This is a genomic window from Candidatus Kapaibacterium sp. (assembly GCA_023957315.1).
Classification (GTDB): domain Bacteria; phylum Bacteroidota; class Ignavibacteria; order Kapaibacteriales; family UBA2268; genus PGYU01.
The window spans coordinates 115344-173014 of the sequence record JAMLHE010000007.1; the positions used below are offsets into that span (position 1 = coordinate 115344).

General features: G+C 38.4%; 42 protein-coding genes and 1 tRNA gene (2 of these 43 cut by a window edge). 20 read left to right on the plus strand and 23 right to left on the minus strand.

The window, feature by feature from the left end; translation table 11 throughout:
- Together M9949_09315 and M9949_09320 are read left to right on the plus strand one after the other, a co-directional pair.
- Window positions 1–4840 carry the 3' portion of a C25 family cysteine peptidase gene (locus M9949_09315; protein MCO5251604.1) on the plus strand. Its footprint begins 482 nt before the window's first position, so only the last 4840 of its 5322 coding nucleotides appear in the window; the start codon falls outside the window, past its left edge; its stop codon occupies window positions 4838–4840.
- Between the two features lie 68 nt (window positions 4841–4908).
- Window positions 4909–6738 (plus strand): hypothetical protein, encoded by a 1830-nt coding sequence (locus M9949_09320; protein ID MCO5251605.1) that lies wholly within the window; start codon window positions 4909–4911, stop codon window positions 6736–6738.
- On the opposite strand, the gene M9949_09325 is transcribed toward M9949_09320, so the two are convergent.
- Genes M9949_09325 through M9949_09345 form a run of 5 tightly spaced genes read right to left on the minus strand, consistent with a single transcriptional unit; the run spans window position 6732 to window position 11890 of the window.
- On the minus strand, window positions 6732–7361 hold the full coding sequence (locus M9949_09325) for a sterol desaturase family protein (GenBank protein MCO5251606.1): 630 nt from the start codon (window positions 7359–7361) through the stop codon (window positions 6732–6734). The two genes, M9949_09320 and M9949_09325, sit on opposite strands and share 7 nt — an antisense overlap.
- Window positions 7362–7418: 57 nt before the next feature.
- On the minus strand, window positions 7419–7904 hold the full coding sequence (locus M9949_09330) for an acetyl-CoA carboxylase biotin carboxyl carrier protein subunit (protein ID MCO5251607.1): 486 nt from the start codon (window positions 7902–7904) through the stop codon (window positions 7419–7421).
- A complete protein-coding gene (locus M9949_09335) occupies window positions 7901–9412 on the minus strand; it encodes an acetyl-CoA carboxylase biotin carboxylase subunit (GenBank protein MCO5251608.1) in 1512 nt (503 codons plus the stop codon). The genes M9949_09330 and M9949_09335 overlap by 4 nt, the downstream gene beginning before the upstream one ends.
- 25 nt (window positions 9413–9437) lie before the next feature.
- Entirely contained in the window at window positions 9438–11045 is a 1608-nt protein-coding gene (locus tag M9949_09340) for a methylcrotonoyl-CoA carboxylase (protein ID MCO5251609.1), read from the minus strand.
- Between the two features lie 32 nt (window positions 11046–11077).
- Entirely contained in the window at window positions 11078–11890 is an 813-nt protein-coding gene (locus M9949_09345) for a hypothetical protein (protein MCO5251610.1), read from the minus strand.
- Window positions 11891–11984: 94 nt separating this feature from the next.
- Here M9949_09345 and M9949_09350 point away from each other — a divergent pair, with 94 nt between their 5' ends.
- The 3 genes from M9949_09350 (at window position 11985) to M9949_09360 (ending at window position 14989) form a co-directional block, all read left to right on the plus strand.
- The gene (locus M9949_09350) at window positions 11985–12941 is read left to right on the plus strand and encodes a pyridoxal-phosphate dependent enzyme (protein ID MCO5251611.1); all 957 of its coding nucleotides are present in this window, start codon (window positions 11985–11987) and stop codon (window positions 12939–12941) included.
- Window positions 12942–13019: 78 nt separating this feature from the next.
- Window positions 13020–14075: a 23S rRNA (adenine(2503)-C(2))-methyltransferase RlmN gene (gene rlmN, locus M9949_09355; protein ID MCO5251612.1), complete on the plus strand. Its 1056-nt coding sequence runs from the start codon at window positions 13020–13022 to the stop codon at window positions 14073–14075.
- Window positions 14076–14089: 14 nt separating this feature from the next.
- Entirely contained in the window at window positions 14090–14989 is a 900-nt protein-coding gene (locus M9949_09360; protein MCO5251613.1) for a hypothetical protein, read from the plus strand.
- On the opposite strand, the gene M9949_09365 is transcribed toward M9949_09360, so the two are convergent.
- The gene (locus M9949_09365; protein ID MCO5251614.1) at window positions 14986–15975 is read right to left on the minus strand and encodes a glycosyltransferase family 9 protein; all 990 of its coding nucleotides are present in this window, start codon (window positions 15973–15975) and stop codon (window positions 14986–14988) included. The two genes, M9949_09360 and M9949_09365, sit on opposite strands and share 4 nt — an antisense overlap.
- 72 nt (window positions 15976–16047) lie before the next feature.
- Between M9949_09365 and M9949_09370 the strand changes: the two genes are divergently transcribed.
- Entirely contained in the window at window positions 16048–16812 is a 765-nt protein-coding gene (locus tag M9949_09370) for a glycosyltransferase family 2 protein (protein ID MCO5251615.1), read from the plus strand.
- 57 nt (window positions 16813–16869) lie between these two features.
- Here the strand turns inward: M9949_09370 and M9949_09375 are convergent, their stop codons facing one another.
- Window positions 16870–17751, minus strand: coding sequence for an FKBP-type peptidyl-prolyl cis-trans isomerase (locus M9949_09375; GenBank protein MCO5251616.1), 882 nt, complete (start codon window positions 17749–17751; stop codon window positions 16870–16872).
- 122 nt (window positions 17752–17873) lie between these two features.
- Between M9949_09375 and blaOXA the strand changes: the two genes are divergently transcribed.
- Window positions 17874–18662 carry a class D beta-lactamase gene (gene blaOXA, locus M9949_09380; GenBank protein MCO5251617.1) on the plus strand — a complete coding sequence of 263 codons (789 nt, stop codon included), beginning with the start codon at window positions 17874–17876 and terminating at the stop codon, window positions 18660–18662.
- Here blaOXA and M9949_09385 read toward each other — a convergent pair whose 3' ends face one another.
- Window positions 18663–20741: a chloride channel protein gene (locus M9949_09385; GenBank protein MCO5251618.1), complete on the minus strand. Its 2079-nt coding sequence runs from the start codon at window positions 20739–20741 to the stop codon at window positions 18663–18665.
- Between the two features lie 73 nt (window positions 20742–20814).
- Entirely contained in the window at window positions 20815–21573 is a 759-nt protein-coding gene (locus tag M9949_09390; protein ID MCO5251619.1) for a hypothetical protein, read from the minus strand.
- A gap of 94 nt (window positions 21574–21667) precedes the next feature.
- Here M9949_09390 and M9949_09395 point away from each other — a divergent pair, with 94 nt between their 5' ends.
- The 3 genes from M9949_09395 to M9949_09405 all read left to right on the plus strand — a co-directional run bounded on the left by M9949_09395 (window position 21668) and on the right by M9949_09405 (window position 27351).
- Window positions 21668–23431: a lysophospholipid acyltransferase family protein gene (locus tag M9949_09395; GenBank protein ID MCO5251620.1), complete on the plus strand. Its 1764-nt coding sequence runs from the start codon at window positions 21668–21670 to the stop codon at window positions 23429–23431.
- A gap of 293 nt (window positions 23432–23724) precedes the next feature.
- Entirely contained in the window at window positions 23725–25458 is a 1734-nt protein-coding gene (locus M9949_09400; protein ID MCO5251621.1) for a lysophospholipid acyltransferase family protein, read from the plus strand.
- Window positions 25459–25533: 75 nt separating this feature from the next.
- A complete protein-coding gene (locus M9949_09405; GenBank protein MCO5251622.1) occupies window positions 25534–27351 on the plus strand; it encodes an ABC-F family ATP-binding cassette domain-containing protein in 1818 nt (605 codons plus the stop codon).
- On the opposite strand, the gene xerD is transcribed toward M9949_09405, so the two are convergent.
- On the minus strand, window positions 27352–28263 hold the full coding sequence (gene xerD / locus M9949_09410; protein ID MCO5251623.1) for a site-specific tyrosine recombinase XerD: 912 nt from the start codon (window positions 28261–28263) through the stop codon (window positions 27352–27354).
- On the minus strand, window positions 28264–30477 hold the full coding sequence (locus M9949_09415; GenBank protein MCO5251624.1) for an HDIG domain-containing protein: 2214 nt from the start codon (window positions 30475–30477) through the stop codon (window positions 28264–28266). It abuts the gene before it with no gap.
- Between the two features lie 82 nt (window positions 30478–30559).
- Here M9949_09415 and M9949_09420 point away from each other — a divergent pair, with 82 nt between their 5' ends.
- Both M9949_09420 and M9949_09425 read left to right on the plus strand, forming a co-directional pair.
- The gene (locus M9949_09420) at window positions 30560–31249 is read left to right on the plus strand and encodes a 16S rRNA (uracil(1498)-N(3))-methyltransferase (protein MCO5251625.1); all 690 of its coding nucleotides are present in this window, start codon (window positions 30560–30562) and stop codon (window positions 31247–31249) included.
- Between the two features lie 16 nt (window positions 31250–31265).
- Window positions 31266–31616, plus strand: coding sequence for a hypothetical protein (locus M9949_09425; GenBank protein MCO5251626.1), 351 nt, complete (start codon window positions 31266–31268; stop codon window positions 31614–31616).
- A 21-nt stretch (window positions 31617–31637) separates the two neighbouring features.
- Here M9949_09425 and M9949_09430 read toward each other — a convergent pair whose 3' ends face one another.
- Window positions 31638–33440 (minus strand): tetratricopeptide repeat protein, encoded by a 1803-nt coding sequence (locus M9949_09430; GenBank protein MCO5251627.1) that lies wholly within the window; start codon window positions 33438–33440, stop codon window positions 31638–31640.
- Window positions 33441–33528: 88 nt separating this feature from the next.
- Between M9949_09430 and lptC the strand changes: the two genes are divergently transcribed.
- The 6 genes from lptC to M9949_09460 all read left to right on the plus strand — a co-directional run bounded on the left by lptC (window position 33529) and on the right by M9949_09460 (window position 42236).
- Complete coding sequence (gene lptC, locus M9949_09435; GenBank protein MCO5251628.1) at window positions 33529–34869, plus strand: LPS export ABC transporter periplasmic protein LptC; 1341 nt, start codon at window positions 33529–33531, stop codon at window positions 34867–34869.
- Between the two features lie 158 nt (window positions 34870–35027).
- Entirely contained in the window at window positions 35028–38990 is a 3963-nt protein-coding gene (locus tag M9949_09440) for a choice-of-anchor D domain-containing protein (protein ID MCO5251629.1), read from the plus strand.
- A 19-nt stretch (window positions 38991–39009) separates the two neighbouring features.
- Complete coding sequence (locus tag M9949_09445) at window positions 39010–39873, plus strand: hypothetical protein (GenBank protein ID MCO5251630.1); 864 nt, start codon at window positions 39010–39012, stop codon at window positions 39871–39873.
- A gap of 94 nt (window positions 39874–39967) precedes the next feature.
- Window positions 39968–40468 (plus strand): HIT domain-containing protein, encoded by a 501-nt coding sequence (locus M9949_09450; protein MCO5251631.1) that lies wholly within the window; start codon window positions 39968–39970, stop codon window positions 40466–40468.
- 3 nt (window positions 40469–40471) lie between these two features.
- Window positions 40472–41284 carry a 16S rRNA (adenine(1518)-N(6)/adenine(1519)-N(6))-dimethyltransferase RsmA gene (rsmA, locus tag M9949_09455; GenBank protein MCO5251632.1) on the plus strand — a complete coding sequence of 271 codons (813 nt, stop codon included), beginning with the start codon at window positions 40472–40474 and terminating at the stop codon, window positions 41282–41284.
- Window positions 41277–42236, plus strand: a complete 960-nt coding sequence (locus tag M9949_09460; GenBank protein ID MCO5251633.1) for a phosphatase PAP2 family protein — start codon at window positions 41277–41279, stop codon at window positions 42234–42236. The genes rsmA and M9949_09460 overlap by 8 nt, the downstream gene beginning before the upstream one ends.
- Here M9949_09460 and M9949_09465 read toward each other — a convergent pair whose 3' ends face one another.
- The 10 genes from M9949_09465 to M9949_09510 all read right to left on the minus strand — a co-directional run bounded on the left by M9949_09465 (window position 42237) and on the right by M9949_09510 (window position 52261).
- Window positions 42237–44144 (minus strand): TonB-dependent receptor plug domain-containing protein, encoded by a 1908-nt coding sequence (locus M9949_09465; GenBank protein ID MCO5251634.1) that lies wholly within the window; start codon window positions 44142–44144, stop codon window positions 42237–42239.
- Between the two features lie 118 nt (window positions 44145–44262).
- Window positions 44263–45327: a metallophosphoesterase family protein gene (locus tag M9949_09470; GenBank protein ID MCO5251635.1), complete on the minus strand. Its 1065-nt coding sequence runs from the start codon at window positions 45325–45327 to the stop codon at window positions 44263–44265.
- A 7-nt stretch (window positions 45328–45334) separates the two neighbouring features.
- Window positions 45335–46219, minus strand: a complete 885-nt coding sequence (locus M9949_09475; protein MCO5251636.1) for an N-acetylneuraminate synthase family protein — start codon at window positions 46217–46219, stop codon at window positions 45335–45337.
- A gap of 24 nt (window positions 46220–46243) precedes the next feature.
- Window positions 46244–47047 carry an SDR family oxidoreductase gene (locus tag M9949_09480; protein ID MCO5251637.1) on the minus strand — a complete coding sequence of 268 codons (804 nt, stop codon included), beginning with the start codon at window positions 47045–47047 and terminating at the stop codon, window positions 46244–46246.
- Between the two features lies 1 nt (window position 47048).
- Window positions 47049–48380: an aminotransferase class III-fold pyridoxal phosphate-dependent enzyme gene (locus tag M9949_09485; GenBank protein ID MCO5251638.1), complete on the minus strand. Its 1332-nt coding sequence runs from the start codon at window positions 48378–48380 to the stop codon at window positions 47049–47051.
- A gap of 1 nt (window position 48381) precedes the next feature.
- A complete protein-coding gene (locus tag M9949_09490) occupies window positions 48382–49308 on the minus strand; it encodes a transketolase (GenBank protein ID MCO5251639.1) in 927 nt (308 codons plus the stop codon).
- Window positions 49305–50117, minus strand: a complete 813-nt coding sequence (locus M9949_09495; protein ID MCO5251640.1) for a thiamine pyrophosphate-dependent enzyme — start codon at window positions 50115–50117, stop codon at window positions 49305–49307. Before M9949_09495 ends, M9949_09490 begins: the two co-directional genes overlap by 4 nt.
- 18 nt (window positions 50118–50135) lie before the next feature.
- Window positions 50136–50924, minus strand: a complete 789-nt coding sequence (locus M9949_09500; protein MCO5251641.1) for a glycosyltransferase family protein — start codon at window positions 50922–50924, stop codon at window positions 50136–50138.
- A gap of 2 nt (window positions 50925–50926) precedes the next feature.
- Window positions 50927–51970 carry a CDP-glycerol glycerophosphotransferase family protein gene (locus tag M9949_09505; GenBank protein ID MCO5251642.1) on the minus strand — a complete coding sequence of 348 codons (1044 nt, stop codon included), beginning with the start codon at window positions 51968–51970 and terminating at the stop codon, window positions 50927–50929.
- Window positions 51971–52187: 217 nt separating this feature from the next.
- Window positions 52188–52261: transfer RNA gene (locus M9949_09510), tRNA-Pro, on the minus strand.
- Between the two features lie 288 nt (window positions 52262–52549).
- Between M9949_09510 and guaA the strand changes: the two genes are divergently transcribed.
- A complete protein-coding gene (gene guaA / locus M9949_09515) occupies window positions 52550–54091 on the plus strand; it encodes a glutamine-hydrolyzing GMP synthase (GenBank protein MCO5251643.1) in 1542 nt (513 codons plus the stop codon).
- Between the two features lie 45 nt (window positions 54092–54136).
- Window positions 54137–57580: an SAM-dependent methyltransferase gene (locus M9949_09520; protein MCO5251644.1), complete on the plus strand. Its 3444-nt coding sequence runs from the start codon at window positions 54137–54139 to the stop codon at window positions 57578–57580.
- A gap of 63 nt (window positions 57581–57643) precedes the next feature.
- Here the strand turns inward: M9949_09520 and M9949_09525 are convergent, their stop codons facing one another.
- Window positions 57644–57671, minus strand: partial view of a rhodanese-like domain-containing protein gene (locus M9949_09525; protein ID MCO5251645.1) — the end only. 959 nt of this gene lie beyond the right edge of the window; the window shows 28 of its 987 coding nt (coding positions 960–987); its start codon lies beyond the right edge, outside the window; the stop codon is at window positions 57644–57646.

Consider the following 57671-nt stretch of genomic DNA (forward strand, 5'->3'; position numbering starts at 1 on the left):
TTATTCATTAGGCTCAGATTTCGATAGATATTGGGCAGGTAACGAAGCATCTACAAGTGTCACTGCGGACTCTCGAACTATTATGGGAGAGGGTTGGTATTGGGCATTGCTGACTCCATCACCACAACGACCCCTTGCTTCTTTTAAAACCCAGATTGGCATATATGCTACGGGCGATGCTTCTGATGACATTCGTCTTTTTGCTCATTATCGTACAATTCAAGATACAATTAAAAATAATGTCCCAACTTTGTCATATTATGATTTGAGGTTGAATGTAAATGCCGAATTTAAAGATAGAGATTCACTTACAGGCTACAAAAGTGGTACATTGGTGGGGCAAATGAAAGGCAATCAGCTATCGTTTGGATTGAACGAAATTGCCTTCGAATATCACCAAGTGTATAATACAACAAATTCTCCTGTTGGATTGCAATACTTTATTCTCGAAGGTACATTAAAAACTTTAGCAGCGAAAGGGAAATCCGAATTTTTTGTAAAAAACCCTTCAACAGTTAGAGTTTCAGGTTATCATAGTAATGAAATTATTGCTCTTGATACCGCCGAGAAAACTATACGATTCGGCAAGAATCAAAAGCAAGGTTTTGTTTATGGCGGTGGTGCACAAATTAGCAAATTCACATCCTTAGTTTTGAATGATTCAAAATTTTATAATACTAAAAATGGTATTCATGTTTTATATCGCAAACCCGGCGATACAGAAGCAGTTTACTTGTTCGACCCTGCGTTTAGCTCTACACTTAACGGTGTACTCAGCCAATTACCAAACGGCACCGAACTTGTAGCAGTCGTAAACAGTCCAAATGAGTTGCAGGGAAATAGAGATGAATTTGCTAAACTCGGAGCTAAAAACGTCAAGAATATCAATGCAGGTGATATTTGGACGTTCGCCGTAGTCAAAGGCGAAGCAAATTCAGTCCAAGAGTTAAAACAAACTCAGAATGTTAATTTTTCCGGTTTTATCGAATCCAATAACGGTATCAGATACCAAGCCGATTTGAATGTCAATACTAACAGAAGCGTTAATATGCTTACTCACGATTTGAATTCAGTTCAAAACACTCAAATTAGGAAAATTACTTTCAAAAATCTTGCCAGTAGCGAAAGAAGCGCAAATGCTATCTATTTGACACATAAACTTTTTACACCGGAAGTAGAACGATTAGCTGAATTTCGCAAGCAAACTCAAGGATTTGAGATTGAAATAGTTGATATATTCGATGTCTATAATGAATTTAACTTCGGTAAACAATCTCCTTATGCGATTAAGAAATTCTTGAAACACGCTTATGATAATTGGCAATCGCCCCAAATTCGCTATTTAATGATAGCAGGTGATGCCACTTGGGACCCGCGCATGAATTATGTAGATGCTGTTAGCAAGATGTTTGTCCCGTCTTGGGGTAATCCTTCAAGCGATTGGTGGTATGGTTGCTTAGATGGTGAAGATGACTATGTACCAGAAATTCTCGTTGGTAGAGTGACTGCAAATTCTTTAACCGAAATGCGAGATTATGTGGACAAAGCCATTGTTTACGATACTATTCCACCCAATCGCTGGATGAAAAATGTATTGTTCCTAACCGGTGGTGATTCAGCCAATGAACGTCGCCAATTTTTCGAAAGAATATGGATTTATTATGAGGACAAAATTCTAAGCGATGGTTTTTGTGGTCACATTAATTACGTTAGAAAATTGGATGATGCGCCCAGTTCCGGGTTCCAAGGTGGCGAAATCAGAAATGAAATCAATAAGGGTGCATTTTGGACCATTTTCATCGGTCATGCTTCTGCACAAGTTTTTGATTTGGATGGTTGGGCTGCTTCCAATCTAAATAATAAGGATAGATACGGAATACTGACAACCATTTCCTGCAATTCAGGTGCTTTTTCTGAGCCAAGACTCATTTATAGCCGAAACGAACAGTACCTAATGCAAAAGGAAAAAGGCTTTGTTAGTGTATTAGGTTCAAGTACACTTGGTTTTGTTGACGAGCATAATAATATTTCACATAATATGTTGGGAATTCTATCTGATATTAATAAGCGAGAGCGTAATTTAGCCGAAATACTCCAGTTTGGTAAGAGTAAAATGGCGCCACAAGTATTAACCCAATTATGGACTCTCTACCAATTCACAATGCTTGGTGACCCGCTTATTCGTGTTAGACTTGGTACAGACCCCGATTTGTATCTTTTGAAATCGGACATCAGAATCAATTCCGAAATCAACCCAAATATTAGTGACAAAGAGGAAACTGTTTCTATTACAGGTTCACTCAACAATTATGGTATCAAAGCATTATCCAACTTTAAACTTTTACTCATCAGAACATTCAAAGGTGAAAGCGATACACTCTCTTTCCAATATACCGGATTGTGCTCCAGCGAAGAATTCTCCTTTGATTTGCCTGTGAAATCTATGAGTGGTACTCACACTATAACTTTAATTGCTGACCCCGACGATAGAACAAACGATATTGACCGCTCAAATAATCAAATCTCTTTTTCTGTCGAAGTGTTTGGCAATCAATTGTTGCCTGTCGAGCCACTTGCAATGTGGGATGTTAATTCCGATACTCCAAAATTCAGGTTTATCGAGCCATTGAATGGCACTTTCGATTATGAATTTCAAGTGGTAAACCCCGATAATGGTCATATTCTTGATTATTCCACTACCAAAGAGCAATCCGACAATATTATCATCAGCGAAACACATATTGATTATACTCCAAACACAAGCCTCACAACAGGCGCCTTGTATTTGTTGAAATCGAAACGTATCGAACAAAGTATAAATGATAATGGTTTCGTTATTTTACCCTTTGTAGCTTCCGATTTAAGCAGTAATAATCAAGCAAACTGGACTTTACCTTTCAATGATAAGCTTCAATTTGATGACCTCGAAAATTTAGCTGTCAAGAATAATCATATATCTATCAATGACAGTCTCATTCCTGTGAAAATTATAAGTGTCAAAGGTGTTGATGACCCTGAAAACAATCGTTTTTTCGAACCCTACTTAATGATGCAAGTTGGCGACAAAGTCACTGCAGATGGTCCTTACGAACTTGGTATCAGCGTAACAGTAATAAATAGTAAAACATTTCCTGATAATATAGTTCATCGAAGGTTCGACACTTGGGGATTGCATGTAAATAATTCCACTTGGCGGACTGATTCAACATCTTTTCGATTAGTTGAATTTCTTCGCGATTCTATTAGTGAAAATGATTTTGTTATGATTGGTTCAAGTCGCTCTGCATTTAGATTGCCCGTTTTTTACAAAGTGCATGAAGAAAATCCCGGCTACGGTTCGATTGATACATTACTTGCTGAATTTAAGAAGCTGGGTTCATTAATAGGCGATACACTCGACATAAATCTCGATAATATGGGTTACGATATATCATTTGCAATGCTTGGATGGCGGGGCGCAACGGTTGGCTCTATACCTGAAGGGATTAATATGTTTGGTGACAGCGTAATTGTCGAAGGGTTTATAACTAAATTTCAACACAACGGCAAAATGACCTCTCCAATTATCGGTCCGGCTCAGAAATGGAATAACATCAACTTTACCGGAAATTTAGAAAATACTACAGCTGATATTAATATCAAAGTATATGGGCTAACTAAGGAAAATGCTCCAACTTTGCTTATAAGTTCCGCTATGAAGCAAACTATTGATATATCATCTATCAATGCAAGTGAATACTCCCATATTTATTTTGAAACAGAATTTGTAGCTAAGGATATTTCCATACAACAAAACTTAAGTTCTGCTCAAACCAATTTAACTTCGGTTCTTGTTAATTATTTACCTACTGCCGAACTTGCTATTATTCAATCTGAAACCAAGCCGGATAAAGAACATTATGTTATTGGTGATGAAGCGAAATTGAATATTGCTGTCAGAAATCTGTCTTTCAGGGCATCAGCCGAAAATGTTGATACCGAAATTATTGTCAGGAAAGGTGGCAGCGAGACAATCACTTATGATTACAAGATTGAAAGTATCGGAGCAAACGAAAAAATTGTAACAAGCATGCTGATTGATACAAGGGATTTGGATAGTCTGAATACGATTTTCATCAATCTTGACAAAGATACAAAACTTAATGAACTATATAGTTTTAACAACTCTGCGACAACTTCTCTAAGTGTGGGTCCTGATACCGAAAAGCCACATGTAAGACTGAAGTTTGACGGTTTAGACTTCGTTGACGGGAATTACATTTCGCGACAACCGGTTGTGGAAGTGTTTCTTTACGATAATTCAAAATTAAGTTTTAACGACCCCGAATTAGTCTCTGTGAGATTGAACGGATTTTTGCATCCTTACCAACGCACTATTTGGCACGAATTCGAACCAATTTCCGATGGTACGGATTTGAAAGCAATTTTTAGATTTATGCCCGATACCTTGCAATATGCCGATGCCTCAATCATAGTCTATTTTTCAGACCTTGAGGGAAATGCGGACACACTCGAGCTTTCGGCAAAAGTTATGCTCAATAACACAAATATCGGAATCCCGAATGTTGTGCCCAATCCTGCTACAGAGCTTACTCAAATTGAATTTATGTATGCTGCACCCGAAGGAGGAGCCAATGGTGTGATTACTGTATTCGATTTGCATGGCAGAAACGTTCGTACGATTGAAAAATCATTAGCTGTTGGGCTTAATAAAATTCAATTTGATTTGCGTGATAATTACGGAAGCATTTTGCCGACAGGTGTGTACTTTTTTGTCGTAAATGCGGAAGGAAATTATTACCACGAGCCCCAAAGAGGGAAGCTTGTCATAGTTAGGTAATTTTCTTATCGAATTTGTTCTTATTTTCACTTGTTGAAATTTACAAATTATAAGAATTTATTTTTTCTATGACATCTCTCAGCAAAACTTGGCAATTAATCATTTTGTCGTCAATCACGGCAATCGTCTTATTTGCACATGCTTCATATTATTACCCATTTTTGTCGGATGACGCTCTGATTTCATTGCGTTATGCCGCAAGATTGATAGATGGTGAATTTTTGACATGGAATAATGGCGAATATGTCGAGGGCTACTCGAATTTGCTTTGGATTTTGATGAATGCTGCAATTGCGCTCTTCGGTATTGATTTGATTGTGACTGTGAGATTGCTGGGTTTTATTTGCGTTTTGCTCATTCCAGTGCTTTTTTACTACGACCGTATATTCAAACAAGGCAAAACGATTAACGATTTGTACTTAGGAGCGATTTTTTATTCATTTTCCGCCCCAATAGTCGTTTGGGCAATCGGTGGTCTTGAGCAGCCCTTATTGATGCTTTTATTCGCATTCAGTTTTTATTTGATTCCGAGATATTTTGCCGATTCCTCCAATCCTAAAAACATTCTCCTATTGGCAACGACATTTTCCCTGATGATTCTTACGCGTCCGGACACACCGCTATTTATAGTGGCTTTTGCCCTTGCTTTTATTTTGTATCGTTCGCCCTTGCAAAATGTGCAGAAAATCATTGCTCTTTTCAAAATTCTATCCTTTCCGATTGCTGCTTTCATCGGGCAATTAACTTTTAGAATGATATATTACAATGATTTGCTGCCAAATACTGCCTATGTCAAAATCACTCCTTCGGGCAATCACTTACTAAATGGGCTCGAATATGTTTTGGGGGCATTATTATTTATGCTGCCATTTTCCATTTTTGCATTCAAGCAACTTTTTTCATCCAAATGGAAATCAAACCCAAGTTATCTTTATATTCTGATTTTTCTCATGCTGTATTTTCCCTATTTGATTTTCATTGGGGGAGATATATTCCCTGCGTACCGGCATATGGGCGTCGTTGTTGTAGCATTTATCTGGCTCATATTGGATAGCAACCATCAAATTATGTCATTTTTATCAAGAATTGAGAGATTTTCCGGTAAAGCGATTAAGCCGGTCTTGATTTCATGTTTTGTGCTTTTGTTTATAGGATTGCAATTTGTAAATACGCCAAGCCGTCGAGCCAAACATGAGCGCTGGGAATGGATTGGCAAAGAACTCGGACTAACACTTAATAATTCATTTTCGGAGACTCAGCCCTTAGTCGCTGTCACAGCGGCGGGTTGCATACCATATTGGTCGGAATTGCCGGCATTGGATATGCTCGGTTTGAATGATAAGCATATTGCGAAAAATCGCCCGGTTGATGTTGGCGATGGTATGTTGGGGCACGAACTCGGCGATGCCGAATATGTTTTATCTCGCAAGCCTGATTTGATTATTTTCAACATTGGCACCTATCCCACTTTTAGAACAGGTCGTGAACTCGAGCAAATCGAAAAATTTCATGCTGAATATAAACCCATTTCTATCTATTTGCGAGAAAGTGACTTCCATTCAAAAGTTTACATTCGTTTGAATAGTTCTAAAGTGGGGATTCGCCGAAATGAGGATGGAATCACGATTCCCGGATATTTATTCGCAGATACTTTGCAAATTCGTACCGAATTGTTTGATTCAACCTTGCAATTGAAATTGGAACATCTCCAAAAAGCTTACCTAACATTGCCAAATTTGGAAGATGACTATTGGTTCGAGATTGATTCCAAATCTGACGAAGTTTTCGTTAGCATAATTCCTGATCCAATATCATCAAAAATCGAAATTTTGAATGTATCAGTTCAAGCAAATTACATCAAGTCAGTTACACTTCGGAAAATGAAAAGTAACTATTGACCGGACTTCTTTGTCGGTCGGGTATTGAAAACATAATCCCACAATGGACTCGACACTCCAAACCCTTCATTTGGTTCGGTATAGTGATGCCTCATGTGATGTTGCTTAATTTTCAACATAAATGAATTCCTAAATCCATTATGATGGATTGCATAGTGAAGAGTGTCATACGCTAGATAGCCCGCTAAAAAGCCCGAAAAGATTGCCGGCAAATGGACGCTGCCAAAAATGAATAGGAAAAGGAAATAAAACATAGTAGCAAGTGGCAATGAAATCGAAGGTGGCATCACAAGTCTGAATCTGTCTTGCGGATAATCATGATGTACGCCGTGAAACATCCAATGCAGCCGCTTACCCAATGCCGATTTCGGTTCGAAATGAAATACAAATCTATGCAACAAATATTCAGTCAGTGTCCATATAAACAAGCCTCCCAAGAACAAAGCAAATGACTCGAGAATGCCAAAATTGTAGGTAAAAATTGATTGATATTGGAAGAATAAAATGATGGGAATATATACTATCAGTGGCACTGTCCAATGTACTTTCGATAAAGCTTCGACGACTGGATTGCCGAACATTTTTACGGATTCTGTTTGATTAGAAACAAAATTTTTACCCATACCACTCTCAGAATTGTTAAGAATAAATTTTAATGTCGAAATTAAAAATATTCTATTTTAATCTCCAATAACTTCAATCACAACCAATGCCTTTTCAGTTCCGACCTGTTCTTTTTCGATTGCATTCACTGCCGTGACGACGCCTTCAATATCGGCGTAAAGAGTTGACTCCATTTTCATGGCTTCGATGATAAGAACAGGTGTGCCAACTTCGACCGAATCTCCCACATTTACAAGCACTTTGACAACGCTTCCCGGCATTGGAGCGTGAATTTCGCCGGTCCCTTTGTCCAAAGCGTCTGTGCCATGGCTAATATTATCTTCCGAAAGCTTTCGGAAAGTAAACTGCTTACCTTCAACGAACAGATACAAAAATTCATCATCATTCGCTACGAATACATCATATGATTTTTCGCTTGTAATTGCTTTGTAAGAGCTTTTCGATGTTTGCTTAAGCGTAACGTCGAATTTTACTTTGTTTATGTCGTACGAGCCATTATCATCGTAAACACGATAGTTTTGATTGTTATAACTCAAAATCATAATGACCTCGCCGCATACTTTGAACATATTTCCCAAGTTCCCATTTCGAGCCAAGGATTTGATTTGCTGTAATCGTGAGTAATTTGACTTGTCTCAGTATCCTGAAGATATTGATTTGCCGTTGCGAGAGCCAAATTCAACAATTCAACTTGTCTGTAATTTTTCAATTTATCATAATGTGTATCAATGAAACTCGTGAATGTTTCTCCGGATTTGAATTCATCTGTCTCAAGACAAGCAATCATAAAATTAATGGAAGTTTTCACGCCCAATATCACATTGCTTTTCAATGCTTCAATCATTTTCAATCTTGCAGATTCCCTATCATTGGCATGGACAATGAGTTTGGCAAGAATCGGGTCGTAGTAAATTGTCACATTTGAATCAGTTTCAATGCCCGAATCATACCTCACTCCCTTGCCAACAGGTACTTTTAGCATCAATATCTTCCCCGATGACGGCAAAAAGTCATTGTCTCCATCTTCAGCGTAAATTCTACATTCAATCGCGTGACCGCTTTGCTTCAAATCATTCTGCTCAAAAGGTAATGGCAAATCATTCGCTATGTCAATTTGCAATTTAACGAGGTCTATTCCGGTAGTTTCTTCGGTAATCGGGTGCTCAACTTGGATTCGGGCATTTACTTCGAGAAAGTAAAAATTGCCCGAATTATCGAAGAGAAATTCCACAGTGCCGAGATTATTATAATTTGCCACTTGGCAAACTTTTTTGGCTACTTCGCCCATTTTTTCTCGTAAATCATTTGTCAAAGCTGTGGATGGCGTTTCTTCGATTATTTTTTGATGGCGACGTTGGATTGAACATTCTCGCTCGAAAAGGTGGACAATATTGCCGTGTTGGTCTGCAGCAATCTGAAATTCGATATGGCGAGGGTTTTCGACATATTTTTCGATAAACACTTCGTCGCTTCCAAATGCCGACATAGATTCCCGGCGAGCGGATTCAATCGCAGAAAGCAAGTCACTACTCGCACGAACAACACGCATACCTTTGCCACCACCACCTGCAGCAGCTTTGATTAAAATGGGATAGCCGATTCCGTCCGCTAATTCAGCAATTTCCTTGTCAGCTAATTTATCAATGAATGTGCCCGGAACAACGGGGATACCATGCTCAATCATCAAAGTTCGCGAGCTTGTTTTAGAGCCCATCAATTCCATTGATTCAGCACTCGGACCAATGAAAATCAGCCCGCTTTGGCGTACTTTTCGGTTGAATTCGTGATTTTCGGACAAAAATCCATATCCGGGATGAATTGCATCGCAACCGCTTTCGAGAGCTGCTCGGATAACTTTATCCATATCAAGGTAAGATTTTTTAGCTTCTGATTCGCCGATATGATATGCGTAGTCTGCACTTTTGACGTGAAGTGCATCTTTATCGGCATCAGAATAAATCGCGACAGTTTCAATTCCCATAGCTTTGCAGCTTCTGATGATTCTGCAAGCGATTTCGCTTCGATTTGCAATTAATACTTTTTTTAACAATTTATCATTTCCTTGAATTTTGTTCCTACATCCTGAAAACACCGAATTTAGCATCGTCAATTGTTTTGTTCAATGCCATTGAAATGCCGAGCCCAAGCACCTGCCGAATATCAATCGGGTCAATTATCCCGTCGTCCCAAAGCCTTGCCGAGCTGTAATAGGGCGACGCTTCCAACTCATATTGGTCGAGTATCGGCTGCTTGATTGCATCAATATCTTCTTGAGTGAGCTTTTTTCCGGCTTTTTGCAATTGATTAACTTTGACCGATGCCAATACGCTCGCAGCCTGCTCTCCACCCATTACCGAGATTCTGCTGTGAGGAGTCATGTACAGCAGGTTTGGATTATATCCTCTGCCGCACATTGCATAATTTCCTGCACCATATGAACCACCGACAATCATTGTAAACTTGGGAACTTGCGCATTTGCTACTGCATGAACCATTTTTGCGCCATCGCGAGCAATACCGCCATGTTCGTATTTTTTCCCGACTATAAATCCCGTTATATTTTGCAAAAAGACAAGTGGAATTTTCCGCATCGAGCAAAGCTCTATGAAATGCGCTCCTTTCAATGATGATTCCGAGAACAAGACGCCGTTATTTGCAACAATTCCCACGGGATAGCCCTTAATCCGAGCAAATCCGGTGATTAGAGTTTTGCCATATTCCGCTTTGAATTCCTGAAAGCGGCTGCCATCAACGATTCTGGCGATTATTTCATACATGTTAAAAGTCTTTTTCAGCGAATCAGGAATCAACCCATATAGTTCTTGCGGGTCGTAGTAAGGCTCTTCGGGCGCAATTCTGCCAATATCAAATTTGCTCGAATGTCCCAGATTTTCGACTATATTGCGAACAATTGATAGTGCATGTTCATCATTCAGCGCCAAATGGTCTGCTACACCGGATATTTTCGTGTGGACGTCTGCTCCGCCCAACTCTTCATCTGTAACTTCTTCGCCTGTTGCAGCCTTGACTAATGGCGGTCCGCCAATGAAAATAGTCCCTTGATTTTTGACTATTATTGTTTCGTCGCTCATCGCCGGAACATACGCTCCACCGGCTGTACAAGAGCCCATTACACAAGCTATTTGGGGAATTCCGAGAGCCGACATTTGAGCTTGATTGAAAAAAATATTCCCAAAATGTTCTTTATCGGCAAAAGTTTCTGATTGAAATGGCAAAAAGATTCCGCCTGAATCTACGAGATAAATGCACGGGAGGCGATTTTCGAGCGCTACGCGTTGGGCGCGAATATGCTTTTTAATTGTCATCGGGAAGTAAGTCCCACCCTTGACAGTGGCGTCATTGGCGACTATCATGCACTCTCTGCCGCGTATAATCCCGATACCTGTTATCACACCGGCTGAAGGTGCGTCTCCATCGTACATATCCCAAGCTGCGAATGCGTTTAATTCCAAAAATGGGGTGTTTTCATCGCATAAATATTTAATCCTATCGCGGGCTAATAGCTTATTTCGATTGATGTGCCTTTCTCGAGAGCTTTCCGGTCCACCAAGTTTCACGCGTTGGAGATTTGCTCTCAATTCATCAACCAAACGAATTGAATTCTCGTAATAGCTGATATATTCGGAAGAGTGCGTGTTCAGTTTTGATTTTATTCGTTGCATTTCAGTGTCGTTTTGATTGAAAAATAGCACTCTTATTTTTTGCTATAACTATCTTCATGAGGAATAAATTCGAATTTCAAAATTTTGATTTCCACATCTTTGCCTTTTTCAGGTTCGTTGAATTCGCCCAAACAGACAGTAAAGATAAACTTATTTGAAGGAAATGTTTTTGAAAAACTTATATCGAGAAAGTCATTTCCTGTGCCATCGCTTGTTTTGGTCGAATATTTAGCCAATTGCTCATCTTTCGTTGTGCCAGAATAGCTTTCAAAAACTAATTCATCGGGTAAAACCTTGATTTCATGCGTAGTCACAGATTTTGACTGACTATATTGATTTCCCGAATTATACTCTTCAGCATATTTTTTATCAGTTGCATATAAAATATAAGAAAGTGGATTAGGATTGTTTTCCTCGCCGTAGAAACTGTAGCGAAGCCCGGCTTGGGTCATACCTTCAAAAATATCTTCAGTAACATTAATAGCGGAAGCCATGAAACTGACGTTTCTATCAAAATCAGTAAAATCCGTTTCGATTTGAATTTTGAATGTACCGAAACCGAATTTCTCTTGTGTAATCAACTCCGCGCCGTGCCAAATTGCATCCATCGAAGTGAGCTTCAGCACCAAATGCCCTTCATCGTCAATTCTCACATTTGATTTATCCGTCAGGCAGAAATAGCGGCTATCTGCTATATTATCGGTTGATTTGATTTGCCAATTGTAGCCACTGAAGCTGATTCCGTCAGGTGCAAGAACGCCATCAGTTTCCGGGACCTCTTTTTCGTCCGAGCATCCCCAAAATGTTAAAACCGTAATAATTATAATCGCCAGAAAATTTTTCATGTCAACACTCCGAAATCATTTATAAATACAATTCATTCTCAAATAGTTAATGAGAATTTAATATTTTTGCAATTATGAAAATAAGAATAAAATCATGAAAGAACAAATCTCAGAACTAACTTTGTCGGATATTATAGACGCAAAAAAATTAATTGTAGGGCATGTTACCCGAACTTCGATACTAAATTCAAGTTCTATTAATCGAATTACAGGTGCTGAAGTCTCTTTCAAATGCGAAAATTTCCAGAAAGTTGGAGCTTTCAAATTTCGTGGAGCTACCAATGCAGTGTTATCATTGAGCGAATCTGATGCTGCAAAAGGTGTCGCAACTCATTCGTCGGGCAATCATGCTCAGGCTTTGGCATTAGCTGCCGCGGGTCGAAATATCCCTGCTTATATTGTTATGCCGAATAATTCGCCGATTGTCAAATCGGACGCTGTTCGCGAATATGGTGGGAAAATAATTTTTTGCGAGCCGACCTTGCAAGCTCGCGAAGACACTCTAAATAAAGTGGTTGAAGAAACGGGCGCTGTATTCATTCATCCGTATAATAATTATAAAGTAATATGCGGTCAAGGCACTGCCACATTGGAGATTTTGGAGGATATGGGCGATATTGACTGCATAATTGCTCCAGTCGGAGGCGGTGGTTTGCTTAGTGGGACTTCATTGGCTGCGAAATCTATCGCTCCGAACATTAAAGTGTATGCAGCCGAACCCGAAGGTGCCGATGATGCTTATCGTTCTTTCAAATCCGGTGCTATTGTGCCGTCTGTTAATCCGATTACTATCGCTGATGGATTATTGACTTCACTCGGCTACAAGACTTTTGCCATCATCAGCAAATACACCGATGATATTTTTCGCGTTTCGGAAATTGCAATTATCGAGGCGATGAAGCTGATTTGGCAGAGAATGAAAATCATTGTTGAACCATCTTCTGCCGTAACCTTGGCAGCTATTTTGTCTAATCCGGAATTTTTCAAAGGAAAGAAAGTTGTTTGTATTTTGTCCGGCGGCAATGTTGATTTGGCAAAATTACCATTTTGATTTTAGATTCATTTTTGAAATGCAACAAATTCACTCATAAAACCGTTTTATACTTTTTAGTCATTTTCGAGAAAATCATTGTACCTTAAAAATTATAATTTAGATGAATTAAAGTCATGGTGTGTGGAGCAGGGCGTCGAGCAATATCGTGCTGCCCAAATTTTGAATGCTGTTTATGGGAACAATCTCGATGATTTTTCGCAAATTGAAACCTTACCGAAAGCCTTTAGAGAGAAGTTGAGTGAGACTTTCGAGATGTTTTCCATCAAAATCACAAAGGTGAGAAAATCCGTTGACGGGTCTGTGAAATTCCTTTTTGAACTCAATGATGGCAAGCATATCGAAGCCGTTTATATGCCTTGGTATGACGACGATTTCGATACAATGGAGCGCATTACTCTTTGCATTTCGTCAATGGCAGGTTGCCCGGTGGAATGTGCCTTCTGTGCTACGGGTACGCTTGGTTTGCTACGCAATCTCACTTCTGCCGAAATAATTGACCAAATTTTATTAGTCCAAAAGGAACTCGGATGCGAAATCACAAATATCGTATTCATGGGAATGGGTGAGCCACTGCTGAATTACAAAAATGTTGTTCATTCTTTGGAAATCATGACTGCCGAGTGGGGCTTGAATTTGTCGAGACGAAAAATCACTTTGTCAACTGTCGGCATCACTAATAGGATAAAGCAACTGCATAAAGAGATTCGCCCCGTAAAACTTGCTTTGTCATTGCATGCCACAACTGATGAAACACGCGGCAAGATTATCCCATTAGCAAAAAATCTTAAACTTAGCGAATTGCTTGCAGCGGTCGAAGAATATTATCGCGAAACAAAAATGCCCGTAACTTACGAATATATCCCATTTTTAGGATTTAATGATACTCCGGCTGATGCAAAGCGACTTGCAAAAATTTTGAAACGAGTGCCTTCAAGAGTGAACATCATACCTTTCAACGATATTTCATTCGCAATGCCTTCGGGATTTGGAAAAGAACTGAAACCAACTCCCAAAAATTTGATTCTGGAATTTGGTGATATAATCAGACAAAACGGTGGTCGCGTTACCATTCGTGACACTTTCGGGCAAGACATAGAAGCCGCTTGCGGACAATTAGCATTATCAGAATAATTAGAGATAAATTTATGAAATCAATCTTTTTTTTGACAATCATTTTTTGCTTTGCATTGGCATCCGAATTATTTGCCAATCAAATTTCCAGCCCGGATTCCTTAGAATACGTTGTGCGTCTCAAAAATGGCGACATGCTCACGGGGCTAATAATTGATGTGTTAGACGAATCCGAAAACGGTGGCGGAATCCAGCTCAAAACTTTATTGGGCTCGCCTGTGATTTATTACAAGGAAATTGCAGAAATATACCCGAAAGTAACCGCTGATAGGACAAAAAATCGAATTTTCATAATGCCAACAGGCGATGCAATCGGGCGAGACCATTTCATTGCCAATTACGAACTCGGATTGTTTTACGCAGGATTTGGTGTGATGGACATTTTTTCGTTTACTGTTGGCAGGAGCTTTTTGCCCACGGTTCTATCTCATGACCAAATTTCGATAATTAATGCCAAAGCTACTTTAGTGAGGATGTTTTGGGAAAATGCTCCCGGCGGAATGTCATTGGCACTTGGTGGCAATCTTACTTTTGTCAATAATCGAAACAACCTGAATCACGTTTACACTTCAATCAATTTCACAGGTGAAAGGACTGATATTAACGGAATTATTTTCCTCAAAACCGGAAATAAAGATTTTTATACAGCTCGATTCGGAGTTGAAGTTATTGATTTTATCTACGAAGACGGCGCTTTTGGAATTGGAGTCGGCATCAAAACTAAGTTTTCACGGCGCCACGGATTATATTTCATAGGTGAACTTTGGAATATCAATATTTCAAGTGTGACGAATACTGCTATCATGGCTGGTGTACGTATGCAAAATAGTTCATTTTCAGCAGATTTCGGGCTTGCTGTATTCTCGGTGCCGTATATTTTCCCTGTTGCATCTTTTGCATGGACACCATTTTAATCTTTACCAAAGAGCTTATTCACTGCTTCAGTGATTTTTTTGCTGTCAATCTTGCTCATATCGTCTGATAGCTGCGTATTCTTGTCAATTGGTGGATTGATGATAACGGATTCTGTGCCATAGGGTCCCCATCGCTTTTGACTGATATGAGGTGAATTGGGGTAAAATCCGATTATTCGTTTACCGAGCGAAGCCGCTATGTGCAATACTCCGGTAGAATTTGCTATCATACCGTCGCTAAATTCGATGAGTGCAATCATTTCTTCTAAATTTAATTTTCCGCAAAAATTTAGTGATTGAGCTAAATTTTGATGCACATCATCGCAAATCTTGCTTTCCGAGGCAATTCCCGTTATTATGAATTGGAATTTTGTTACGTTTGCGAACGCTTCTAAGCCGTCTATTAATTTTTCAATCGGCAAATCTCGAGCAGAACCGCCACTGCCTGGATGAATGATGATTTTTACTTTATCTTGCGAATTTTGAAGCAAATTTTGAATCTTTTGACTCGCAATATCATCAATCATCGGTCTGATTAGCTCAGTTTTATATTTCTCTCCGGTTATAGATTCTAACATTCTCACATTATACTGTGCTTCGTGAAATTTCGATACTTTTCGATGGTCACGGACTTTGTGGTTGAATAAAATCGAATAGGCACGATACGCAGACCCGATTCTAAGTTTGATACCGCTTGTAAATGCTGCAAGCACTTCATCAAAAACCGGTCTCGGAAAAAAAGCAGCGTCAAATTTTTCAAGTCTAAAAATTTCTTTTATTCCATTGTCGAATTCATCAATATAAAAGCATTTGTCAATGTATTCCGTATTCATCAGCAATGGCTTGCAATAGCTTTGGGCTATGACTGATACAGTCTTATCAGGGAAATTCGACTTAATCGCCTTCACCAAAGGTAAAGTGAGCACCATGTCGCCAAGTTTATCAGTTCTGACGACCGCAATATTTTGAGCATTTTCAAACTTCATTATGTCCATCATATTTTGTATTTTGGCTTTATATTTGTTTTAGAATTTGAATAAAAAAATTATGCTAAGATAATGAACAGTTGCCAAATATCAGTTGCCTTAATTTCATTCAACGAAGAAAATCGAATCTCGCACACTTTGGAGAGTGTCGCGGGGCTATGCTCCGAGATTATTATTGTTGACAGCGGCTCGACTGATAATACTGTAGCAATTGCCGAGAGTTTTGGTGCAAAAGTTTATATTGAGGATTGGAAAGGATTTGCAGAGCAAAAAAATTCGGCGTTGACAAAATGTACCAAAGATTGGGTGCTTTTTTTAGATTGCGACGAAGTTTTTACTCCCGCGCTGCGTTTTGAAATTGCAGGAAATCTCTGTTTGCGACAAGACATTAACGGATATTTTATCAATCGGCGCTCAGTGTATTGTGGCAAAATCATGGAATACGCTTGGCAGCCGGATAAAAAATTACGCTTAGTCCGACGAAATTCAAATCCAAAGTGGGTCGGCGATTTTGTTCATGAAAATCTTATCGTTGACGGCAAAACAGACGAAATGCAAGGCGAAATGCTGCATTATTCGTATGATTCGATGAAAACGCACTTCCATAAAACTGTCGAATATGCGCGATTGTCTGCTGAAAATTATTTTGAGCGAGGAAGAACCGTTTCATTTTTCAATTTGATTGCCAATCCCATATTTGCTTTTTGTAACATGTATATACGTCGTGGAGCGTTCATGGATGGAAAGCTCGGCTTGGTTGCATCTTTTAGTATGATGGGAACATTTCTGAAGTATGCAATGTTGTACGAAAAGAAGATTAGTTCCAAAGTAAAATAAATAAATAAAAAAGAAGTTACTTCTGCAACCCTTCTTTAGATAAAAAATTTCAACCTATTATCTCATTCCTCCAGGGAGGAGGACCACCCTGATGGAGGACCACCGGGTCCGCCGGGACCACCTGGTTGACCGCCACTCTGCTGAGATTATTTGCATAAAATGATGAACTGCTTTTTGCAATTCTTCACCTTCAAGAATGCTTATAAGCTCTATTCTCAAAATAATAGCTGAATGAGGAGGAATAATATCTCCAAGACCCATGTCGCGAAATGCTAAATGTGGTGGGACGTATAGTTCCCAAATAGAACCTACAGGCATCATTCTCAATGCTTCATTCCAACCCGGATAAACAGCCTGAACAGGCAAATCAAAAGGATTTCCTTTGTAAGTGCTATCAATAATTTTTCCATCAGTCAACTTCTGTACAAAGTGCATTTTGATAAAGTCATCATTTGTTGGCACCGGACCTTTGCCTTGTTGAATGATTTTGTAAACTAAACCACTTGGTCTGGTAATCATTCCTTCTTTCTGTCTAATATCCATCATGAATTTTTGGTCTCTTTCAAGTACTTCTTTACCAACTTCCTCCATTTTTTTACGAGTTACTTCAAGTTTAGCGTCCCGTTGTTCTTGTATTCTCTGCATCCAAGATTGTTTTATAAATTCGAGTGAATCTTGATTAAACATAGCATCTTTCTTATTGAAGGCATCCCAATAACCTTGCATGAAATAATCAAAATTTAATACTACTGAATCGAAACTTTGGAAAAATCCAAATTCATAACCTTGAACATAACTAAACTGATCTACAAGTGAATCAGGCTTTGGTAGATTTAGGTCCTTAGGTTCTGTAGCTTGAGGTCTTTCGTTTTGCTCACCACAAGCATAAACAGCAAACATAAAAAAACCAAACACAAGTGTTTTCATTAAAAATTTCATATCTTTTCTCCCTTTTTGTACAAATGTTATCACTATAACAACTAAAGATAAGATAAGTTTCATTTTATTATATTATTTTTAAAAAAAGTTAAAACTGAATTCTATTTTTATTGGGGATTTTTATGAAATATTCGCTATACTTCGTGATTTTACTGTTGATTTGTTCTTGCTCGAGCAAGGAGGAATATCGCAATGATTTGCTTAGCATTCTTGATTCGGCAGCTTATAGTGGCTGCTTTATGGTATATGACATAAATACGGAAATGACAACTTTTGTAAATCGTGAAAGATGTTTTCAGAGGTATTCTCCGGCTTCGACTTTCAAAATCCCAAATTCATTGATTGCCCTCGAAACAATGGCTGTTCAATCAGATAAAGATACAATTCGATACAACGGGATTGAAAAAGCAATTGCAGATTGGAATCGCGACCACGATTTGGCTTCTGCTTTCAAATATTCTGTTGTGTGGTATTATAAGGACATCGCAAATCGCATTGGTGACAGCACAATGAAAATTTGGCTCGATACTTTGACCGATTATGGCACTATGGTCAGAGCAAGTAAAATTGATGAGTTTTGGCTCGACGGCAGTCTGAAAATTAGCGCCGACGAGCAAGTAAAATTTTTGACAAAACTCTATAAGAATGAATTGCCATTTTCAACGAGAACTGTTGGCATTGTTAAGGAAATGATGATGTACAATCAAGACGGTAATTACATCATTCGTGGCAAAACAGGGGCTTCAATTGCAGATAATGTCGGCTGGTTTGTGGGTTGGGTAGAAAGCAAAGGTAATGCTCAAATTTTCGCCCTGAATATTTCAGTTCGAGATAGTATGGACAATCATTTTATGCGAGATAGAGTCGAAATTACGTATAAATTTCTTCGTGAACTGAATATCTTAAAATGATTAAATCAAGTTTTTCAATTTGTTCACTTTTTCGATTTCACCAGCTATGATAAGGTAATCATTCGAAGTCAAGACGTAATCGGCTTTGGGTACAGCCTTGATTTTTTGTTCGGTTCCGGTATCAGTTTTGATTGATATGATGTCCACATCGTAAACGTTTCGGATTTTCAGTCCACCGATTGTTCTGCCAACGAATTTATTGGGGACTTTGATTTCGGCAATTACGTGCCCCTCGATGAATTGGACGTCATTATCCACATTCATTTTTGTGATTTTTTGTGCCAAATCTGAAGTCATTTCAATTTTTTCGATTTCTCTCGAGTATAAGTCATTAATTTCGCGGCGATAAATGATTCCGATTTGTTTGTTTAAATTCTTATTATCCATAACGGGTAAAATGTCATGATTGCATTTGCCCATTTTGTCGATAATATTCATGCAACTTTCATGCAATGCAACTCTCTGGACATTCTTATCAGCAATGTCTCCGGCGATGATGACAAAATTCAGACTTTCGTGGTCAAAAAGTGCATCTTTTATGTTGTTGATTGAAATCATACCCATGAAATTTCCGCTCAAATCATGCACCGAGATTGATTGTACTTCATCTTGCATCATAATTTTCACAATCTGCTCGAATGTGTAGTTTTCGGGTATTGAGATGAATGTAGTCGAATACACATCCTTTGCGAGAATGGTTTTCATTACATTCGTTTCAGCATAATTTTTGATTTGGATTTTATTCATCACAAGACGCAGAGTGTAAATTGATTCTCGCGAAAGCTTTGAAGACAGTATTAAACTAATTGTACAAACAATCATCAAGGGTAAAATGGATGATGATTCTTTAGTCAATTCAAATACTAAAATTATTGCTGTGAGTGGCGCTCGCACAGTTCCAGCAATAAGTCCACCCATAGCAACCAAAGCATACGAGCCGGACTGAGCTGTCGTTTCGGGTGCAATGAAATTCATTACCGACCCAAAGAATGCACCGAGTACCGCACCAACAAAAAGAGCCGGTGAAAGAGTGCCACCTGAACCGCCTGAGCCGAGAGTGATTGACGTTGCAATAATTTTCAAGAAAATCAAAGCAAATGCGATGTACCAAATAGCTTGATTGTTGATAGAGATATTTATCATATCGTTTCCAACACCCATAACTTGGGGGAAATAAATCCCAATTATACCAACTATGAACCCACCAATCGCAGGTTTTAAATATGGCGGGATTTTCACCTTTTCTTCAAAAAAATCATCCGAAAAATATAAAACTTTAATCATCAAAAATGAGATTAATCCACACAAAGCACCCAAAACGAAGTAATAAACTATTTCAATATTGCTGTGCATGATAATAGGCGGGATATAGAATTCGGCAAAATTCCCTACAAATGCGTGTGCAATTGTAGTTGCAATTACTGATGAAATCACAATCGGAGCAAATTGTTTGACCGAAAAATCAAGCAATATGACTTCAATTGCGAATAAGGCTCCTGCAACCGGAACGTTAAATACCGCCGCTATACCTGCTGCTGAACCGCATCCGACCAATGTTTTCATTCTACGAGTGGGCACTCTAAAAAATTGCCCGATTGTGGAGCCGATTGATGCACCGATTTGCACGATTGGACCTTCTTTTCCGACCGAACCGCCGGTACCGATTGTGATTGCTGCGGTAAATGATTTGACAAGTGCAACTACAGGTCTGATTACGCCACCTTTGGTCAATATTGCCTGCATAACTTCAGGTACACCGTGACCGCGTGCTTCGGGCGCTAAGAAATGCGTGATTGGTCCAACTATCAATCCACCGATTGTAGGTATTAGGAGTAACATGTACCATGGTGTGTTGGATATTCGCTCTAATAGATTTCCACCATGCCCAAAGGCTATTCCGGAAATCAAATCAACTAAATATTTGATTCCAACCGCTCCAAAGCCACAAACTACACCGATGATAACTGCCATTGCTATCATAAACAAATGCTCGGTAGTCTGTAGATGCTCCAACCAATGCGAGGCTTGTCGCGATGATTGCAAATATATATAACGGATCCAAACTCTTATTTTGTTCATTTTTTCGGATTTTGTCTTGTGCTACAATTCAAACTTAAGGGTTAGCAAACTATTGACAATGAAAAAAATGACTTTATATAGGAAAATAAAATGATGCTTTTAGTTTAAAAGTAAAAATCGTCCATCCGCTGTTCTTGACTATTTCCAAAGGTATGTAGTTGACGGAGCCTGTCAATTGTAAAAACGAAGTGCTGTTCAAGCTCAAAGGCATTCTTTTGTGTAAAGCAATTTCAACCGATGGTAATAATGAGGAAAAATTGTCTATTTCGCCTTCTTTCTTGTTCCTGACTCTTGTGCCCGAATCAGGGAAAACGCCTCTATCGTCAGGTTCTTGGAGTTCCTCATATTGTGAGACTGAATTCGATAAATGAAAAATTGAACCCAACTTCAATGATAGCAGAAAATCGTAGTAAAATTCGTACATGAGTCCCATTTGTGGGTGTATGAAGAAAATCTCAAGTTCGGTATTATGATTGAACGAGCCTTCAATCGGCTCGCCATCAATATTCAAAATCATTTTCTCGGGACTAATAAAATCCACTTTGTGCCGTTCTATTCCGGTACTGAATGTGAAACTCAGCTTATCCGAATAATTGTAAATATACTCAGCCCCAAAGCCGAGATACATACCCGAACCATCCAATTCATCATTACAACACGATGGTGGTCCAAACAAAGCCTTTGTTTCAGTATCGTGCAATCCAACGCCACCACTCAAGAAAAATCCTAAATTTGATTTGTTAATTTGCATATCTGTCTGCCCGTATGATGGCAGTGTGAATACGAGCATTAGGACAAATGCAAATTCACAAAATTTACGATGGCTTAACATTTATGGCTCCAAATTAACATAAAACTGCTTTTATATTTGAATAACTTTGTTTAAATTGGCTAAATATTTTGTGTTAAAACTAAATTCAAATTTAATGAAAGAAATTGATATAAAGCAATTGATAGAATCAAAGTCATCAGACTTCTTTGAAAAGAAACCTGCTTTTGTGAATAAATTTATACTGTTTGCATTGGCGAAGTTCTTGAAATTGAATGAAATAAATAAATTTATTCGCGAGAATCATAGTGTTCATGGAATTGAATTCATCAATCGCTTGTTTGATACATTGGGATTTAGCTATCGAATTTCCGAACGCGACAAGCGTAAAATACCGGCTGAAGGCAAAGTTATCATCGTTGCCAATCATCCTCTTGGAGGTTTAGATGGTTTGGCTCTCGTCAAAGCAGTACGTGAAGTTCGCTCCGATGTCCGCATCGTAGCCAATGATTTGCTGATGAAAGTCGAAAACCTATCTGAAGTTTTTCTACCCTTAGATGTCTATTCAATTTCGGGGCAGAAATCCCAAATTGCAGCAATCGAGCAAGCATTATTAAACGAAGAAGCCGTGATAATCTTCCCTTCCGGCAAAGTATCACGTCTGACAATGCAAGGCATTCGTGATTTGAAATGGCGAAATGGCGCCACTAAGTTCAGTACCAAAATGTCCGCTCCAATATTGCCGATTTTTATCCAAGGCAGAAATACACTCTTGTTCTATTTATCGGCACTCATCCACGATAAACTCGGCATGTTCATGTTGCCAAGCGAATTATTCCGTCATAAGGACAAAATCATCACAATGATTGTCGGGGATTTGATTCCTGCCAATTCCTTTAAATCGCTCAAACCAAAAGTCCAAGCAAAATTGTTGCTGCAGCATACCTATAAGATTGGTACAAACAAAACCGGCAATTTTGTGACTGAAAAGACCGTCATTCACCCCGTTGATACCCGTTTAATCAAAAAAGAGCTTCAAAACAATGAACTTTTGGGATATACTTTCGACGGAAAGAAAATTTATCTCGTAGATTATGCCAATGCTAACAATGTTTTGAAAGAAATTTCGAGGTTGCGTGAAGTGACTTTCCGAAAAGTTGGCGAGGGGACAGGCAAAACTTATGATATGGATATTTATGATTTGTACTACAAACATATCGTGCTTTGGGATGAAGAGACTTTAGATATCGTTGGTTCGTACAGACTTGGCATCACTTCCGAAATTTTGGACCAATTTGGCAAAAACGGACTATACAACAGTTCGCAGTTCGCTTTAAATGATGGTTTTGATGAAATTTTAACCCAATCAATCGAAGTCGGCAGGAGTTTTATCCAACAAAAATATTGGAAAAGCAACGCCCTTGATTATATTTGGCAAGGAATTGGAGCCTTTCTCATTCGCCATCCCGAAATAAAGTATCTCTGGGGAGCCGTCTCGATAAGTGATTCTTATTCGGATTTGGCTAAGGGACTGATTATCGGGTACTACAAAAAGTGGTATGGCGGCGATAAATCATGGGCTGAACCTGTCTATGAATATGTCACACCGGAAAAATATCTGAGTGAAATCGCATCTGTACTGACCGCTAATAATCATGTTGATGATTTCAAAAATCTCAAACATGCACTAAAGAATTTGAATTTCTCAGTGCCGGTTTTGTTTAGACGCTATACCGAGCTATGCGAATACGGCGGCTCTAACTTTGTAAGTTGGTGCATTGATGTGAATTTCAATAATTCCATAGATGGTCTGATTATATTGGATATGACTAAGCTGAAGGAAGATGCAAAGAACCGTTACTACAACCAAAAAAGTTTCGTGAACAAATCTAATGATAGAGAGTTAGAAATGGCGGGCTAATCTTAGTCTTGTTGCTATTCGCTAATGAATCTTAACAAGGTCATATTCAATTTCTACTAAAGGAATTTGAATACAAAAAAAACTGAGAATACTTTAGCTTGTTTTTTTATAAATCTCAGACGATTCTCAAACTTTAGCCTATTCTTATCCTGATAGACCTATCATAATATTCTACTGTTTAAAACAAGTTTCCATACTTATATGCGTTTATAATTTATAACAATGTATCATAATCCCAAAACAATGATTATTATACAAATTCATTTTTATTGACAAAAACGAAATCAAATTAAGTGAAAGAAATTGATATAAAGCAATTGATTGAATCAAAGGCGCCGGAGTTTTTTGAAAAGAAACCGCCTTTTGTTAATCAGTTCATCTTATTCGCCCTGACAAAATTACTGAAACTCAAGGAAATCAATGAATTTATCCGCAATAATCAAAATAATATCGGCTTAGATTTCATAAATTCATTATTTAATACCTTAGGTTTTAGCTATAAAATATCCGAGAGCGACAAGAATAAAATACCCGCAGAAGGCAGACTTGTCATTGTTTCCAATCATCCGCTCGGTGGATTGGACGGACTTGCACTCGTAAAAGCAATTCGCGAAGTTCGCCCCGATGCACGAATCGTCGCCAATGATTTGTTGATGAAAGTCGAAAATTTGAGTGATGTTTTCTTACCGTTAGATATATACTCCATCTCAAGCCAAAGAACTCAAATCGCCACTATTGAACAGGCGCTGTTAAACGAGGAAGCTGTCATTATTTTTCCGTCAGGAAAAGTGTCTCGATTGTCTTTCAAAGGCATTCGTGACCGGAAATGGTACAATGGAGCTACCAAGTTTAGCACAAAAATGTCCGCACCAATTCTCCCGATATTTATCAAAGGCAGAAACACGATGCTGTTTTATTTGTCTGCACTTATCCATGATAGGCTTGGCATGTTGATGCTTCCGGGCGAACTTTTTCGACACCGTCGGAAAGCTATTTCGATATTTGTAGGCGAGATAATTCCTGCAAAATCATTTAGCTTACTAAAACCAAAGGTGCTGGCAAAACTTTTACTCCAACATACTTACAAGTTGGGGGCAGGCAAAGTCGGAAATTTTAAGACCGACAAGACTGTGATTCATCCTGTTGAACCCAGTCTTGTTGAAAAAGAACTCAAAAATAGCGAATTACTCGGCTCGACTTTCGATGATAAGCGAATCTATCTCGTTGATTATTCAAAAGCTCAAAATGTTATGAAAGAGATTTCGCGTTTGCGAGAGCTTACTTTCCGTAAAGTTGGCGAAGGAACCGGCAAAATATGCGATATAGACATCTATGATTTTTTCTACAAACACATTATTCTTTGGGATGATGAACATTTAGATATAGTTGGTTCGTACCGACTCGGTATAGGGTCGGAGATTATCCGTAAATTCGATAAAAGAGGACTCTACAATAGTTCTCTTTTTAGTTTGAACGAAGGCACTGATAACTTTCTGAGCCAATCTATCGAAGTCGGCAGGAGTTTTATCCAACAAAAGTATTGGAATAGCAACGCACTCGACTTGATTTGGCAGGGCATGGTGGCTTTCATTATCAGGAATCCCGAAATCAGATATGCCTGGGGTGCAGTATCAATAAGCGACTCTTATTCCGGATTTGCTAAGGGACTAATTACATCATATTACAAAAAATGGTATGGTGGCAATATTGAGTGGGCTACACCCATATACGAGTACGAAATATCCGACAACATTATGAAAGAAGTCGAAGCCATTTTAACTGCTGATAACTATATTGATGATTTTAAAAATCTCAAAGAAGCACTTCGCATCATGAATTTATCAGTTCCGATTTTGTTACGTCGTTATACAGAATTGTGCGAATACGGCGGTGCAACAATTATCAATTGGTGCGTTAATGTAAACTTCAACAATTCCATAGACGGACTGATTGTATTAGATTTGACTATGATGAAAGAAGAGGCAAAAAAGCGTCTTTACAACCAAAAAAGTTTTGTAAAAAAATAAATGAATATACTATCTTGCAGCGATATATCAAAATCTTTTAAGGACAAAGTCCTTTTTGATTCGATTTCTTTTGGAATGAACCAAGGTGATAAAGTCGGCATCATCGGAAAGAATGGTGCCGGGAAATCTACTTTGCTTAAAATTATTTCCGGCATTGAAAACCCTGATTCAGGTTCTGTTGTGGTAAACAACAACACAAAATTGATGTACCTTGACCAAAATTCCGAATTTGATTCCTACGATTCAGCTCTTGAATTTGTGATGAAAGGCAATGAGCAAATCAACAACTTGATTGACGAGCATCACAAATACTCGCACAAGCCCGATTTGACCGATATCGAATCAGCTCGCTTTTCCGAAATCAATCATACACTTGATTCATTGAACGGCTGGAATCACGAACTCGAAGCTAAAAAATATCTGGGTATGCTCGGCATCACAAATCATGAAGCTATCGTTCATACTTTGTCCGGTGGGCAAAAGAAGCGAGTCGCTTTGGCGTATGTACTGATGTCACGCCCGGATTTGCTTTTATTGGACGAACCCACAAATCACCTTGATGCTGATACAATTCAATGGCTACAGGATTATTTGCAATCTATGCCAATATCGTTGATTTTCGTGACTCATGATAGATATTTTCTCGATGCAGTATCTGAGAGTATTCTCGAAATCAACGATAGGAAAATTTTCACTTATGAGGGCAATTACGAGAAATATCTCGAACAGAAAGAAATTTTTGCCCGAACTCAATCTTCCACTTTAGAGCACAATTTATCTAAACTTCGCAATGAGCTTGCTTGGTTGCAAAAAGGCGCCAAAGCACGTCGGACCAAGCAAAAAAGCCGCATTGATTGGATTGACGAATTGAAAAAAAGCTCGATTAAATCGAAAGATAAAAAAATCAAAATCGAATTGGGCAAAACATTTTTGGGTAATACCATCATCGAAGCTCATTACGTTGCCAAATCTATCGCAGGTGTCAAGCTATTCAGCAATTTTACTTATATGGCAAAACCCAAAGACCGTATCGGAATAATTGGACCCAATGGCTGCGGCAAATCAACTTTGCTCAATCTTTTAGCCGGAAAAATCCAAACCGATGACGGTAGCTTCGAACTTGGTTCAAGTGCCAAAGTCGGGTACTTCAAGCAAGAAATTGATGATTTGAAAGATGACCAAACTGTTATCAATTCATTGCGTGAAATAGCCGAATTTATTGACGTGGGAGTTGGACGAGACCGCTTTATAACAGCTAAAGAATTGCTCGAGCGATTCCTGTTTCCTCCATATCAGCATTTCGCCCAAATTTCCACATTATCTGGTGGTGAACGCCGGAGATTGGCACTTTTGCGTATGTTTATGGCTAATCCGAATGTGATTTTGCTCGATGAGCCGACGAATGATTTTGATATCGAAACATTGAATGCTATTGAATCTTATTTTGATGATTTCTACGGTGTTTTGATTATCGTCTCCCACGATAGAGCATTCATTGACCGTATGGTCGAATTTGTTTGGGTATTCCGTCCGGACGGTACGATTAAGGAATATCCCGGAAATTATTCTTACTATCTCGAGCAAAAGGAAAAGGAAGAATCTCTCAGAAGGCAATTAGCAAGTCAGTCGCAAGTCAAAACCGATACCAGAGTCAAAGACACCGACAAAGTTCGCAAAAAACTCTCTTACAAGGAGCAAAGAGAATTTGATTTGCTCGAAGAGGAAATTTCCGCTCTGGAAATTGAATTAGATGACCATCAACAGCAAATGACTAATCACGACGGTAAAGATTACAAGCAAATCGAAAGTATATCTTCTAAGATTGAAGAATTGCAGAACATGATTGACGAAAAAACCGAACGCTGGATGGAACTTTCCGAAAGTATTGGCTAATTATGCTCGCGGATGGAAAGTGCGATGAACTTCTTTGATGAACTCTCTGTCCAAATGGGTGTAAATTTGCGTAGTTGATATGTCCGAATGCCCGAGCATTTCTTGGACGGCTCGCAAATCGGCGCCACCTTCGAGCAGATGCGTAGCAAATGAATGCCTGAAAATATGCGGATGAACCTTTACGCTAATTCCAGCCATAGCCGAATATTTTGCCAATAATTTCCATATTCCCATCCGAGATAGCGGCGAACCGCGTTGATTCAGAAATAGAAAGTCATGCGATTTGTTTGGAACATAAAACTGCGAACGCGCTTCGCCCATGTATCGAGCAATCCATTCGAGAGCTGATTGCCCAATAGGCACAATTCGCTCTTTCGACCCTTTGCCAAATACGCGGACAATTTCCGATTCTTCCAAAATATCGCGTTTTGTCAGTCCGATTAATTCCGAAACTCTCAGTCCACAAGCGTACATTGTCTCAAACATGGCTCTGTCTCTTATTCCGGCAAGAGAAGCTGTGTCAGGTTGGTCTAAAATTTTGTTAATGTCATCAATAGTCAGCGTTTCGGGCAATTTCCTGCCGGATTTTGCTTGTTCGATGGTTTCGGTTATATCATCTTTCGCTTTATTTACCGAGACAAGATATTTGTACAATGCCCTAATTGAGGACAAATATCGTGCACGGCTGGAAGTTGCCAGACCCATTGAAGTCAATTGAGCTAAGAAATTTTCAACATTGATTGATTGTGCATCCGCAAATGTCTCTATGCCCTCGGTCTGTAAATATGAAGCAAAACTACGGACGTCATGCAAATACGAATGCTTGGTGTTGTCAGCGAGCCCCTTTTCCAAACTCAAAAACTGAACAAATGAATTAATCAACTTCAGAAAATTTCTATTTATCGTTTCCATTTAATTTTTTTTCGGAATCTCTTTGTACGATACCCGTTTGTGCCCCATACCAATAAGACTTTTTGCTATAACCGTTTTGATTTTATTCAAATCGCTTATTGTTATGTTACATTCGTCAAACTGTCCGTCAAGGATTCTGTCTTGGATATTTTTTTCAATAATATTTTCGATTTCCTCAAGTGATTTTGATTCAATACGCGAAATTGCTTCGGCACTATCGCAAATCATCAATATCGCTGTTTCCTTTGTTCTGGGTTTCGGACCCGGATAGCGGAAATCGCTTTCATTGATTTCCTTATCAGGATTCATTTCCAAAGCTTGGGCATAAAAATGTTTGACAAGTGTAGTGCCATGGTGCATCGGTATAAAATCTATGATTCGTTGCGGCAATTTATACTGTCTCGCCAATTCAATACCGGCGGCAACATGGTCAATGATAATCTGAGCACTCTTTTTTGGTGAAATTTGCTCGTGTTTATTTTCGATACCAATCTGGTTTTCAGTGAAATATTCGGGCTTTTCCATCTTGCCAAGGTCATGATAATAAGTGCCGACTTTTGTGAGCAGGTGATTTGCTCCAATTTCGCGAGCACAACGTTCGGCAAGCATAGCTACTGCCATTGTGTGTTGGTATGTGCCGGGCGAAATTTCAGTCAACTTCTTTAGCAAAGGATGGTCCGGGTCGTCGTATTCTTTGATTTGCAAATCTGTCGAAATATTTGGCAAACGTTCTATCATAAATAACAGCCCAAAAGTAATAATCGGTGACATTATCGAACAAATTAAAGCCAAACTCATAGATTTTAACAAATCAATGTTATCGGTGCTACTTTCGGCGCTAAAAACGAGAATTGATATGAAAAATCCCATGAAAATAAAAAATATTGATTGGTACATTTGTGTACGATTTTGGATATCACGTACTGTGTAGGAAGCAAGCATACCAACGAAAATCATCTGTGTTGCTGTTATATAATCATTGCCTCTGATGCCTGCCATTAATAGCGACATGGTGACAGTGCTCACAAATGCTGTCCGCGAATCAAATACTATGGCTATTAGCATAGAAATCGCCGGTATGAAAATCAAATATTGCAATGGCAAATCGGAAATAATTTCTATCGAAAGCCAACTTAACAGTGATATCAAAACCATAGAACCCATCAATATACTTAGTTCGACGTTGTCTGTTATTACTTTCTTGCGTAGTATCAACAAATATATGATTAGGATGGACAGTATCATTGACGCATGTCCGAAATTACCGATATAGTACAATAACCCATAACTGTCCTCATCGGTCATGAATCGTGAACTTTGGTAGGACTTGATTTTGGCAATATTCAATTCGGATAGTTTTTCTTTGTTATGTATGATGACTTCTCCGGCACGTACAAAACCTATTGTCCGAGGTACTGAATTCATTGCCTGTTCGATTGCTTGGTCAGTCAAATCATTATGGAAAACTAAGTTGGGAACGTTCAATCGGTTGACAATTTCCATAGCAAGAGCTTGCAAGGGGGCTTGAATCGTTTTGCTGATAATTGACTCGGCATTATTAATGAATGCTGACCTGTCAAGCAAATTAACCTTGTTGAGGATTATGAATTGATTCTTATCAACGCGCACCATGATTTCAGATTTCACAATTCTATCCAAAGCGATATTGACAAATCCGTTATCATAGGTTTCCGCTAAATATTTTTCTAAGGTTTGTTTAATTACTTTGAACTGCATTTCCCTTTGCTTAAGAGGTAAATCCAATAATGGTCTAAGTGATTTTTCCGAAATAGGGCTTGGGAGTTTATCAACTTGCTGGGTCAACATCTCCTCGAGAATATCTAAAATTGTGCTCAGTGCAGTTCGATTTGATAATGCCGATGCTTCATCAATGACAAACACGGGCAGAGCCTCTTCGGCAGCAAGTCTTCTTTCCTCAGAATATTTGGCTGCTTCTTTGAAAATAGGGTATGAAAATTCGGCAATTAGAGGTTCGTCCTCCCAAGTAGAACCCGCTACCATTCTATAATCCGGTATATTATATGCTTTTTGGTCTAATTTTATCACAAAAAATAATGATGTCAATATCAAGCTGACAATGATGATGAATATTTTCAATCGCAAGGAGCCTTTTACACGATTGTAATCGATTTGGGATGCGATTGCATTATCCACCAATATTTTTTGGAACAATGTTTGTCTCGGGTTTAGCATTTTGTTTTCTTTTATTTTTTATTTTGAAAACTTATTCATATTATTGCGAATATAATCATAATATTTTTTTTCGATGTTATTCATGGAATGTCTTTATATAAATAAAATCTTAAGTGTCGGTGAAATTTGCGAACTTACAACCGACGAATCTAAGCACGCACGGGCTCTCCGCTTGCGTGAAGGGGATAATATTTATCTCACAAACGGAATCGGTTCGGTCTATCTTTCCGAATTAGTTTCATATTCTAAAAATTCAGCGACGTGTAGAATTTTGGAATCGTATCCGAATTTCGGAGAACCTGCTAAATTTGTTCATGCTTTTATAGCATTGATTGATAACAAGGACAGAATGGATTTTTGCATCGAAAAATGTATTGAAATCGGTGTGTCGGAGTTCACTTTCTTGCATTCAAAATATTCTGCCAAACGGCAATCTAACCCCGAAAGGCTCCAAGCAAAAGCGATTGCTGCAATAAAGCAATGTAAAAGAGCAACGCTACCGAAATTCAATCCTACGATTGATATTGCGACTATAAAAAATGTAATTAGCGATTATCAAGTCTTTTTGGCTGACGAAAAGGGGAAATCTTTCACTTCATACAGCCCGAAAAGCAATGTAGCTTTCATCGTCGGACCCGAAGGCGGATTTTCGGAAGAAGAAATTGCAATGCTACAAAATTTAGATAATGTCTCACTCGTCAACCTTGGCAATAGGAGATTGCGAGCAGAAACGGCTGCTATTGCAATGAGTGTTTTATGTTTGAATCTTTAAATTTAGGAAATTATCTATGGCATTAGATTGGCACAAGTGCAAAGGCGGAGTTTGGTGTGATTTGTTTCAGCTTGATTTGGAACATGAATTTCTACGAAATCTCTCCGGGGTTTACATAGTTTGGAGCGGAACTACAGATAAGAGCGTGCTGAAAGTCGGCTCAGGTATAATTTCTACGGAATTGAAGAAGGAAAGGCAAGACCTCGCTATCCAAATTTTCGCACATCACGGGGTTTTCGTTTCTTGGGCAGAAATTTCAGCTCTGAAAAGAGAAAGCGTAATGCTTTATTTGGCAGAAACGCTTACTCCGAAGCTACCGGTAAGTTTACCGCGAACAATCCCGATAAAGGTTGATTTGCCCTGGTAAAGGTGTTCTTGTCTTCAATTTTTAAATTTTTTCTTCTCGTAGTTCACGAATACGAGTTCTTGCCTCGTGCAAATAAATTGAACCCGGATATTTTACAAGTATCTCAGTGTAATAGCGTAAAGCTTCAGCCTTGTTTTTCTCTGCGTAATATGTATCAGCTATCATCTTTGTCATCCTGTCCATATAGATTGATTCAGGGAATTCAGTCATCAATTTCAATGCTGCCTTCCTTGATAAATCATACTTTCCGTCGCTATAATAAATTTCCGAAACTCTTATGTAGGACAGTTCTATTAAATTATCACTCGATGAATTTGCAGAAACTTCCATATAAATTTCGACCGCTTTGTCATAATTTCGCTTATATTCTTCAAATTCCGCTTTTGCAAATAGCATCAATGGATTGATGAAATTCTCATTCTCGGAGATGAAAGCAAATTTTTGGATTGCCAAATTTGCAATATCCGAATTGGGGTTCAAAGTTAGCGTTCTGTACAATTCCTTTGCTTTGGGTATATCGCCACTGAAATATTCAATCATTGCCGCTAATAAGTTCGCATGGTCTTTGGCTTTCGGGTCAGAATATCGGCTTTTCAAAATCTGCTCAATAGTTTTAGAAGCGTTTTCGGTATCGTCCCGAATAAGATATACTTTTACCAATTCAATTCCTGCTTCCACCGAAAAGCCATGATTGGGATAGTCTTTGATTAGTTGCTTGTATTGATTGATAGCTCTGTCGTAATCATTCAAATATTCCGAATAAATTTTCGCAAGTCTAATCATACTTTCCGCTGCGTGAGAAGATTTCGGGTGTTCTTTTATTATCGCATCATAGCGGCTCATGATATTTTTCAGTTCAGCTTCGGTAAATTTCGCTTTTGTTCCGGCAAGTTTACCCTCAAGTGTGCGAGTATAGCCGTATAACGCTGATGATGCGTAAGGACTGCTTTTGCCGCGTTCAATCAATATTGCATACGCCTTCAAAGCTATGTCATGCTCCCCATCACGAGAGGTGGAATTTGCAAAATTCAATATGTCCAAGCCTCGAGAATTTTTCAATTCATCTATCCGTATCGTCATTTCGAGTGCCTGGTTGTGCCTTTTGGCTTCGCGTAGAAACCAAGAATATACTTCCTGGTAAACGATGTTCGATTTCTCAGAATCGGCTCTGCGTTTCAAAACTTTGTCAATATGCTCGAATCCTTCTTCATTGGACATGAATGCAAAGAGCCTTCCTTGAGCTAAGGCTATATTGAAGTTGTTATCCAATAAGTCGAGTATTTCTTCAGTTCCGTCAATATGATTTCCCGTTGAAATGTATAATTTTATGAGATTATCCGTAAAAAGAGTTTTGTCGCCAAATTTCTTGCGGGCTTCGAGGTAAGTTTCAATTGCCTTTTGAAATAATTTGAGTTCAATCTGGCTATTAGCAACGAAATCATAAGTGACGGCTGTAATTCCGCTCATACTCAGTATGTTCTTCCAAATTTCATCAGCCCTTTTTGCATTTCCGGTTCGCCAATTCATTTCTGCAGCAATGGTTAAAATCTCAGGGTTTGGCTTTTTGCTTGCTTTTTCTTCAGCATATTTGAGCAATTCGGAATACTTGCTCATTTGCTTCATTACTCGAGCGAGAGCATAAAAGTAAGCATTGTCTTCGGGTTTTTCCTTGTAAAGTTCTTCGTAAATACTCAAAGCACTTTCTAAATTGCCGCCTTGCTCGAATGATTGACCAAGTTGGAATTTTTGCATCAAAGTATTTTGGCTTTGAGCTGAAACATAAAAGATTAAGAACAGTGATATTATATATAGGGATTTTTTCATATTTTCGGTTATATTAATTGCAACTATTTCATAAAGAAGACGTTATATTTTGTAAAATGTTATTGAATTCAGTATCTATCATACTTTTATGCAATCAATCAAAACAAATTTTCTAAAATTCATTATTCTTGGCATATGTTTCTTAGCTTTGACTTCAATTTCCAAATCTGATGATATCATTTTGAGGAATGCTGATAGCTTGAGAGGGCTTACTACTGATGAAACCAGCATCAGAGAATTTTTTGGCAATGTATGGCTGATTCAAAATGACCTTGACTTAAAGTGCGATTATGCAAAGCAATATCTTAATTCCAACACTGTGGACCTAATCGGCAATGTCGTCATCACTCAAAGAACTATGATATTGAAATCACCCAAAATTTTCTATAATGGTAATTCCGGAGTCGCAATCGCCGATAATGGCGTAGCACTTCGTGATGCAAACAGCTATCTTGAAGCACAAAAGGGAACTTACTCCACAAAAGCCTATATGGCAGATTTCTACGGCGATGTGTTTATCGAAGATGATTCGGTAAAAATTTATTCGGATAATGTTGTCCATAATCGTACTACACGTGAAAGTTTTGCCACCGGTGATGTATGGATATTCGGCAAATATACAAATGTGGTTATGAAAGGCGACACTATCATCAATATCCCCAAAGAGAGTTACTCTATCAGCATGGGGAACACGGTTTTGTTCAAAATTGATACCATTCAGCGACTTGATTCGATTTATGTCGAGCAGGAAGAACAATTTGTTTCGACTTATCTCATGTCTCTCGATACATTGAGTATTTCCTGCGATACGATGCAAGCATACCGATATATAGGAAATGAAGAATACTTTTTCGATGGTAATGTCCAAATCGTCAAGGAAAATATAAAAGCTATTGCCAAATCTGCGGTATTTTACAAAAATCAAAACATAATCATCCTTCGCGATAAGCCAATAGTGTGGTATGATTCAACTCAACTTTTTTCAGATTCGATAGTAATTGAACTGATTGACAATAAGTTGAAAAAGCTAAGTGCATTCGGAAATTCGATTGCAGTAACCAAACTTGATTCTGTCGATAATGAACGAATCAACCAAATCTCTGCCAACGATATTTTTATCGAATTTGAGGACGGCAAAATCAATAGTCTGCGAGGCAATGTCAATGCAAGCAGCTTGTATTTTTTCAAGGACGAGGAAGGCTATAACGGTGTTGACCGAAAATCAACCGATTCGATTCATGTAGAATTTATTAATGGTGAACCCGAGAATATTTTTTGGATTGGAAGTTCCGTAGCTGAATTTTACCCCGAAAATGTGATATTTGGCAAAATTACTTCTTACTTCTTGCCGGAGTTCAAATGGTCTGATATTCGACCTGAAATTAAGAAAATCCTATTCGGTCGGAAAGAAAAAACCCGACAATTCTAATAATTACAATAAAAGTGTGTATTTTACTATCATTTAAAGAAAATTGTTAGTTTATATCCCGTTTTTTTCTTAATTTAACGTTAACTAAATTATAAAAATGCAAAATTTTGTTTACAAGTAGAATTATATTGTTGTTTTGGGTTTTGTTGCCGCTCGCTTTGAGTAGTATCTTTGCCCAACCTAAGCTTTCATCATACGAGGGACTTCACTTCTTTGTTGGATTCATGGAAAATGAATCAACAGTAGCAATGCCTGACAAGCACTTAGAACAATACATTTTCATAACGTCCGAATACGAAACAACCGTAAAAGTCAAATACGGTCAGCAAGCGGCTTTTAATGTGTTTATACCATTAAACGAAGTAGTCAATATACTTGTACCGCGCAGTATGGAGAATTTCAACTCCGAAGTTGTTTCAAAAAATTTGATTGAAATTACTGCCGAAGTCCCGATAACAGTTTACGCTTTTTCGAGCATGAAACACTCATCAGAAAGCTATTCTGTTATTCCTGTTTCGAATTGGGGCAATGAATATGTTGCTCTTACGCTCCCCAACGACCACTATAACAAACCAACGCTTGATTCTATCAGGGATTACACACCTCGCTCATCGCAATTTATGATTATGGCTGCCTATGATAATACTTTGGTAACTTATTACCCCAAATCTATGACTCGTAAGTTGAATCAAGTTGATTCTGCTTATACTGTATTGCTCAACAAGGGGGAGTGCTATTTGGTGCAATCGTGGCAATATATGCGAGGGCAAGGCGATTTATCCGGCTCCTTTATCAAAGCAGATAAACCTATCGGAGTTTTGACAGGGCATGTTAGAACTGCGTTGGCTCAAGGATTTACTGAACAACCTCCTGATTCCAAAGACCATCTCATCGAAATGTTGATGCCTGTTGCGTCGTGGGGGAGAACCTTTATTTCGGTACCGTTCGGGACAAATCCTAATAGAGGAGATTATTTCAAACTCAATACTCGTACTAAAGAAGCAAAAGTTGATATTTATACATCAACCGGTTCGCTTGAACTTAAATTCCCTCCGAATAGTAATGTGCAAGAACTTGCAGGATTGAACAAACCTGCATTATGGATAGCATCTGCACCCATTCAACTTGGACAATTTATGTATCGGGTTGGCGATTCGCTCGAAACCTTGAACTATGACCCGGCAATGGTTATCTTGCCTCCTGCAGAACAATATATTTCAAGCATTAAGTTTCTAACGCCGGGCGAAATTTTCAAAACTGCCGATGGAGTTAAATTTAGTAATCATTACGTTACGATTGTAGCTCAAAATATCTCTCTCGAAACTTTGACCTTGAACAACAACTTTGTCGAAAATATTAGCGATATCCGCAATCAAGTGATTCCGGGCACTGATATGCACTGGGCAAGAATCGAAATTGACCCGGGTCAACATAAAATAACTTGCGATACAGGTAGGTTCTCGGGCATCATTTATGGAGTTGGCAGATTTGACGCTTATGCTATGGTTCTCGGTTCATCGCTCAGAAATCCATACAGCGATGATGATATTTTCCCTACTTTAACTGTTACAGAAGATTGTTATGAAGTCAAGGGTACTATCACAGATGAAATAAGCGAAAAGAGCTTCGGGATTTATTATGCAATTGTCAACCAAAATACAACAAATAATTTCAGTTGGAAAATTGACCCGATTGCTTCTGACGCCAAAGTTATAACTTTCAACGCCAAGCCTATTGATATTTTTAAAGACGGAAAATTTGTTATTGATTTTTATGATAAAAGTGGGAATAGGGGCACTTATACCAAGATTCATAATGCTGTTAAAATTACTCATCCTGATTTAATTATTTTCAATGATATTGGGTGGATTGATTCAACTTGTTTCGAGCATGTGGTGACTAATGACGGGCTTTCGCCGATTGTGATTAATTCCGCAACTTTGAGTGCTGATAGTAGAGTTGAGCTTTTTACAGACCCCGCTTTACCTTATGAAATTCTGCCCGGTGGCTCTGTCTTATTCAATATTTGTGTCAATCCCAAAGGTGAAACTGACGCAATTCTTGGCAAAATTGATTTAGAGTTTGAGTGCGAAATTAATTTTTCTTATAATTTCCGAGGCGATATTCTCGCTCTCGAAATCATAGCTACGGGTCACGATTTTGGTGATGTTCTCTTGGGAGATTTACCATGCGACAGTATCACTATAACTAATACAAGCAACACTCCGGTGACAATTACTGAATTGAATTCTGCATTCAATTTGCCCCAGTTCATTGTTGATACTGCAGGTAGATTGCCAATTGTGCTCAATCCCGGAGAAACTGTATCGTTTCAAGTATGTTTTATCCCGACTCTCAATGCCGCTTACGAGGATACCGTCATTTTCCGTAACGAATATGATTATTATGTTTACGGTATAGTGAAAGGTCGTGGTGTTTCTCCAAAATTTGATTCTTATATTGTAGATTGGGGCAATAGACGCATCGGCACAACTAACGATACAACGATTTTTATCAAGAATACTGGTAATACTGACGGTGTAATCAAATTTTCGCAATTCAACTACAATGACTTTAACGATGATAATTCCGCTACACTAAGCCAATTGAATGATGTTGTCGTTCCGGCTCAAGATTCCATCGAAGTCAGTTTCAGCTTTTTGCCCGTTCAAGGTGCGGACTATTTGCTCGAGGCAGAATACACTTCTGATTGGATGCTTCACGAACCTTTTACAATCAGATTGAAGGGTGTGCCGACTATTCCCGAAATTGAAACTTCAGATTATGACTTCGGAGATGTAGAGCTATACTCGACGCAAGCTGCTAATTTCGCAGCTGTTTTTTCCGGAGGAAATGAAACTCTTACGATTGATTCTATCTATGTAATCAGTGGTGATGTAGCTTCTTTCAATTTCAATCTTGACGGCTACAAAGATTTTACTTTAGACCCGAATAATAATTTACTTTTTGATATAGAATTTGCTCCGATTAGGCTTGGCTCACATGAAATTATTTTTGGTGTCCTTCATGATGCTAATCCTAATAACGCCCGTTCAGTCAAGCAATTCAAGGTAACCGCCAATTCAATAGCTCCGAAGACTGAAAATTTATTGGTCGAAATTGTAACAAACCCGACTTTCGTTTGTTTATTACATTTAGGAGAAGTGTCAATTACAAATAAAGGTGAAGTACGTTCTGATATAAGCGGTTTGACGATTGAAACTGATAATCCGGCAATTATGGCTCGGATTACGGATTTTGTGCCAAAGTCTTTGGAACCAAACGAAACGGTGAAATACGGCTTTGAATACTATCTCGAACGCAACGTAACAGGCACAATTACAATCAAAATCGAACTTTTCGGAGAGTATGAAATTGAGCAAAGCTACGAGCTTCAACTTCCTGCAGCTGACGTAACAATTAATCAAAATGAAGATGTAATTTACGACGTTGGTGATACTGTTACTTTCAAATTTTCAGGAATTTTCCATAGTGATGCGGACACTCTTGTTTCATTTAAGTTCATTTTAGACCTCAGAAAAGACTTTTTTTTCATAATTGACGAAGAAATTTTCATAAATATCGAAAAAAATGGAATTATGAATAAGTATTCATTGTATAAAAGCATATTTTTTGATAAATTGGAACTTAATTTTAGTGAAAGATTAATAAAAGTATCTGAGAATTCAACATGGTCATTTGAAATACGGGCTTTGGGCTTGTTACCACCGGAACAAGAGAAGATTTGGACAATAAAAGTCAATTCTGATGAATGTTTCGAGCCTGATGAAAAAAATATTAAGACTAAGTTAAATGATTTGTGTATTTTTGACATGAGGCATGTACAATTTTTGGCGAATTTTCAAGATGTAAATATCTACCCAAATCCCGTACACGATGAGATGAAATTGAAGATTTTGACTGATAAGAAAATGGATGATATTACTATAGATATTTCCGATTTATTCGGCAACACAAAGTCCTTGGGAACGCTTCCGGCTTTGGACAAAGGTTTGCATGAGCAAATTCTCAGTATCGGTAATTTACAAAGCGGTTCCTACATGCTTCATTTTAGAAGCGATAGTTTTGAAAAAAATATTATGTTTGTAATCATTAAATAATTAATTTAAGGTGGTCTTTATGAAGTTACGTATTCTACCTGTTCTCTTGATTTCGGCTGTTTTTTCTACATTGATGGTTTTCGGGCAAAGTGACGAGACAACCCCTATCATGCCTTTCTATGACGAAGCCCCAATCTATATTGGTCCTGTATTTGGCTATAATCGTTCAATTCATAGCGTTGATTTGGCATCTTTCGACGAAGCGATTTGCCCAAGATTTACAGACGGGAATGATAACGGTTTTTATGTAGGGTTCAGTTTCGAGCAACATTTAGGAAAGGATGCTACATTATCTACTTCTTCTTTCATTTTCAGAATTCTATACTCAACTATGCCGGCTTTTATGGAAACGTCCGAAGCGCCAATCCCTTCATTAATTACTATTGTTGATAGTCAAGGTGACCCTGAAGGTGAGACCATAATCAATTCTTCAACAAGGCATACTCAAGAGGTAGATTATTCAGTTATATCGGCAGAAGTTTGCTATAAAATCAATCCGATTCCGGGTATGGGATTAGGTTTCACTATTGGACCTACTTTCGACTTTGCTCTCACTAAGACTCAAGACCAACGCTACGAATTATTAACTCCTCTCGAGGCACAGTTCAGAAGAAATCAAGAAGCTATTGACCAGTTAGGTTATAGGTATATTGAGGATGATAGAGTAATAGTCATCAAAGAAGGCGATATACCGAATTCAAATGCTTTCCGTCTCGGTATCAAAGCCGGCGTTCAGTATGAAATTTTGGTCAAAACTTTGACTATTGTTCCGGCAATGTATTATAACTTTGGCGTAACAAATCTTTCGAGCCAAGAAAGCTGGCGTGTAAATGCTTTGCAAGTTGGTGTGGATTTGAGATGGGCTGTTAAACTCGGTCTCTAATAGTTGAATTTTCAGAACCGATTCTCTTGTAAGTTGATAATCCAAACTACAAGATGAATCGGTTATTTTTTTATGATTAAATCACGGAGTAGCTTTGGAAAGGCTGTGGTCACCTTGGAGAGCCAAATATATTGATTCATTTAAGGAACAAAAGGAACACGACGATGAATGTTTCTTTTGCACCGCTGTTAGCGATTCCGAACATGCTCGCGAGCATCTTGTATTGCATAGTTCCAAACATGCAATTGTGATGATGAATAAATTCCCCTACAATAATGGTCACCTATTGGTAGCTCCCAAAATTCATACAAATGACTTGCTTTCTTTACCCGATGAAGTTTTTGCTGATGTTTCGTCTCTTACACGAAAGTGCGTTAGTGTATTGAAGGAAGTTTACTCTCCTCAGGGCTTTAATATTGGGGCAAACCTCGGTAGAGCTGCCGGAGCAGGTGTTCCGTCACATTTGCATTATCACGTCTTGCCCCGTTGGAACGGCGATACTAATTTTTTGCTTGTAATTTCCGAAGTGAAAGTGATTTCGGAGGATATCAACGAAACATACGAAAAATTGTTCGTACATTGTTCGCGGTGGTAAACTTTGGAAAAGGTAAAGCCCAAAAAATCATTCGGTCAAAATTTCCTTACTGATAAAAATATTTCCCAAAAAATCGTATCTCTCCTCGATGTATCCCAAGATGATATTGTCGTCGAAATCGGTCCGGGAATGGGAGCTCTGACTGAAATACTCTTAGAAAATCAAATCAAATTAGTCGCTGTCGAGCTTGATGAGCATGCTATTTCATATTTACGCGAAAAATTCAAAGCCGATAAATTCCCAAATTTGAAAATCTTGCACCAAAGCATTCTCGATTTTGATTTTAATAGAATTTATAAGCAATTTGGGAACAAAAAAATTAGAGTTATCGGCAATATTCCATACAATATATCTACCGAAATTTTGTTTAAATTGCTTGAAAACAGAGATATTATCAAGAAAATTGTGTTGACTGTGCAAAAGGAAGTTGGGCAACGAATTACGTCGCAAGAAGGAAGCAGAATTTATGGTATCACTTCAATTGCTGCATGGATGTTGAGCTCTCCGATGTATCATTTTGATATTGCTTCGGGAAGTTTCTATCCTGCACCAAAGGTTACATCAGGCGTTATTTCACTTACATTGAATAAGCAAGTTGAGCAAGATTACTACGATGATTTCATGAAATTTGTAAAAACTTTGTTCAATCAACGTCGCAAAATGATTTCAAATTCCATCAAAAATTATATTTCCAAAGATAGGCTCGCTCAACTCGCTCCTTCGATTGAGCATATTTTGAGCAAACGACCGGAACAGCTTTCGCTAACCGAACTTGTAAACTTATTTGATAAAATCAGAGAGCAACGCAATGATTGACAAAATCAAAGAGCCGCTACTGCAATTCAATTTGAGAGAAATCCTCAAAATGTCCGACATATATTCCTTGGCAATTTTGTGCATTTATACTGTTCTTGCCATAATTTTTTCTCCGTATATAGATGGCTCAATCACCTTAATTTATATCAACATCATTATAATGGCAGGAATAATTTCGATTGCGACTATTGACGAGAAATTCCAAGCCGGCAGATTGTTCATGTTGTTCAGACGCGTTTATATAGCACCTTTGATTTTCATCATCTACGACCAAATCCAGAATTATATTCCAATGATAAATCCCAATTTGTACGATTTGACTTTGATTGCTTGGGACATGGCTCTTTTTGGTGTCAATCCTACCGAATGGATTTATCAATTTGCGTCTCCGGCATTGACCGAATTCATGCAATCGAGTTATATGCTTTACTTTTTTATGCCTTTGGCGCACGGAATTGAATTGCATCTAAAACGCGAAGACAAAAAATTGGGCGAATTCTCGCGAATAATCTTGTTTGCTTTTTACACGTCATATTTGCTGTATTTCATTATGCCGGCGATTGGACCACGATTTTTCATTCATGACTTTTTCGCAATGAGTACGGAATTACCCGGTTTGTACCTCACAGAATTTTTCCGCAATGTGGTTAATAGCGGAGGTGGAATTCCTGCCGGAGCAATGAATCCTGCCGATTATGTCAACCGTGATTGTATGCCGAGCGGGCATACGATGGTTACATTAGTTAATATCTATGTTGTATTTCGGAATAAGTCAATTTTCCGCTACCCGATTTTAATTTTTGGGCTCTCATTGATTGTGTCAACTGTTTATTTACGCTATCATTACGTGGTGGATGTAATTGCAGGGGTAATACTTGCAGTAATTGCAATTTACATCGAGCCGAAAGTACGATTATTTGTAAAAGAGAAATTGAACTTCAAAAAAGCCTGATTATTCCAAAAACGCCCAATTGATACTCATCCTGAAATTTCTTGTCAAATCAGGATACAGAGCGACTTGATGATAATTTGATGATAGTAAATTCATAAATGTGCCTTTGAAATATGCCGTCCCGATTTTTATTTCGATAAAGGCATCCAATCCATGTGGAGCGAAGCCCGACTCGAAATCCGAATTATAATAAGTCCGGCTCAATGGCATGTAGGAATAGCTTGAGCCGCCACTCGATGCTTTTAAATCAAGTCCGACTCTCAAAATACTTCTTCCCGGCGAATAAGTGTAGAAGAATCGCACACCACCATAGACAAGTGGGAATCTGTCTTTATAATCTCCTGATGCCATTGGATAGCTCCACAATCGCATCAACACAGTGAACGCTTCGCCTACTTTGAAATCAATAGTGCTCTGCAAACCCAACATTTCTACGCTACCGGCATTGCTAATGTTAAGCCCGGATAATGTGTCTCTGCCTGTGATTGACACTTGCGTCGCAATGAAATCGTTGATTCTTTTGCCAAATGCTTTGAGCCTGAAGTTTGTAGATTCTCCAAACTTATGATTAAACAATGCAAATGCAGTATAATGCTCTTCGCTCAGCAAATTTAATCCTTCGGCAGGGTGGGGAAGACGATTAGCACGCGATACATCAAATTCAAGTGTGCTTCTTTCCGACATTTTCATCAGCAAATTGGCTCCGATTGCTACACCCACATTTTCATACAATGTAAACAGCCTTGTACCACCGGAAAGCACTAAATAATCTGAAAGATTGAAAGCCAAATGCCCGAATCCCGCAAATGAAACGCCCTTGACTTCACCGTGAATATACGATTCGTCGGCTTGGCGTCTGTCGAAGTATCCCCCGGTTTTGAAATTCATAAATCCGAAAAGCTTTTGTTCGTATCTGCCCGAAATGCCGTAATAATGAAATCCGTTTGTATAAATTTGGCGACTGGTATCGGCAACTCCGAAACTGAAATTTCTGCCGGACGAGCGCTCATAATCAGCGTGTGAATAGTACGCAGTCAATGTAACTGCTGAATTTGTCGGAAAAATTTTGGAAAATGAAAGATTCAAATCGTGACGGAAAACTCTCTCATTCAGCCCGTCGAACAAAGGACGTGAGGATATCTCGTCGTAGTAATCTTGTTCAAAATGTGTATTGATTCCACCGCTGTTTCCGTGACCATGATTTGTAAAAGTTTCGGTAAAAGTAAATGAAGTCGAATCATCGGGGCTCCAACGCAATAATATTCTCGTATTCCAGGAATTGACCCAAGAGTTGGAAAATCGCCCATCAGCATTTACATTCCTAAACCCAAAAGTGAAATTCCATTCGGGATGAAAATTTTGCGAGATAATTCCGTCTGCTGCCAAAAAATCGGCACCACCTTGTGCAATCCAAATCTTTGTGAAAGGTTTTTGTGTGTTGTGGCGAACTTCTTGAATATTTACAAATACTCCCGGAGAATTATCACCAAAAATAGAAGCCTTCGAGCCATAGAATATTTCGATACTTTCCAAAAATTCCGGCGCAATTTGCTCAGGATTGAAATTGCCATATCCAACATCAATCATTGGTCTGCCATTCGATGCAAATGAAATTGCAGACGGCAAACTGCCATCAACCATGAAATGATTGAACAAACCGTAAGAGCCGAGCGAAAGAGGATAGAAATCGCTTTTGCTGCTCAAAATATCGCTCAATCCGGTGTAATTAACATATTGGAAATCACGTTTGGTAATGCTTGTAGCCACAGCCGAATCCAGCATGAACATTTTTCCGTGCCTATGGTTCGGCACTCGTATTATCGAATCACGATAGTCGCGAACATCGGTTGAATCAGCATCCGTCTGTGATTGCAAATTTGGCGATAGTAGAACAAATGCTATTAGCATCAGCACTCTTGCATTCCATTTCAATATTTTTTTGCTTGTACTCGAAATCATTTACAAAGATAATAAACTATATTCAAGCATAATAGACGTACTCGAATATAAAAAACATCTTTACAAATTATGCTAAAAGTTTTATCCGACTGAAAATATAATCGAGACTCTCTTTTTTTAGTATTGCTTTGAAATACTGTGTGTCTTTAAATTGCTTGCTCTTCACGTTGTCATAGTTCAAATATCGTTTACTTTTGTTCGAATCAAACCAATACACCAAATGAATCTTCCCTTTTTTGATTTCGAGAGCCGTCATTCCGCGTTTGCCAATGCCGGCTCCCGAATTGAATAAGCATGGAACAAGCAATTCATCGCCGTAAATTCCGCTTTTCAGAAAATAATTTTCGCCATTTTGACGAAGGTTATCGAATTCTGTTCGCAACTGTGAAATTTTATGCGTGATGAACTCTTTGTTCTCTTCAGCCGTTTTGTGCAATAATCGTAGATATTTTTCAATCAGCATGTTGAGTGCATCAATTTTCGACATTGATTCGAAAAGTGGTCTGTGAGTATGTCCGATAATAGATATAATCTTCTTTTCGGCTGAAAAATTATAGGCACGAATTTCTGTTTTGAATTTTTTTATGCTATTAATCGAAACAGTGTTATTGTGAATTCCCAAAGGAGTAACAATATATTTAATCAAATATAAGCTCAAAAGGTTGAATGTCTCTATGAAATTTGAAATTTGGTGCCCGTGATAAATAAAAATATCATTATCCTTGTATTTCAATTTTAAACCTTGGAGAATTTTTCTGTTAATCTCCGGTTTGCGTTGTTTATAGAGCAGGTAATCATGATTGCCGACAATTTTATACAAATTCCCTTTTCTGTTGAATTCGTTGAAGATTTCAAACAAATCGCTCCAAGATTTGGCGATTGTATTGATGTCGAATCTGTATAAATCCTCGATATCACCGTTTAAAATTAATTTATAACCTTTTTCGAGATAATGTTCTCTCAGCACTTTGATGAAAAGCTCCGAATTATGCAAGAAATCGTCCTTCCTGCCACGATTTCCAAGATGAAAGTCGCTGAAGATTACAAATTTATCCGTGTCAGTAATTTCAATCTGTTCTACTCTATTGTAAAGCCGCTCTAATATACGCGAATAATGAATTTCATTTTTCATAAAGTGCTTAGTTAACCCTTCTCAGCTTAATTCTCGAGGACATCTCGCTTTCATAAACTCTTTTAACGCCATCACCCAAAGCTTGCTCGATGTCGCGAATATTTTGGACAAGCCTGATGAAGCCACCGATTTCGACGGATGCGGCTTGGTCTGTGCCCCACATTGAGCGGTCTAATGTGATATGTCGCTCCACGAAATTCGCTCCCAAAGTTACTGCAGCCCAAGTCGGTGAAAGCCCAACTTCATGTCCCGAGTAACCAATTGGCGTATTTGGGTAATTTTCACGATATGCTTTGATTACATTCAAGTTCAATTCCGACACTTTACATGGGTAAGTAGAAGTGGCATGAGCAACCATCAATTTTTCAAATCCCATTAAATTAATTGTGGTTTCAATTTCTTCAATTGTTGACATTCCTGTAGAAATCATCACAGGTTTGCCGGTTGCTTTTGTTCTCATAATTAGCTCGTGGTCAGTCAGACATGCAGAGGGAACCTTAAAAAATGGCACATCATATTGATTGATGAAATCAACTGCTGATTCATCCCAACACGATGCAAGCCATGAGATACCATGCGATTTGCAGAATTTATCAATCTCGTCATATTCATCAATGCCGAATTCGACCTTATGGCGATAATCAATGTAGGTCATTCTGCCCCAAGGAGTGTCGCGTTCGATATTCCATTGGTCTTTCGGAACGCATAGTTCAGGAGTGCGTTTTTGGAATTTAACGGCATCAACGCCCGCTGCCGAAGCTCCTGCTATCATCTTTTTCGCTAATTCCACCGAACCATTGTGGTTGATTCCGATTTCGGCTATTACATATGCCGGAAATCCATCGCCGATGCTTTTTTCACCGACATTTACAAATCTTTCTGTATTACTCATTTTATATCCTTATAATTAATTAGTTTACCAAATTGTCCAGCCGCCATCTATAATGAGATTGGCGCCTGTCATGTAAGAAGAGGCTTCAGATGCCAAAAAAACAAGCCCACCCATATATTCATCGGGTTGAGCCATTCGCCCGAGAGGTGTTCGTTCTGAGTATTTTTGGATGAAGAATTCATCTTGGCTATTTTCAACTCCACCGGGCGAAAGTGCATTCACACGGACTCCGCATTTCCCCCAATACGCTGCCAAATACTTGGTGAATGATATCACAGCACCTTTTGTTGTGGGGTAGGCGGGAGATTTGTACATTTTGCGAATGCCCTCTTTATCCAAGTACAAAGATTGGTCGGGCGCAACAATCCCATAAGTTGAAGCAATATTTATTATGCTTCCGCTTTTGTTTTCCGCCATTTCACTGCCAATCACTTGCGAAGTCAGAAACATGCCCGTAACGTTGACATCCACGATTTTTCTGAAAAATTCTAAGCTGTAATTTTCAAATTTTGATTCATCTAACGAATTCAGAGGATTTTCCATCATATCGTTAATGGCGGCATTATTGACAAGTATATCCACTTTTCCGAACATACTGATTGTGTCGGAAAGCAATGAATATAGCTCACTTTTTTGGGTGATATCGCAAGCAATTCCAATTGATTTTGTCGGCAAAGTTTCGGATAATTCGATGCACTTTTCGATATCCACGTCTGTTGCAACTACGTTTGCACCCGCTTCCGATAAAGCTTTGCAATGATAACGTCCGATTAAACCCGTAGCTCCGGTTACAATTGCAACCTTTCCTTTTAATGAAAATATTTCCATGTTAGTTCTTCGGTTTGATGTTAAAATTGCCAACTCTTCTGAAAACAGGCTCGATTGGAGTTCCGAGTAAACTTTTTTCGAGACTATCGGTTTCAATTGCCTCTTTGAGCATTACTAAGACTTCGGAATATGCTTTCAAAGTATATGCAATATCTTCATCGGAATGTGAATAAGACATATTGTGAAATCCTGACCACAAAATGCCACGTTTCAGGAACTCTTGTTGCATGAATGATTTCATAATTAATGGATTTCCGGCTTTTGCATCGAACGTAAGCATTGTTCTGAACGGATAGCCGCTAATTCCTACATAATCAATTCCAATCTCATGAATCATTGATTTGATACCGTTTTTGAGAATTGTGCCTTTATTATGCAAAGATGCAATTACATCTTTTCGTTGCATTTCTTCTATTGTGGCTTTAGCTGCTGCCAATGACAATGCTTCGCCACCAAAAGTCGTAAAGAAAAATACATCTTTATCGAGCAATTGCATAATATCGGCTCGCCCGGTGAGAATTGACAAGGGCATTCCGTTAGCAACTGCTTTGGAAAATACAGCCAAATCCGCTTTTATTCCAAAATATTCTTGTGCACCACCCATAGCCATTCGGAAACCCGTCCACATTTCATCGAAAATTAGGACAATTCCCTTTTCTGTGCATATTTCGCGTAATTTATGAAGAAAATTATCTCGCGGCTCCTCGAAAACAACGGGTTCGAGAATGATTGCGGCAGTATCTTCATCAATTGAATTCAAAACGCTATCAATGTCATTATAAGCAAAAGTATATGTCAAATCTGTGATTTCCTGCGGAATGCCTTTGTTGCGGTCTGTAACGGCGATATACCAATCATGCCAACCGTGATATCCACAACATAGCACTTTGTTTTTCCCTGTGAAAGCTCTTGCTAACCGAATAGCAGCGGTCGTAACGTCGCATCCCGTCTTGCTATATCGCACTGCTTCTGCATTAGGGATAATTGATGAAATTAATTCAGCAACTTCAACTTCCAATGGGTGCATCAGCGAGAATGTAATTCCACTTTCGAGCTGCTCTTTAATCGCTTGGTCAACACTTGGGTAGCAATATCCGAGCGATAAAGGTCCGACGCCCATAGTATAATCAATATATTCATTGCCATCAACATCCCAAACGTGAGCACCGGAGCCTCGCTGCAAATAGTGAGGTGCAATTCCGCGTACGTGTTGCCCGGGTCCTTTTGCCAAAGTTTGCGTTCTTGCAGGAATTAATTTCTCAGCTCGTGCAAGCAATTCCTTGGATTTTTCAATTTTCGGGAAATTATCGTTCAATCCTACTGTGTTAGCCATCTTATCTGCTCCTTTTGAATTCATCGTAAATCCTGTTCGCTATCAAACTTCCCGCTAAACCTTCGTGCAATAAAATATCATCAATATTATGGGCAGGTTTGAAGTATTTATCCTTCAATCCCATCGGCAATACCGGACAAAATAATTTATTGCGATTTAAGATTTGGCAAACTGCTGAATACAAGCCGTTGGATTCGAAATGGTCTTCGAGAGTGACTATAAGTTGGGTTTCATGTGCGGCATTCAAAATCGCTTCAGTATCAATTGGCTTAACGGTTCTCAAATTGAAAAGTCTGACCGAAATTCCTAATTCTTCGAGTTTTTTGGAAGCGAGTAGCCCTTGCTTGAGCATTGGTCCATAGCTGAATATTGTAACATTGATTCCATCTTTAATTTGCTCGGCTTTGCCAATTTCAAATTGTGTTTTGTGGTTGATTATTTTTGGATTATCGGTATAGCGAATGTAGTAAGGCTCATCGCTTGCGATAATTTGCGGCAAACAGAGCAACAAATCATCAATATCAGCCGGTGCGAATACATTCATGCCGGGGATGCCCATCATCAAACCCACATCATCAACTGCTTGATGAGTAGCGCCATTTGCCGTGGACAATATTCCGGGAATGTAGCCTACAAGTTTGACGGGCAACTTCGGGTAGCCAATATCTGTACGAACAAATTCGAAAGCTCTGCCCGTTAAAAACATTGCTAAGGCATGAATTATTGGTTTTTTGCCTCTGAGTGCCATTCCTGCGGCAGCTCCTGCTAATGTCATTTCGCATATCCCGACATCAACAAAGCGTTCGCCTAACATCCCCGGAATATTGCGAATTGCGGCTCTGTTTTCAGCTGTCATCACAACTAGCGACGGGTCTTTTTGGCACAATTGATAAATCAATTGCTCATAGTTTGTTATTTCCGAATTCATGCAATCTCCTTCTTAAACGCTTGATATTCATCGTTGCTAATGTTGCAAAACCACTTGTCCGCTTGATTTTCCCACTCTTTAATTCCCTTTCCTCTTATCGTATCAGCGATTATTACACTTGGTTTGCCGTAGGAATAAGGCACGTCATCAAGTGATTGTCTGATTTCCTCGAATGAGTGCCCGTTAATTCGTCTGACACCGCAATTGAATGCTAAAAATTTATCAGCTATAGGCTCGATTGGCAACAAATGTTCGGTTTGGAGATTTGCTTGAAATTTATTTCGGTCAATTATTATAATTAAATTGTCAAGATTTTTCGATGCTGCTACCATTACGGCTTCCCAATTGGAACCCTCGTTTAATTCGCCGTCTCCGAGTATGACAATGACTTTATTATTTATTTTGTCAATTTTCAATGACAATGCAACTCCAACCGAAATTGGCAAAGCATGACCGAGTGAACCGGAATGGAATTCAATTCCCGGGATATTCGTGTTCGGATGCCAATAAATGTCATCTTTTATTTTTAAATGATTATTAAATCTTGCCGCATCAAGCCAGCCAAGTTCCGCAAATGCCCCATAGAGCGCCGGAACCGCATGACCCTTGGAAAGGAATAAAAAATCCCGCTCATCTGAGACAAGCAATTCCTTGCTGATATTCATGTAGTTATTGTACAAGTACGTAACGAGCTCAACCATCGAAAGTGAAGCGCCGGCAAAGCATCCTCCGTTCGTGGACATCTTGAGAATGTGTTGGCGTACATTTTTCGCGAATTGAGTCAATTCTTTTTCGCTGTGAATTTTCAAAATATTTACCTTTTATTTTTAATAATTTTTGATTGTCTTTAGTTCGCTCAGATGATTTTTGTACCAATATTCACCTGCGTAATCCTTGTTTAGTTGCATGATTTCCGGCTTTTCTTGTAATAAATCCAATATATCTTCAAGCTCGAAATATTTCTTATTCGGATATAAATTTTCATATATCGCTTTGATAAATATTAAATCTTCGGGGTAATCAATCGTAAAGCGGTGGCTTTTGGAAAAATCTAATTCGCTTTCCCAAATTACATTTTCGATGCGAAATAATTCCGGATTTTCCCAAATGTAAGGCGTCGTATGTTCAAGTTCGAAGTCTTTGCTTGCATTTTGCCAAACGTTTTGCATAGCTTTCATGCTAATTATTTCCACATCATTGCCATCAGGATAGCTCGCCGGATGGAGATTGCTTACGTAGTCAATTTCGGGAGATAATTCGATGTATTTCGCTAAAACTTTGTCAATCGCTTTCGGTGAAATTAGTGGACAATCCGATGGAATCTTGACGATTGCATCTGCTTCATAAGCCAATCCAGCTTTATAGTGTCTATCGAGCAAATTATTTAGGTCGCCCCTGAAACAGTGAATGTCGTGAAGTTTGCATAGCTCTACAATCGGCTCGTCACTTTCATCTGTACTTGTTGCAACAACAATCAAAGGTTCAAGCTTCGATTGTGAAATTCTCTCATATTGATGCAAAAGCAATGGTTTTCCAAGCACTTCCTGAAGAACTTTCCCGGGGAACCTTGTCGAACTCATTCGAGCTTGAATAACAACGACTATTTTTAAGCCCATGCTCACAGAACTCCCGCAAGTGAGCTGACATAATTTTTGATTCTATTTTTAAGTTTTACTGTTTTGGGTTCTTTTTTGGTCAGCTTTTTATTATTGAGCAATTTCAAGCATTCTTGAGCAATATTTAATGCAGATGTACCGCCATTCTGGATAGGAGTCATTTGCTTCAGCTCATCAATTTCAAAATATGAATAGACCTCTTTCCCTAAAGCAATTCCGGTATAAACCACAGTCGAATATTTTGTAATCAACACATCGCAATTAGCAATCATTTCGTGAATATTTTCCTGAGTGTAAACCAATGCTTCGGGAGCGTATTTGTTGATTTCAGCCGTAGCTTTTTCGTGATTTTCATTCGGATGTAATTTGAAAATTAACTGCTTTCCATTGGCAATTTTTACTGAATATTCAATAAATTTTTTCCTGTTTTCGAATTTGAATGTCTCGCGCGAATCGGAGGTGGCAACTAAAACAAAATTTCTATACGGAAAATCATTATTGGCGTATTCTTGGCAATTATCGAAATTCGGAATGCCAGTAACTCGGATTTTTTCCTCCTTGATGCCATTTTGCACAAATAACTGCTTATATCCCTCAGATGCTACACAAAATATGTCATATGCGTCGGATAAGCCATTTGTGGAAGTGCTTGCAATGTATCGCGGAAACTTAAACCACTTCACCAAGTAATATGCGAAATTCTTTGGGTCAGTCATCCCTTCTTGCACGAGTATGAGCTTCTTATTTTGGATATTCTTGGGAACGAGCAAATCGCTGCAAGTGACAACCAAGTCATAATTGTAGGAATTGCCGTAGTAATCCACGCGAAGATTCTCTTTCCAAAGGTAATTCATTGATGCCCCTTTGAAACTTCCGCCCAATATCGAGAAATCAAGATAACCTTTTCGAGCTAAAACATCAATGTAGCCATCGGCATAATAAGGTGTGAAAAAACAGTTGTAATACTCGAGGTGCTTAGAAATTGCGTGCATCATTGTGGTTTGATTCAGCGAACCGCAGATAAATAATATGTTTTTAGTTTCCATTCGTTTCAATTTTCCTTTTAATTTTATTTATCAAAAGTAAACTTTGAATTTGAACGCAATATTAAGGAATAAATAATGTTCTGTTAATTGCTGATGGCTCTGTTAACCTTGTGTTAATCAATGTTTTCGTACATTAACATTGCGGGGCAAATGTTGATATTTGCTTATGAATATGAAGATTGGTTGAATATGAAAATAGATGAAGCAGGAAATTTTGTCGGTGTGAGAGGATTTGAACCTCCGACCCCTTCGTCCCGAACGAAGTACGCTACCGGGCTGCGCTACACACCGAACAAACCAAGTACAAAAATAGCAAACTTGCACGACATTTGAAAGAATAATTTTTTCATCCGACTATATTTTCTCGGTGCTTTTTTAAGTGCCGAAAAATCAATATATTTGAGATTGATTTTTTATGAAATTAGTGTTAATAATGATTACTATTGACTATACTCAAATGATACGCTCATCCAAGTCTGACAACTATTTTGGGCATATTCGCATGTCATATCGCAAACGAACACTTTTTGCTCGCCTCATTCCCAAGAAACAAATTTTACAAACATAAATAAATTTATCATGAACATATCTGAAAAAATCGTAATCTTAGACTTTGGCTCACAATACACCCAATTGATAGCCCGTAAAGTCCGTGAACTCGGCGTTTACTGCGAAATTCACCCATTTTCTGTCAAATTGGAAGCGCTCCAAGCCATCAACCCAAACGGACTCATCCTTTCCGGCGGACCTTCGAGCGTATTTGAAAGCGATGCTCCAATACCCGGCTTCAACGTTTTCGAGCTCGGGATCCCCGTGCTTGGCATCTGCTACGGCTTGCAACTAACCGCATTCCAACTCGGCGGAGAGGTGGACAAAGCCGCAAAACGCGAATATGGCAGAGCTACTTTGCGAATTGACTCATTCGACGACCTTTTTGATGGCGTCAATGCTGCAACCACTGTCTGGATGTCACACGGCGACGCACTCACGGCTCCACCCAAAGGATTTGAAATCATTGCTCATTCGGATAATTCGCCGGTTTGTGCAATTCGCTCAGCAGACAAGCAAATTTTCGGAGTGCAATTCCATCCCGAAGTGCATCATTCCGAGCAAGGCAACATAATTTTGAACAATTTCCTGCGAAAAATTTGCAAAGTAGAAGCAATCTGGTCTCCGACATCATTCATCGAGCAAGCTATCGCAGACATTCGCGAGAAAGTCGGCGATGGGGGAGTGATTTGCGCCCTCAGCGGCGGAGTAGATTCCACCGTGCTTGCGGTGCTGCTGCACAAAGCAATCGGGGATAAGTTGCATTGCATCCACGTTGATTCCGGCTTGATGCGACTGAACGAAAGCCGCCAAATCTACGATTTATTCAAGCACCATTTCGATATTTCCGTTGACATCATAGACGCCGAGAAGCTCTTCCTCGATGCACTCAGCGGCGTTAGCGACCCCGAAAAGAAGCGCAAAATCATCGGCAACAAATTCATCGAAGTTTTCGAAGTGGAAGCCACAAAATTCAACGATGCGAAATGGCTCGCCCAAGGCACACTTTACCCCGATGTCATCGAGTCAGTCTCCGTAAAAGGTCCATCGGCAACAATCAAATCCCACCACAACGTTGGCGGGCTGCCCGAAAAAATGAATCTCAAAATCATCGAACCATTTCGCGAGCTGTTCAAAGATGAAGTGCGTGCCGTCGGTCGCGAGCTCGGAGTGCCCGAATGGTTCGTGAATCGTCACCCATTCCCGGGTCCCGGACTCGGCATCCGAATTTTGGGCGACATCACCAAAGATAAAATCGTAACCCTCCAAAAAGCCGACGAAATCTATCTCGACGAAATCCGCACTGCCGGGCTTTACGACGAAATCTGGCAAGCATTCGCCGTCTTGCTGCCCGTGAAATCGGTCGGCGTAATGGGTGACGAGCGCACCTACGAGAACACCGCCGTACTTCGCGCCGTAACCAGCGTGGACGGCATGACTGCAGATTGGTACCCGATGCCCTACGAAGTGCTTGCCCGCATGAGCAACCGCATCATCAACGAAGTGCGTGGCATCAACCGCGTCGTTTACGACATCACCAGCAAACCACCCGGCACCATCGAGTGGGAGTAGGTTAACAGCATTTTTTGATTAATTATTTATAAAAAACTTGAAATTATGACAAAACAGGAAATTTTAAAATCAATTAGCGACTTTTTCAAACAGGAAATTATTCCTTATGACACTGTAAGTTCGGTTCAATTTGACTTTGAACCAATCAATGATTATATTGCTTCCTTGAGAAGTAAAGTAAAATCGGAAACTGCAACAGGACAGCTGTTTTACGAATTTATGAAAAATATTTTTGAAGGTGAAGTTAAACCGGAAGTCAATATCGAAGGGCGATTTATTGATTTTATTTTGCATGATAGAGGTACAGGTAATCCCATATGTATCGAACTTAAACCGCTGTTTTCTTATAAAGATTCCAAAAATGCTCTAACTCGATTTGATTTCAATTACAGAAAACATGAGAATCAGATTAAAAATTACCTCAGCAAACGTAATGTTGAATATGTGATTTTAACAAATGTCGAGCATGTTTATATTTTCAATCGTAACGCTCTAATCAAGTTCGAACCTTTTTCGAGTACTACTTTTGTTGATTTGATTGATGATTACATTAATACAGGAAATATGTGGGATGTCCTTCGGCGAAGGGAAGATGATGAATATACGCATGATTTGGACACGGCATTTTTTAATGATTTAAAAAAATGGTACTCCGAATTTAGTTATGTCAAGATGTTAGGCAATGCGAATTTTTCTCATGAAGAAGTTGTTGTGCTCTTCTTGAATAAATTCATTTTCATTAAAACTCTTGAGGATTACGGTTTAATTCCATATCGCTTTATTCAAGATGAATTTGAAAAAATGGTAGATAGATGGGGCGTTAAGGGAAATCAACAAGTATTTTCTAATTTTTTCAATGTTATTGAGAAATTTTTTCAAGATTTCTATAATACCGAACTTTTTGACCATTATTTTTGGGATTATGTTGACAAAAACAAATCTAACTTAACCACTTTCCGAAAAGTATTCGAACTAATTCTTGGTTTAGATAGATGGTCAAGCACTTTTGGCAAGGGTTTGGTTCATTATAATTATAGAAAAATTAACGAAGACATTTTCGGTAAAGCTTATGAAACATGGATAGCCGAAAATCGAAAAGATGAAGGAATTTACTATACTCCGGCTTCAATTACTGTCTATATGGCTGATATGATTGTGGATTCACTTTTTGAGCAACCTGTGAATGAACTTATTGCCGAATTGAAAAAAAGCAACTTAGATGAAAATCTTGTTCACTCGTTGACTGATAAAATCACTTCTATCAAAATTATTGACAGCACATCGGGCAGTGGAAGCTTTTTGATAAAGGTTTTAAGGAGAATATATACTCATTATGAGCGGTTGAAAGATTCTACTGAATGGGCGAGTCAATTTGATAGCAAAAAACTGGCGAGTACGCCCATAAATGTTAGAATTGTTGACCAATTCCGTCAGGATATGGATTTTATAACCGGCAACGAACTTTTTCTTATTTCCAAGATTATAATCAGACACATTTTTGGTGCCGATAAAGATGAAAGAGCGATTGATACTGCAAAAACTAATATGTGGAAGGAAGCTGTTAAACTCAATCCACAAATTTACAATTTCAGATATTTACCTGAAGAAAAAGAACATATTTTACCAAATCTGGGAATGAATTTCATAAAAGGGGATTCTTTATCCGATATTGATTTTGATTTGCAGATTCAAATAATTTCTGAGAATTTCAAAGACGAAATTATCGAATTGCATCTTATCCGAAATAGTTATCTATATGATGTTTTCAATCCTGCATTGCTTGAAAATGTGAATAGCATTAAAGATATTATTCGTAATAAATTGAAAGAGGAATCAGATTTCGCCGATGCATTATTTTTTCCGCTCGAATACTTCTTCTGCTTTTTTGATAAGCATGGCAATCCATTACCGAAATCTCAACGCGGTTTTGACGGAATTATCAGCAATCCGCCTTGGGAAGCTATTAAACCCGTGAAAAAGGAGTTTGCGAAACAAGGTAAATTTGAAATGGATGTCCTTAAATTTAACAAATGGTTCGATTTGAAAATCAATACTGATGCTGAATTTAAAGTAAAATGGAATTCATATACCGACAATTACAAGAAATACACTCAGTACCTTTATTCAAAATACTCTCACCAAAGTTCCGGCGACCCGAATTTTTACAAATTCTTTATGGAAAGAGATTTCCAAATTATCAAGGATGATGCTTTGTATTGTTTGCTTGTGCCTTCCGGCTTCCAAATTGATGAAGGTGCAAATATGCTACGTAAGCTGTTAATCGAAGATAACAAACTGATGGAACTTTCTTCTTTCGAAAATAAAGGTTATCAAGAGCTTGGTAAAAGGAACAAAACAAAACTATTTCCGGAAGTACATCCACAATTTAAATACTCTGTTGTATATGCCCGTAAAACTAAGCTAGAAAGTAGTAATTACAAATTCAAAGCAAAATTTTATTTGCATAACCCGAATGATTTATATAATGACGATTTTATATACTACGATATAGAGAAAATAAAACAATTCTCTCCGACTAATATTTCCATTATGGAATTCAAATCCGATAAAGATTATGAAATTTGCAGCAAGATTTTGAGTGACCACAAAAAAATGTTGGATACTAATATAAAATTAAGAAGCGAATTTCACATGACAAATGACAGTAACTTATTCAACTCTTTGGATGATTTGAAAATTGCTAAGGGCAGAAAATTTCTGAGGCTTTACGAGGGCAAAATGATTCATCAATATAACGCCAATTATTCTATCCCTCGATATTTTATTGACGAAGAAGCTGCCTGTGATATACTTTTACGTAAAGTGCTTCATCGGATTAAATCCGAAAATAAACTTTCTGCACAAGAGATTGACACACTTGATTATGGAGAAAATTTCAAACTTGACTATCAAACTTACAGGCTTGCTTATCGTGCTATAGGACGTTCTACAGACGAGCGTACTTTGATTTGTTCAATCATCCCAAAAAATGTGTTTATTGGAAATTCACTCATACATGTGATTAATATTAATAACCAAGTTGACGGAAATAATATTGTTACTAATCAAACTAATATCAATGACATAATTAATATTATGGCAATATTAAACTCATTGACGTTAAATTATTATGTGAGAAATAAAATTTCAGCAAATCTAAATATGCACTTTATTTATGAAATGCCAATTGCAGAAGCCGGTGAGAGTGTTAATAAACGTTTGTCCGAACTTGCCTTCAAGCTATTATATTTGTCAAGCGGAAAAATGGAATTTGAAGAACTGAGAGAGGAACTTGGCATATTGATTCACGAAAGTGATGCCCCAACATTACTTCGAGCAGAAATCGAAGTGCTAATTGCTCGCGATTTATACGGATTGACCAAAGATGAGTGGAAGCACATCACTTCAACTTTCACATATGGTGATGGCAGTGAAACAAAAGCCGAAATGGACGATTTCATCAAAGCTTCTTTTGATATTTGGGTTTAAATGAAAAAAAAAAGCTATCCGACTCTTTCAAATCGGATAGCTTGTAGAGAATTGTGAAGATTCTTATTTTTCGTAATCTAAACCAATGATT

Bases quoted from the DNA above. Each gene is read 5' to 3' on its own strand.
- M9949_09320 (MCO5251605.1), top strand. From the start codon at position 4,909: ATGACATCTCTCAGCAAAACTTGGCAATTAATCATTTTGTCGTCAATC.
- M9949_09325 (MCO5251606.1), bottom strand. From the start codon at position 7,361: ATGGGTAAAAATTTTGTTTCTAATCAAACAGAATCCGTAAAAATGTTC.
- M9949_09330 (MCO5251607.1), bottom strand. From the start codon at position 7,904: ATGATTTTGAGTTATAACAATCAAAACTATCGTGTTTACGATGATAAT.
- M9949_09340 (MCO5251609.1), bottom strand. From the start codon at position 11,045: ATGCAACGAATAAAATCAAAACTGAACACGCACTCTTCCGAATATATC.
- M9949_09345 (MCO5251610.1), bottom strand. From the start codon at position 11,890: ATGAAAAATTTTCTGGCGATTATAATTATTACGGTTTTAACATTTTGG.
- M9949_09350 (MCO5251611.1), top strand. From the start codon at position 11,985: ATGAAAGAACAAATCTCAGAACTAACTTTGTCGGATATTATAGACGCA.
- M9949_09360 (MCO5251613.1), top strand. From the start codon at position 14,090: ATGAAATCAATCTTTTTTTTGACAATCATTTTTTGCTTTGCATTGGCA.
- M9949_09365 (MCO5251614.1), bottom strand. From the start codon at position 15,975: ATGAAGTTTGAAAATGCTCAAAATATTGCGGTCGTCAGAACTGATAAA.
- M9949_09370 (MCO5251615.1), top strand. From the start codon at position 16,048: ATGAACAGTTGCCAAATATCAGTTGCCTTAATTTCATTCAACGAAGAA.
- M9949_09375 (MCO5251616.1), bottom strand. From the start codon at position 17,751: ATGAAATTTTTAATGAAAACACTTGTGTTTGGTTTTTTTATGTTTGCT.
- blaOXA (MCO5251617.1), top strand. From the start codon at position 17,874: ATGAAATATTCGCTATACTTCGTGATTTTACTGTTGATTTGTTCTTGC.
- M9949_09385 (MCO5251618.1), bottom strand. From the start codon at position 20,741: ATGAACAAAATAAGAGTTTGGATCCGTTATATATATTTGCAATCATCG.
- M9949_09390 (MCO5251619.1), bottom strand. From the start codon at position 21,573: ATGTTAAGCCATCGTAAATTTTGTGAATTTGCATTTGTCCTAATGCTC.
- M9949_09395 (MCO5251620.1), top strand. From the start codon at position 21,668: ATGAAAGAAATTGATATAAAGCAATTGATAGAATCAAAGTCATCAGAC.
- M9949_09405 (MCO5251622.1), top strand. From the start codon at position 25,534: ATGAACCAAGGTGATAAAGTCGGCATCATCGGAAAGAATGGTGCCGGG.
- xerD (MCO5251623.1), bottom strand. From the start codon at position 28,263: ATGGAAACGATAAATAGAAATTTTCTGAAGTTGATTAATTCATTTGTT.
- M9949_09415 (MCO5251624.1), bottom strand. From the start codon at position 30,477: ATGCTAAACCCGAGACAAACATTGTTCCAAAAAATATTGGTGGATAAT.
- M9949_09420 (MCO5251625.1), top strand. From the start codon at position 30,560: ATGGAATGTCTTTATATAAATAAAATCTTAAGTGTCGGTGAAATTTGC.
- M9949_09425 (MCO5251626.1), top strand. From the start codon at position 31,266: ATGGCATTAGATTGGCACAAGTGCAAAGGCGGAGTTTGGTGTGATTTG.
- M9949_09430 (MCO5251627.1), bottom strand. From the start codon at position 33,440: ATGAAAAAATCCCTATATATAATATCACTGTTCTTAATCTTTTATGTT.
- lptC (MCO5251628.1), top strand. From the start codon at position 33,529: ATGCAATCAATCAAAACAAATTTTCTAAAATTCATTATTCTTGGCATA.
- M9949_09445 (MCO5251630.1), top strand. From the start codon at position 39,010: ATGAAGTTACGTATTCTACCTGTTCTCTTGATTTCGGCTGTTTTTTCT.
- M9949_09460 (MCO5251633.1), top strand. From the start codon at position 41,277: ATGATTGACAAAATCAAAGAGCCGCTACTGCAATTCAATTTGAGAGAA.
- M9949_09465 (MCO5251634.1), bottom strand. From the start codon at position 44,144: ATGCTAATAGCATTTGTTCTACTATCGCCAAATTTGCAATCACAGACG.
- M9949_09470 (MCO5251635.1), bottom strand. From the start codon at position 45,327: ATGAAAAATGAAATTCATTATTCGCGTATATTAGAGCGGCTTTACAAT.
- M9949_09475 (MCO5251636.1), bottom strand. From the start codon at position 46,219: ATGAGTAATACAGAAAGATTTGTAAATGTCGGTGAAAAAAGCATCGGC.
- M9949_09480 (MCO5251637.1), bottom strand. From the start codon at position 47,047: ATGGAAATATTTTCATTAAAAGGAAAGGTTGCAATTGTAACCGGAGCT.
- M9949_09485 (MCO5251638.1), bottom strand. From the start codon at position 48,380: ATGGCTAACACAGTAGGATTGAACGATAATTTCCCGAAAATTGAAAAA.
- M9949_09490 (MCO5251639.1), bottom strand. From the start codon at position 49,308: ATGAATTCGGAAATAACAAACTATGAGCAATTGATTTATCAATTGTGC.
- M9949_09500 (MCO5251641.1), bottom strand. From the start codon at position 50,924: ATGGGCTTAAAAATAGTCGTTGTTATTCAAGCTCGAATGAGTTCGACA.
- M9949_09505 (MCO5251642.1), bottom strand. From the start codon at position 51,970: ATGGAAACTAAAAACATATTATTTATCTGCGGTTCGCTGAATCAAACC.
- guaA (MCO5251643.1), top strand. From the start codon at position 52,550: ATGAACATATCTGAAAAAATCGTAATCTTAGACTTTGGCTCACAATAC.
- M9949_09520 (MCO5251644.1), top strand. From the start codon at position 54,137: ATGACAAAACAGGAAATTTTAAAATCAATTAGCGACTTTTTCAAACAG.